Consider the following 45,924-nt stretch of genomic DNA (forward strand, 5'->3'; position numbering starts at 1 on the left):
GCTTTCTTTGCTTACTTTCTTTGCAGCAGCAAAGAAAGTGAGTCCCGCCCCGGACAGGGGCAGAGCTAATAAACCGATAAAAAATCAAGTTCCACAGAAGCCCAGGCGCATCAAACGGTGTAAACAGCCCCAACCCCAAGCGCCAGCAATCATCCATCCCGCCCCGGACAGGGGCAGAGCTAATAAACCACTAAATAATCAAGTTCCACAGAAGCGCATCAAGATCAAACGGCGTACACCCCCAACCCAAGCGCCAGCGATTGTTCGTATCCACGAACATATGTCTTCGCGTACGGTATCTTTATCCCCCGGCTCCCGCTCCGTAGAATTTGAATCATGGAATGGGAGCCTGCAATGAGAGCCTTGATCGAAAGACAACTGTATCAACCGGCCGTCGTCCTGCCGCTCTTGGTCTTGATGCGACTGATGGTCACGCTCGATTTCAATCTCGCGCAAGTCACGCTGGTCGTTGTCGCGAAGGGCTCGCAGTATGTGTTCAACATGGTATTTCGCCACCGCGACGCCCGCCCGGCGCTTAGCGGCGCGCGCTCGGAACCCCGTGGCGTCTGTCACCGCTGCCACTGCTGAAGAACCGCCCGCTCAATAAATCTCCGGCACGATCATGCTCGCAGGCACGGGCTGCCGCAAATAGTCATCGTTGAATACGCGCGCCGGCAAATCGATCGTCGGATGCTCGATCTCGTGGTACGGCACCTGACCCAGCAAGTGGTGGATGCAATTGAGCCGCGCGCGCTTCTTGTCCACCGCCTGCACCACCCACCAAGGCGCCTCGGGAATGTGCGAGCGCTGCAGCATGACCTCCTTCGCCACCGTGTACGCTTCCCAGCGTCGCCGGCTCTCCAGATCCATCGGGCTCAGCTTCCACTGCTTCAGCGGATCTTCGATACGCGCCTGGAAGCGCACTTCCTGCTCGTCATCGGTGATCGAGAACCAGTACTTGATGATCTGGACGCCGCTTCGCACCAGCATCTTTTCAAACTCGGGCACCGAGCGGAAGAACTCCTCGTATTCGTCGTCGGTGCAGAAATTCATCACGCGCTCGACGCCCGCCCGGTTGTACCAGCTTCGATCGAACAGCACGATCTCGCCGCCCGCCGGCAATTGCGACACGTAACGCTGGAAATACCATTGCGTGCGCTCGCGATTGTTCGGCGCGGGCAGGGCGGCGACCCGGCACACGCGCGGATTGAGCCGCTGCGTGATGCGCTTGATCGCGCCGCCCTTGCCCGCGGCGTCGCGTCCTTCGAAGATCACGACGAGCCGGTGGCCCGTATTGACCACCCAGTCCTGCAGCTTGACAAGCTCGCCCTGCAGGCGAAACAGCTCGCGAAAATAGAGCTTGCGCAACTCGCGCGCTTCTTCGGTGAACGCGGACTCGCCGTCGAGTATGCGATCGTCGAGTTCCATTTCCAGTTCTTCGTCGTAGCTGTCGATCAGGTCTGCTTCGAAGCGGCGCTGCCTGTCTTGCGAAATCATGGTGAGCTCCGTTGACGTTCTGGCGCACGCGGCGCGGGTCCGGCGGGGACGGCCGATTATCCGGGTCAAGCGTTTCAAATTCATGACGAACGCGGTCTGCGAGCGCGATTATTGTAATTTTCCGCGCGTCCGGACGACAAAGCAGTATCCCATTCCAAAAGCAGGAGCACACATGCGAGCTTCCCTCATCCGCCATCTGGCCTGCGCGCTCATGGCCGTCAGCGCCTGGCCCGCACTCGCGGGCGTCTGCGCGGCGACGAGCCCCGCGCATCGCGTGGCGCTCGTCGAGCTGTACACGAGCGAAGGCTGCAGCAGTTGCCCGCCCGCCGACCGCTGGCTGAGCCAGTTCGATCGCGCGCGTCAGAGCGATGCCGCCGTGCCGCTCGCGCTCCATGTCGACTACTGGGACAGCCTCGGCTGGAAGGACCGTTTCGCGCAGCCGGCCTTCACCGGCCGGCAGCAGCGCCTGTCGAACGTGGGCGGCCAGCGCGTCGTCTACACGCCGGAGGTGTTCGTCGCGGGCCGCGAGTTGCGCGACTGGTCGGACGCTTCGAGCGTCGATGCACGCGTGAAGCGCATGAACGCCGAGGCGCCGCTCGCCGATATCCGCATCGAAACGAGCACGGCCGCGACGGGCAGGCTCGCGTTCGATGCCGAGTTCGCCGCGCGTCCGAAGCTTCCCGCCGAGGCTGTCGCGTATGCCGCCGTCGTCGAAAGCGGGCTGCAAAGCCAGGTGCAGGCCGGCGAAAACCAGGGCGCGCTGCTGCACCATGACCGCGTGGTGCGTCGCTGGATCGGGCCCGTGCGCATCGTGGACGGTCATGCGAAAGTTTCGGGGGAATACGCGAAGGAGGCGTCGGCGAACGTGCGCTATAGCGTCGTCGCGTTCGTCGAGAATTCCGCGACGGGCGAGGTGTTGCAGGTGGCGGAAGCGGGATGCGGGGGGTGAAGCGAATCCATCGGTAGAATGGGCCGTCCATCTTCTAACGATACGACCGACACGATGACCGACCCGAAGCACACCGCCATCCCGAGTTTCGACGAACACGACACGGCGCGCCTCCTGCCCTACGAGCGTCTCGTGGCGACGCTCGAAGCCACGATGCTCGATTACGCCGACGGCCGGATCGTGAGCCCCGAGCGCATGGTCGTACCGCTTGCTCACGGCGCCGTCATGCTCTCGATGCCCGCGAGCGCGAGCGATCTCGCGATGCACAAGCTCGTGAACGTATGTCCGCGCAATCGCGCGCTCGGCCTGCCGACGATCCACGGGCAGGTGACCGCGTTCGACGCCTCGACCGGCGTGCCGCAATTCATGCTCGACGGCCCGACGGTGACGGGCCGCCGCACGGCCGCCGTGACAATGCTGGGCATTCGGTGCTTGTCGGGTAACGCGCCGTCCGAGGTGCTCGTCATCGGCACGGGCAAGCAGGCGCACCATCACGTCGAGGCGTTGGCGAGCCTCTATCCGGCGGCGCGCATCAGCGTGCTCGGCTCGCAGCCTGCCCGCGCCGATGCGTTTTGCGCGGCGCACCGGGCGCTGTCGGCGAACCTCGTGCCGCTCGCATCGGCCGACATCCCTGATTCGGCCGACGTCGTCATCACGACGACCACCAGCAAGACGCCCGTCTACACGCTCGCGCCGAAGCCGGGGCGACTCGTGATCGGCGTCGGCGCGTTCACGCCGGATGCGGCGGAAATCGCGGCATCGACGATTCTCGCGAGCGATGTCTTCGTCGACGATGCGGCCGGCGCGCGGCACGAAGCCGGCGACCTGATCCTGGCGGGCATCGACTGGAACGACGTGCAACCGCTGTCGAGCGTGCTGCGCAAGACGGCGCGCATTACGCGGCCGGTCGTGCTAAAGACCGTCGGATGCGCGGCGTGGGACCTTGCCGCTTGCCGGGTCGCGCGGGACGTTTTATCGGAGGAATAGCGGCGGTCTCAAATCGATTCGTCGTCTGGAATGCTCCTTGCTATCTTCCGGACCATGTTGCTTTAATCCGGACTAAACGATGAACAGTCGACAAGACAGCAAGTGGGCATCTTCACCAGCCGCATCCTGGGCCGCAGCGCCCGCGGAGCGGGCGGCACCGCCGGCCGCGTACTTCATCTCCGTGCTTGAACTCGCGACCGGCGAAAAGCTCGGCAACGACGAGCGCCTGCGCGCCGTTGCGATGCTCGAAGCGCATTTCGGCGCGGGACGGCCAAGGACGTTGTCGGAGGCGGTGCGCATCTGCGCGGGCGCCATCGATTCGTCGACATTGCAGCGCATGGCACGCGGCGCCAAGGCGTAGGTTTTTCAAGCGCCGGTACATAACGGGTTCAACTGTTCGTTATCAGCCTGCATTTACACGCAGGCGCCAGATCGTCTCGCCGCGCGTGAGCACGAGCGACGACAGCGGTTCGAAATCCATCGCATAGACCGACGCGAGCGGCGCGTTCAGCACGCGTGCAAGCGCGACCTTGACGAGAATCGCGTGCGTGACGATGACGTACGGGCCGCCGTGCGTGTACCGGTCGAGGGCGGCCATCACGCGTGCAGCCAGCGCTTCCAGGCTTTCACCGCCATGCGGCGCGCTCGCCGGCTCCGATAGCCACGCCGCAAGCCCCTGCGGATCTTCGTCGTGCACATCGCGAATCGCGCGGCCGCGCCAGTGTCCGTAGTTGAGGTCGTCGAATGACCGGTCGATGGCGGGACTCGCGTCGAAGCACGCCGCCGTTTCGCGCGCGGCACGCGCCGGACTTGTCACCACATGCCGCTGCGTTCCGCCGAAGCGAGCCGCGAGATGAGCGCACGCGGCGGCATCGATCGGATCGTCGCCCGACGGGAACCTGCCCGCTTTCATCGCGTGCGTGGCGGCGTGGCATAACAAAGTGAGTTCGGTGGTCATCGTGTGAATGGTCGTTCGATGCTTTACTTTGCCGTCGATCATCTTAGAATGGCAAGCTTGCAGTGCGAGGAAGTCGGTGAAAACCCGGCACGGTCGCGCCACTGTGAGCGGTTGTGCCGGAAGAGGCATGCCCGCGAGTCAGACCCCCGCTGCATCCTTCCCTCGTCTATCGGGACGCGTCTTCCCTGGAGAATCACATGATCGCATCGGCCCATTCCGCTGCCCCGGTTTCGCCCGCAAACGATGCACCCGTACCCATTCCGGTGCGTGAAGTGCTGCCTTGGGCCATTTTCATCGGCCTGATCCTGCTGATCGCAATCTATTTCGTCGGCGCGGAGCAGGGCGCGACATCGATCTTCTCGGGCATGTACATTCATGAGTTCGTCCACGACGGTCGCCATCTGCTCGGCTTTCCCTGTCACTGAGGACGCACCATGATTCGCAATCTCCTGATACGCGGCATGATCGCGGGACTGGTCGCGGGCCTCATCGGCTTTGGCTTTGCGCGGACATTCGGCGAACCGTCGGTCGCGCGCGCGATCGCTTTCGAGGCGGCGCATGAACATGCGCACGAGCATGCGCAAAGTGGTGTCGATTCGACGCAAGCGGCCCACAGTGACGACGAGGAACTCGTGAGCCGCGATACGCAGGCGGGCCTCGGTTTGCTGACGGGCGTAGCGGCGTTCGGCACTGCGCTGGGCGGCCTGTTCTCGCTCGTGTTCGCGTTCGCTTACGGACGGCTCGGGGCGCTGCGCGCGCGGGGGACGTCCGCACTGCTTGCGCTCTTCGGCTTCGTGAGTGTCGCGGTCGTGCCGTTCCTCAAGTACCCGCCGAATCCGCCGGCCATCGGCAATCCCGATACGATCGGCCCTCGCACCGCGCTTTTCTTCGGCATGGTCGCGATTTCGATCGCGGCGGCGCTGCTCGCCGTCTGGCTGCAACGGCGCTTGCAGAAGCAGCATGGCGCATGGAACGCGACGCTCGTGGCGGGCGCTGCGTATATCGTGTTGGTCGCGTTCACGGACTTTGCGATGCCTTCCGTCGACGAAGTGCCGGCGGATTTCTCGGCTACGCTGTTGTGGAATTTCCGCGTGACGGCGGTTGGGATTCAGGCGCTGTTGTGGACGACGCTCGGTCTCTTGTTTGGCGCGCTCGCCGCGCGGGAATTGGAGCGGGTTCCGGCCAGGCGCATGGCGCAGGCTTAGGCTTAGGCGTTAAACAACTCCCCACAAGGCGGTCAGCCGAACCGCCTTTTTTCATGGCGCTCGATGAGCGTAGGAAAGAGCGCAACCTTCCTTTCATCGTCCATCGTTTTCCATGCCTTGATCTCTTCGCGGTTTCTGAAGCAGCCTTCGCAAAATCCCGTTGATTGATCGAGCCGGCACACGTTCGTGCAGGGAGAGCCGACTGGCTGCTGCGATTTCGCGCGCTCGATCGTGAAGGCGAGTTCGAGCGGTGGCTCGATGTTCAATGTCGTTGTTGTCGTTGTCATAGCGGTTCGCCGCGAAAGAGCGCGGCGGTTGCAGCCGGATTCGACGGCCAATATGTATGCATGTACGTCGCGGCGACTCGTCCGTGACGATATAGCGCTTCGCCCGGCGCGCCGGTCGTCGCGTGCGTGGCGGCAAGGTGCGGCTGCATGGGCGTCGTCATCGTCGAGTAGTGGAACGTGTGGCCCGTGGCGATGCCGTGCGACGTGTCGATGCGCTGCATCGCGAGGCGCGCGAGGCGGGGCTGCATCGCCGCGTCGCCGGGGAGGACGCCGAGCATCGCGTGCCGCGTGCCGTCGACGGTCGTCAGCGAATCGAGCAGGTACAGCATGCCGCCGCATTCGGCGACGACCGCCCGGCCGCTCTCGACGTGCACGCCGATCGAAGCGGCCGTGCGTGCGTTGTTCGCGAGCGTCGCCGCATGCAGTTCGGGGTAGCCGCCGGGAAGATAGAGCGCATCGCTATGGTCGGGCACGGGTTCGTCGGCGAGCGGCGAGAACGTGCTGATGCGCGCGCCCATCGCTTGCAGCAGATCGACGTTCGCCGGATAGATGAACGAAAACGCGGCATCGCGCGCGACCGCGATGTGCACGCCTTCGAGCAGACGCGGCGGCCTGGCCGGCGCCTCTTCCTCGAACTGCACGGCGGGCGGCAGGTCGCGCAACGCAGTCTCGCCGATGGCGTCGGCGGCGCGCTCCAGACGCGCGTCGAGGTCGGCGATTTCCGCGGCCTGCGTCAGGCCGAGATGACGATCGGGCAGCGCGATAGCATCGGCGTTCGACAAGTGGCCGCAATAGCGCAAGCCTTCGGGAATGGCTTCGCTCAACATTTGCGCATGCCGTGCCGATGCCACGCGATTCGCGAGCACGCCATGAAACGGCACGTCGGGACGATAACGCGCAAGCCCGAACGCGAGCGCGCCGAAGGTCTGCGCCATGCCGTGCGCGCCGATCACGGCCAGCACCGGGACGCCGAACGTGGCCGCGAGATCGGCGCTGCTCGGCGTGCCGTCGAAGAGGCCCATCACGCCTTCGATCAGGATCAGGTCGGCATCGCGGGCGGCCTCGGCGAGCAGCGCCCGGCATGCCTCCACGCCCACCATCCACAGATGCAGCGAATACACCGGCGACCCCGACGCGCGTTCGAGAATCATCGGATCGAGGAAGTCGGGCCCGGTCTTGAAGACGCACACGCGCCGTCCGAGCCGCGCGTGATGGCGCGCGAGCGCGGCGGTGACAGTCGTCTTGCCCTGATGCGAGGCGGGCGCGCTGATGAAGAGAGCGGGGCAGGCGCGCATCGGCTCAGAACTCGACACCGCGTTGCGCCTTCACGCCCTGTTCACGATAAGGATGCTTCACGAGCCGCATCTCGGTGACGAGATCGGCGGCTTCGATCAGGGCATCGGGCGCATGGCGCCCGGTGACGACCACATGCATCGCGGCGGGCCGCGCCTTCAGCACGGCGAGCACTTCATCGAGCGGCAAATATTCGTACTTCAGCACGGCATTCAGTTCGTCGAGCACGACCATCTGGTACTCGCCGCTTTCGATCATCTTGCGCGCCGCGTCCCAGCCCTTGCGGGCGGTGGCGATATCAGCCTCGCGATTCTGCGTGTTCCAGGTGTAGCCGTCGCCCATCGTGATGAAGTCGCAATTGGCGATGGCGGCGAGGAAATCGCGCTCGGAAGTATGCAACGCGCCCTTGATGAACTGCACGACGCCAAGCTTCATGCCGTGGCCGAGCACGCGCACGGCCATGCCGAACGCGGCCGTCGTCTTGCCCTTGCCGTTGCCGGTGTTGACGATCAGGAGGCCCTTCTCGTGATCGGCGGCGGCCTGCTTCTTCTCGTGGCCTTCCTTGCGGCGTTGCGCCATGCGCAGATGGGATTCGGGATCGGTTTTCATGCGTGGCCCTTCGATGATGATGGAAGAGGATGGCGGTCGGCGGCGATCGCGACGGTCACGTCATCGACGGCCGTCTTCGGCACGACGATGCGCCCCTCGTGCGATGCCAGCAGCGCGCAAGGTTCGCAGACGCCACCGACGCCCAGATGCTTTTGAACGTAGGGGGACGCGCCGGTTTCGACGTCCGCGATCTGCGCGGCGGTATAGAACCGGAGCGGCAGTTTGTGGCGTTCGCAGAACGCGAGCAGCGCGGCTTCATCGGACTTGCCTTCGATGCTGGCGATCACCCGGACTTCGGCAAGCGAGCGCTTGCCGAACTTGCCGAGTGCGGCGCGCACGGCGGCTTCGATTTCCTCGACGCTCACGCCGCGCCGGCAGCCGATGCCGATCACGATCGAACCCGACGTCACGGCTTGCCCGCCAGATGGTCGAGCGCACTCGCCACGCCGAGTCCCGCGACCGAGCCGATCACGACGATAGCCGGCGCGCCGAGCGACGCGGCCTTCACGGCATCGGGCAGGTGTTCGAGCGGCGCGAGCAGATGGCGCTGTTCAGGGCGCGTCGCGGCTTCGATGGCGGCGGCGGGCGTCCGTGGATCGAGCCCGGCGGCAAGCAGCGCCGCGACGATGTCGCGCAGGCGCCGCATGCCCATATAAATGACGAGCGTCATCTTTGTCGCGACGAGCGCGCTCCAGTCGGGTTCGCGGTCGCCGGTGTCGCCGCTTGCGCCATGACCGGTGACGAACACGACGCCCATCGCGTGATCGCGATGCGTGACCGGAATGCCGACCGACGCAGGCGCCGCAATTCCCGCCGTGATGCCGTTGATCACTTCCACTTGCACGCCCTCGTCGGCGAGGGCCTGGACTTCCTCGCCGCCGCGCCCGAACACGAACGGATCGCCGCCCTTCAACCGCGCGACGCGGCGACCCGCATGCACGTGCGCGAGCATGAGTTCGAGGATGACGGCCTGCGGCGTCGACGGCTGCCCGCCGCGCTTGCCGACGTACGTGACGAGCGCGTCGCTGCGCGCGAACTTGAGCACGTCGGGATTGACGAGATCGTCGACGAGCACGACATCCGCTTCCGACAGCGCGCGCACGGCTTTGAGCGTCATCAGTTCGACGTCGCCGGGGCCGGCGCCGATCAGGTGGACGCGGCCTTGCGTGGTCATGCCGCCGCTCCGCAAGCAGGAATGCGATGAAGCAACGCGCGACAGCGCTCGATGGCTGGATTCATGTGATGCGTGAGAGGTGCAGGAATGCGCGGCGCTCGTGAGCGCCGCCGGTTGCGTACCGTTGCGGGACAGCACAGGTTGGCACTATTGTGCGCCCTGTTTCCCGTTTGACTGCGCACACGTTGAAGCGCATGCGCGAGCACCGGACGCGGGCCAGAAGATATCACAGGAACGGCGCCTGAAGTGGCCCCTGTATTGACGCTCGTGCGCTTGCAGCCTAGACTTGCTCGCAATTCTGGTGCTCGCGCGCGTTGGTCTTTCGCGCGCGGTTAAACGGGAAGCAGGAAGCGGCCGATCCGCCACGGACGAACCGCCAACCTGCGCTGCCCCCGCAACGGTAAGCGAAAGCCGCGCGTCATGCTTCATGCGTAGATCGCATGATTCACGCGCGGCAGAGCCGGCTTCGGTGCATGTGCGATGGTCGTGCACACGCATTGCTCCACTGCGCAACGCATCACGCGCGGGAAGGTGAAGCGGCGTTTTCGTCAGCCCGGATACCGGCCAGAAAATCGAACGGATCGTCGTCGCGGGGATGCGGCGCGCGATTCCTTATCTCATCCCGCTTTCCGGCTTGCAGGCAGCGCGTATCCGCGAAAAAGCCACGCAGCAGAGCGCACACGGAGCAACCGATGCAAACGCGCAAAATCCCGGTGACGGTCGTGACCGGCTTTCTCGGCAGCGGCAAGACCACGCTGATGCGGCACATCCTTTCGCACGCGAATGGTCTGCGCATTGCGGTAATCGTCAACGAGTTCGGCGAACTCGGCATCGACGGCGAAATCCTCAAGGGCTGCGGCATCGGCTGCGACGACGAAGCATCGTCCGGCGAGCGCAATCTCTATGAACTCGCGAACGGATGCCTGTGCTGCACCGTGCAGGAGGAGTTCTATCCGGTGATGGAGCAACTCGTCGAGCGGCGCGGGCAGATCGATCACGTGCTGATCGAAACGTCCGGACTCGCGTTGCCCAAGCCGCTCGTGCAGGCGTTCAACTGGCCGTCGATCAAGAACGCGTTCACGGTCGATGCAGTGGTGACGGTGGTCGATGGTCCGGCTGCCGCGAGCGGCCAGTTCGCGTCGAACCCGCAGGCCGTCGATGCGCAGCGCCGCGCCGATCCGAATCTCGATCACGAATCGCCGTTGCACGAGTTGTTCGAGGACCAGTTGGCCTCCGCCGATCTCGTGATCCTCAACAAGACCGATCTCATCGATGAAGCGCAGCAGGCTCGCGTCGAAGCATTGATTCGCGGCGAGATTCCAGCCGAGGTGAAAATCGTGCCCGCGCGGATGGCGCAACTCGACCTGCATGCGCTGCTCGGCTTGCAATCGGCATCGGAAGACACGATCCATCTGCGGCACGATCACCACGGTTCCGCCGACGACGAAGGCCATATCGACCATCATCACGACGACTTCGATTCGGTCGTCGTCCAAGCGGACGTGCAGTCGCGCGAACAGATCATCGCGGCGTTGCAGGCGCTCGTCGAAGGCAACACGATCTATCGCGTGAAGGGTTTCGCCGCGCTGCCGGGTGCGCCGATGCGGCTCGTCGTGCAGGGCGTGGGCCGCCGCTTCGACAGTTACTTCGACCGGCGCTGGGAGTCGAGCGAAGCGGCGAGCCGGTTTGTCCTGATCGGCGAAGACCTCGATCAGCCGGCGCTGCAAACGGCGTTCACGGCCGCGCTCGGACAGGCCTAGCACCATGCATCTGCTGCGTACGACGCCGGGCGGTTTCGTCGACGATGCGGCGGGCGTCGTGCGCATCGAGCAGACGCCCGCGCCGATCGTCGTACTGAGTTCCGCCGACACCACGCTCTCGCTGCTCGCGAGCGTTTTTCCGCGCCTGGAGGCGGGTTTTCCTGCGGTGCGGCTGGCGAACCAGTCGTTCTTGCGGCAACCGGCATCGGTGGATTTCTACGTCGACGACGTGCTGCGCCATGCGCGCGTGGTGATCGTCGATCATCTCGGCGGCGAGGCTTACTGGCCTTACGGCATCGAGCGGATCGTCGCGCTCGCGAAGCGCGAGCAGCAGACGCTCGTGATGTTCTCCGGCGACTTGCAGGAAGACCCGAACCTGATCGCGAAGAGCACGGCCGATCCGGCGCTTTGCCACGCGCTATGGCGTTATCTGCGCGAAGGCGGCGCGCAGAACGCGGAGGAGTTCTTGCGCTGCATAGGTCATCGTGCGCTGGGCTGGGGGCGTGAAGCGCAAGCGCCCCACGCGCTGCCGGCCGTCGCGCTCTATCATCCGGCGCAAGACACGGCGACCATCGACGACTGGCACGCCCGCTGGACCGAAGGCGCGCCCGTCGTCGCGATCCTGTTCTATCGCGCGCACCTGCAGTCCGGCAACACGGCGGTGTTCGATGCGCTCATCGACGCGCTCGAAACCGAGGGCATGAATCCGTTGCCGATCGCGATGTCGTCGCTGAAGGACGCGGTCAGCCGCGAAGTCGTGCAGCAGTTGTGCGCGGATCATGGCGCGTCGCTCGTGTTGAACACGACGGCGTTCGCGGCGGGCGTCATCGACGATCCGGCGCCGTTCGAACTCGCGGGCGATGCACCGGTGCTGCAAGTGATCCTGAGCGGCGGCAATCGCGACGACTGGGTGAAGGACAACCACGGCCTCAATTCGCGCGACGTCGCGATGCATGTGGCCCTGCCCGAAGTTGACGGCCGCATCATCACGCGTGCGATCAGCTTCAAGGGGCTCGCGTATCGCTGCAAGCACACGCAGGTCGATGTCGTGCGTTATCAGCCCGATCATGAGCGCGTGCGGTTCGTGGCCGAGTTGAGCCGGCGCTGGTGTCGTCTGCGCAGCATCGCCAATGCGCAGAAGCGCGTCGCGCTGATCCTCGCGAACTATCCGCTGAGCGAAGGGCGCATCGGCAACGGCGTCGGACTCGATACGCCGGCATCGGTCGTCAATATCCTTTCGATGCTGCGCGACGCGGGCTATCGCGTCGGCACCGTTCCCGCCGATGGCGACGCGCTGATGCGCTCGCTGACCGAAGGCGTGACGAACGATCCGGTCGTGCGCGACATGCGTCCCGCGCTGCAAAGCCTTGCGCTCGACGATTATCTCGATGCCTTCCACAAGCTGCCGTCCGCTGTGCAGCAGGAACTGAACGCGCGCTGGGGCCCACCCGAACAAGACCCGACCCTTCGCCGCGGGCGCTTCATGATCGCGGGCTGGCGCAGCGGCGAAGTGTTCATCGGCATTCAGCCGGCGCGCTCGCGCGAACGCGGCGATTACGCGAGCTATCACGACGCGGACCTCGTGCCGCCGCATGCGTATCTCGCGTTCTACTTCTGGCTGCGCTTGCGCTTTGCGGCCGATGCGATCGTGCATGTCGGCAAGCATGGCAATCTCGAATGGCTGCCGGGCAAGAGCATGGCGCTCTCGGGTTCCTGCTGGCCCGACCTGACGCTCGGGCCCATGCCGCATCTGTATCCGTTCATCGTCAACGATCCGGGCGAGGGCAGCCAGGCCAAGCGCCGCGCGCAGGCGGTGATCATCGATCATCTGATGCCGCCGCTCACGCGCGCCGAAAACTATGGGCCGTTGCAGGACCTGGAGCGGCAAGTCGACGAATACTACGAGGCGCTGATGGTCGATCCGCGCCGCGCGAAGCTGTTGCGCAAGACGATCCTCGAAGGCATCGTCGCCGCGCGCCTCGATGCGGAACTCGGGCTCGAAGCCGCCGACGACGACGCGCTCCTCACGCGCGCCGACGCCTACCTCTGCGAACTGAAGGAAGCGCAGATTCGCGATGGCCTGCATACGTTCGGCGCCTCGCCGCAGGGCGTTCAGCGACGCGATACGCTGCTCGCGCTCGGCCGCTTTCCGATCGGCGATGGACAGGGCGCGAACGCAAGCCTCCTGAGCGCGCTCGCACGCGACCTGCAACTCGGGGAGACCTTCGATCCGCTCGATTCGGACTGGGCCGCGCCGTGGACGGGACCGCGTCCAGCGGCGCTGGGCAACGTGACCGACGCGGCATGGCGCCATCACGGCGACACGCGCGAACGTCTGGAACTGCTGGCGACGAAGCTGCTGGAATCGCAGGCGGAAGAAGCGCACGCATGGCCGGTGACGTCGCTCGTGTTGAAGCGGCTAAAGGGTGACTTGCTCGGACGGCTCGATGCTTGCGGGCCGCAAGAGCTTGAACAGCTCAAACGCGGGCTCGAAGGCCGCTTCGTGCCGCCGGGCCCGAGCGGTTCGCCGTCGCGCGGGCGTCCCGACGTGCTGCCCACCGGCCGCAACTTCTATTCCGTCGATACCCGCGCGCTGCCGACGCAGGCGGCCTGGTCGATCGGGCTCAAGTCAGCCAACCTGATGATCGAGCGGCATCTGCAGGATCACGGCGACTATCCGCGTGCGGTCGGTCTGTCGGTGTGGGGCACGGCGACCATGCGCACCGGCGGCGATGACATCGCGCAGGCGCTCGCGCTGATGGGCGTGCGTCCGAAGTGGGCGGCGGGCAGCCATCGCGTGACGGACTTCGAGATCCTGCCGATCACCATCTTCAACCGTCCGCGCATCGACGTGACGTTGCGCGTGTCGGGCTTCTTTCGCGACGCGTTCGCGAACCTCATGCATCTCTTCGATGCAGCCGTTCAGGCAATCGCCGAACTCGACGACGAGCCGGAAGCGTTGAATCCGATCCGCGCGCGCATCCTGCGCGAACGCGACGAATGGGTGGCACGCGGCATCGATGCGAAGGAGGCGCGCGTGCGCGCCGGATGGCGCGTCTTCAGCACGAAGCCGGGCGCGTATGGCGCGGGCTTGCAGGAACTGATCGACGCAAAAGCGTGGCAGGACGACGGCGATCTGTCGAGCGCGTACCAGAGCACGGGCGGCTACGCTTACTCGCAAGGCGGCGACGGCATCGAGGCGCGCGACACCTTCGGCGCGCGCCTCGCGAGTATCGATGTCGTATTGCAGAACCAGGACAACCGCGAGCACGATCTGCTCGATTCCAACGACTATCACCAGTTCCAGGGCGGCATGGTCGCGGCGGTGCGGCATCTGTCGGGCGCGCAACCCGAGGCGTACAACGCAGACCACAGCAACCCGGCCGCGCCGCGTATCCGCACGCTCAACGAAGAGATCTCGCGCGTGATCCGTTCGCGCGTAGTCAACCCGAAGTGGATCGACGGCGTGAAGCGTCACGGCTACAAGGGCGCGTCCGAACTCGCGGCGACCGTCGATTACCTGTTCGGCTACGATGCGACCGCGCGCGTGGTGTCGGATCATCAATATGCGCTCGTCACCGATGCTTACGTGAACGACGCCGATACCCGCGAATTCATGCAGCGGCACAACCCGCACGCGCTGCATTCGATCTGCGAGCGTTTGACCGAAGCGATGCAGCGCGGCTTGTGGCAGAACCCGGGCGACTATCGCGCTCAAGTCGAGCGGCATCTGTTGAATGCGGAACAGCAACTCGAAGGCCAATGAACTTGAACGACACTGCCATTTCCCCGGTATTTCCCTTCGCCGCGCTGGTCGGTCAGCCGCCGTTGCAGCAGGCGCTTTTGCTCGCCGCAATCGATCCCGGATTGGGCGGCGTGCTCGTGACCGGCCCGCGCGGCACGGCGAAATCGACGGCGGCGCGCGCAATTGCCGAGTTGCTGCCGGAGGGCCGGCTGGTCACGTTGCCGCTCGGCGCGAGCGAAGAGCAGTTGATCGGCACGCTCGATATCGAAAGCGCACTGCGCGATGGCGGCGTGAAGTTTTCGCCGGGGCTGATCGCGAAGGCGCATCAGGGTGTGCTCTATGTCGATGAAGTGAATCTGCTGCCGAATCCGCTCGTCGATCAGTTGCTCGACGTTGCCGCGAGCGGCGTGAACACCGTCGAGCGCGACGGCATTTCGCATCGGCATGAAGCGCGCCTCGTGCTGATCGGCACGATGAATCCCGAAGAAGGCGAGTTGCGTCCGCAATTGCTCGACCGCTTCGGCCTTGCGGTCGAACTCGGCAATTGCTTCGATGCTTCGGTGCGGCAGCAAATCGTCAAGGCGCGGCTTGCCTTCGACGCCGATCCGCATGCGTTTCGAGCGCGCCATGCAAACGAGCAGGCGGCGCTTGGCCGGCGCATCCACGAAGCGCGCGCCGCGCTGGCAAGCCTCGATTTCGATGACGCCGTGCACGCGCGCGTGAGCGAGTTGTGCATCGCCGCGCAGGTCGACGGCTTGCGCGCCGATCTCGTGATGTTGCGGGCGGCGCGCGCGCTCGCCGCGTTCGATGGGGCGGGCGTGGTCGGCGTGGAGCACGTCGAGCGGGTCGCGGATTCGGTTCTGAAGCATCGGCGGCGCGCGCACGACACGCCACATGCGGCGCACGAACCCGAGCCGTCGTCCCGTCAGCAAGCCAACGATTCCGACTGGGGCTATCTGCCGCCCGAGCCCGTCGAGACCGCGACGGTCAAGAACGTGAGGCCGCTTCAGCCAAAAAAAGTCTGAGCCATCGAAGGCCGGACGCCAGCGCCGAGGCAGGCCGCCTTCGATGGCTCGAATCACTGGCGAGCGGACTTTCGAATGCGCGCGAAGGCCGCGTGAGCCGTTCGATCGACTGGATGGCGACCTTGCGTGCCAAACGGCACACGCAGTTCGAAGCGCGGCACTTGCGCTTTCATCGCAAGCGCGGCGAGGGCGCGGCGCTGCACTGCTTCGTGCTCGATTGCTCCGGCTCGATGCTGGCGGGCAAGCGGCTCGCGCTCGCGAAGGGTCTGCTGGTCGCGCTGTTCGATCGTGCGTATCGCGAGCGCGCGGAAGTTGCGCTCGTGTGTTTCGGCGGCGGGCAGGCGCAAGTGCGGCGGCAGCCGGGCGCCGCGCATTGGTGGAACGAGCACTGGGTCGCGCCGATCGGCGGCGGCGGCGGCACGCCGCTGGCGCTCGGCGTGCGTTCGGCTGCGAACGTGCTGGCGCGTGCGGCGCGCGGCAAGCCCGCGCAGGAACGCTGGCTCTGGCTGCTGACCGATGGCCGCACGCCGGACGCGCCGTCGCGCCCGTTCGACGCGGACCGCGTCGTGATCGTCGATTTCGAGAACGACGCGGTGAAGCTCGGGCGGTGCGCAGCGCTTGCGCAGGCGTGGGAGGCGCAATACAGCACCGCCGGGCAGCTTGCCTACTCGTACCAGCGCGGCGTATAGACCCACTCGCTGTGAGCGTCGCGAGGAAAGCCGCGCGTGGTCGATGAGCCGACGATCACCATCGTGCGCATGTCGACCTGATCCGATCGAAGCTGTTCGAGTGTCGTCGTTATCAGCGACTCGCCGGGCCTGCCGATGTCGCGTCCGAGCACGACTTTGGTCGATCCCAAACGATACTCGCGCACGATATCGAGCGCGCGGTCGAGTTGCCACGGCCGCGCACGCGAGACCGGGTTGTAGAACGCCATCACGAGATCGGCCTGTGCTGCGTGGCGCAGGCGCGTTTCGATGATCGTCCACGGCTTCAGGTTGTCGGAGAGCGACAGCATGCAGAAGTCGTGGCCGAGTGGCGCACCCGCGCGCGCCGCCGTCGCGAGCGCGGCCGAGACGCCCGGCACGATCGCGAGTTCCACTATCTTCCATGCGGGTTGCCGGTCGCGCGCCTCGTCGAGCGCTTCGAGCACGGCGGCGGCCATCGCGAATACGCCGGGGTCACCCGACGAAACGACGACGACATTGCGCCCCTCGCTCGCGAGTTCGAATGCATGGCGCGCGCGTTGCATCTCCTCGCGATTGTCGGTGCCGTGCACGCGCTGTCCGGGGCGAAACGGGCCCGCCATGCGCACGTAGGTTTCGTAGCCGAGGATGTCGTCGGCCTGGGCGAGGGCCGCCTTGGCCGCCGGCACCATCAGCTCCGCGCTGCCCGGGCCGAGGCCGATTACCGTCAGCCTGCCGCGGGCGCGGCCAATCGTCGATGGATCGATCGGCTGGTCCGCAACCGCAAGCACGATGCCATTCGATTCGCGATGTTCGCCACCTTTCACATGCAGTGCATCGCTGAAACGCAGCGGCACGTCGAGTGCATGCGCGGCGTCGGCAAGTGCCTTCGATGCCGCATCGCGCATAGGTGCGACGAGCGCCGCAAGCGCAAGCGGCGCGAGGTCGTGCTCGCGCAACGCAAGACGTACGCGCTCGGTGATGTCGCCATGCGAAGCGTCGCCCACCCACGCGACCACGCAACGCGGATGGATCAGCAAGTCGTCGCCGGAGCGACCGGCGCGCGGGCTCACGCGAATCGCGAGCCGTGCGTCCGCCGCGCGCGGCAAGCCGGCGTTGTCGAGCCACGGCGCTGCGCCTTCGATGCGCGTGGCTTCGCCCGCCAGCAAGTCGGAGACGAAGCGCTTGCCGTGTTCGAGGTCGGCGAGCGCGTAGCCCGCCGGCGGATTCAGCAGGCACATGCCGAAGCGCAACTCGCCGCTCGTCGTGATCGCGGGCGCGATGCCCAATGCGGCCGCGATCTCACGCGCCATCCGGTTCACGCCGCCCAGTCCGCCGACGAGCGGCACGACCGCGCTGCCGTCCTCGGCGACCGCGAGCACGGGCGGCTCCGCGCGCTTGTCGGCGAGACACGTCGCGATCGCGCGGATCACGATGCCCGCCGAGCAGAGCGCGACGATCGGCGTGCCGCGTGCGTACAGGTCGCGCAGATGCGTGCCGAGTTCGTCATAAGCGACATCCGCCCGAACGCGGCTCGCGAGACCATGCACCTGCGAGCCGGGATAAATCGACTGGATGCGCCGCGCGGTATCGAGCGCGCCCTGACCCAATACAACAATCGCGACCATCGCGACATCCCGGTTCACGCCCGCCATTTTTCCCCCGGCACGACGAGCAGCGAGAAATACGGCGACGCCATCGGATCGACTTCATCGAGCGGCACGATGCGCTGGTTCGCCATCGTCGCGCGCTCGACGTACAGCGCGCGCTCAGCGAGCCCCAAGTGCACGAGCACGCGCCGCACCTTCTCGAAGTTCCGTCCGAGCTTCATGATGACGGCCGCATCCGATGCTTCGAGCCGCCGCCTCAGTTCATCCTCCGGCAACACGCCCGACAGCACCGACAGGCTCTGGTTGCGATACACGAGCGGCGCGCCGAGCACGGCGACGCCGCCGAGCATCGAACAGACGCCCGGCACGACTTCGGCCTCGAAGCGCGCCGCCAGCCGATCGTGCAGGTACATGTACGAGCCGTAGAAGAAGGGATCGCCTTCGCAAATCACGGCGACGTCGCGGCCCGCCTCGAGATGATCCGCGATCGCGATGGCGGATTCGTCGTAGAACGCGCTGATGATCGTCTCGTAGCAAAGCGGCGGTTCGAGCGCTTCGGTCGTCACCGGATAGACGAGCGGCAGGCGCGTTTGCGCGTCGCCGAGATGCGTTTCGATGATGCCGAACGCGTTGCCCTTCTTGCCCTTCGCGACGAAGTACGCGACCACGGACGCCGCCTTGAGCAGCCGCAGCGCCTTCACGGTGATCAGTTCCGGATCGCCGGGACCGACGCCGAGACCATACAGACGTCCGCTCATTTATTCGGCCTCCGTGGCGAGCGCGTTGACGGCGGCGGCGGCCATCGCGCTGCCGCCGCGCCGCCCTTGCAGCGCGACGAACGGCACGCCGCGGCTGTCGGCGGCGAGCAGCGCCTTCGACTCCGCCGCGCCGATGAACCCGACCGGAAAGCCGAGGATCAGCGCGGGTTTCGGTGCGCCGGCGTCGAGCAGGTCGAGCAGGTGGAAGAGGGCGGTCGGCGCATTGCCGATCGCGACGACGCTGCCCGCCAGGTCCGGCAGCCACAACTCGACGGCGGCCGCCGAGCGCGTGTTGCCGAGCACGCGGGCGCGCTCGGGCACCGACGCATCGGCGAGTGTGCAGATCACGCGATTGTTCGCGGGCAGGCGCGCGCGGGTGATGCCTTCGGCCACCATGCGCGCATCGCAGAGAATCGGTGCGCCGGCCGCGAGCGCCGCGCGGCCCGCTGCGCCCGCGCCCGGCGAAAAGCGCAGGTCGTCGATTGCATCGACCATGCCGCACGCGTGAATCACCCGCACCGCGAGCTTTTCGAGGTCGGCGGGAATGGCCGCGAGATTCGCTTCGGCGCGGATCGTCGCGAACGACTGGCGATAGATCTCCTGTCCATCGCGGATGTAATCAAGCATCTGTGGTGCTCCGGGCGAGCCAGTCGGCCGCCTCTTCTATCGTGATGTTGCGGGCGACGCAGCGGCCGAAGCCTTCGGTCTTCGGAAGCGCTGCGTGCTGGTAGAGGTCGTATCGGCCGGGGGCGACCGCCACGAGCGCGGACGGTACGCGATGCGCCGCGGCGCATGAACGCACGCAACCGCTCAGATGCACGGCTTCGGCGTTCGCGGGCAGGCGTTGCGCGAGTTTCAGGGCGTCGGCTTTCGTATCGGCGAGACCGCGTGCGCAACCTTGCGAACCCGCGCAGGCGATGAGGCGCGCGAGCGGTTCGGCCGGCTCTGTCGCGAGGCCGAGGGCGCGCATCGCGTGGAGTACGTTCCCTGCCTGGCTTTGCGCGATGTCGGGCAGCAGCACGCTTTGCCACGGTGTCATGCGCAAGCGGGCAGTGCCGTGTGTCGCGGCGAGGTCCGCCAAAGCATGCAGCGAAGACGCCGAAAGACGGCCAAGCGGCGGCTGGGCACCTGCGTGCATCAACCCATTGCGATGCTGGAAATGCGCGCCGAGACGCAGCGAAGCATCGGCGGCAGGGCGGCGCCATGCGTGAACGTCGCGCATCGGCGGGACGCCGGAAGCTTTCAGCAAGTGCTCGATTGGAACCTCGCTCAACAGGTCGCGCATGCGCGTGTGTTCCGGCGCGGCGAGATCGAGGAACGCATGCAGCAACGCATCGACCAGCGCGACGACATGCATGCGCTCCACGGCGCCGATGGCCGGCGCATCGTCCGCATCGACCGGCGGGCATCCCGCCAGCCCGAACGCGAAGCGCGCGCCATCGTCGATCGAGGCGAGCCAGATATCGTGCGGATGATCGAGCATGGCGAGCCGCTCGCCGCCGTCGAGCAGCAGCGCGAATTTCGGCGACAACGCGTGAAGCCGCGCATCGCGCTGCATGCGATCGACGATTTGCGCGGCCAGCGCCCGCGTATCGTCCAGTGCGAGCGGGCTCAGCATGACGTTGCGCAGATCGTCGGCGCCGGGCGTCGCGGGGCCGAGGCCGGCGTCGAGCAGCGACTGGACCAGTGCCTCGGGCGCATCGTCGCGAACGCCGCGCAATTGCAGGTTCGCGCGATTCGTCACTTCGATCACGCCCGACGCATGATGCCGCGCGGCGTCGGCCACCGCATGCGCGGCGGACGAACTCAGTTCGCCGCCCGTCAGGCGAATGCGGCAAAGGCCGCCGTCGCGCGCGGACACGATGCGCGCGAGCCCCGGGCAAGCGGATGCCCGCGGTGCCGATGGCGCATCTGAAACGGATGAATGTGTGCTCAAAGCGTGACCCGGGTGGGCTCGCGCGGAAACTGCGGTATCGGTACACCCCGCCCGACCGGCGTGCGCGAGCACTGTGTCGGCAGGTCTCTTGGCTGGCAGGTCGCCATCCGCGCCGGCCTTCCCGGTATAAACCAGTGGCAGTGGAGCGCGGACTCGCTGCGTACAATTGCGGGGGCAGCCACAGTTTTGCTGTGTTCCCTGTTAGGCCCGAATCGGGCACCGACGAACGGGTTATTATGCCCGCTTTTGGCGCGCACCAGACCGCTTCGGCGGCTTGCGGCGCGCGCCCCGTGCGGCTTTCAAACGTGGACGAATCGAAATCGAGGATCGGCGGATGTCACCCTGGCTGACCGTGGTCGGGATCGGAGAAGATGGCTGGGCCGGCATCGGGCGAAGCGCGCGCCGCGCGTTGCTCGCCGCCGACGCGGTCTATGGCGGCGAGCGTCATCTCGCGCTCCTGCCCGCGCGCATCCGTGCGCGGCGCGTCGCGTGGCCGAAGCCGTTCTCGATCGAACCCGTTCTGCGCGAGCGAGGCCGGCCGGTCTGCGTGCTCGCGAGCGGCGACCCGATGCTGTTCGGCGTCGGCGCGACGCTCGCGCGGCATCTGGACGTCGGCGAGTTGAGCATCGTGCCGGCGCCGTCGTCGCTGTCGCTCGCGGCTGCGCGGTTGCAGTGGGCGTTGCAGGATGTGGTGAGCGTGTCGGTCGTCGGACGGCCGCTTGCGTTGCTCAACGCGCATCTGCGGCGCGGAGCGCGACTGCTCGTGCTCACCAGCGACGGCGCAACCCCGGCCGCCATCGCCGCGTTGCTGACCGAGCGCGGTTTTGGCGCTAGCCGTCTCAGCGTGTTCGAGCGTCTCGGCGGCGCGCAGGAGCGCCGGATCGACGCCCGCGCCGACGACTGGACCCATGCGTCGGTCGCCGCGCTGAATCTCGTCGCGATCCAGTGCGGCTCGACGCGCGCCGGCCTGCCGCTGACCCACGGTCTCCCCGACGACGCCTATCGCCACGACGGCCAGCTCACCAAGCGCGACATCCGCGCGATCACGCTCGCGCGCCTCGCGCCCCAGCCCGGCGAACTGCTGTGGGATGTCGGCGCGGGCTGCGGCTCGATCGGCATCGAATGGATGCGCGCGCATCCGTCCTGCCGCGCGATCGCGATCGAAGCCGATCACGGCCGGCAGCGCCTGATCGAACACAATCGCGACGCGCTCGGCGTGCCCGGGCTGCAACTCGTCGAGGGCGAGGCGCCCGCCGCGCTCGACGGCCTGCCGGCGCCCGACGCGATCTTCATCGGCGGTGGCGTGACGGTGCCCGGCGTGCTGGATGCATGCTGGTCGCGTCTGCGTGAAGGCGGGCGGCTGATCGCCAACGCGGTCACGATCCAGAGCGAAGCCACGCTGTTCGCATGGCGCGAGCAGCACGGCGGCGAACTGACGCGCATCGGCATCGCGCAGGCCGAACCGCTCGGCGGATTCGATACGTGGCGCCAGGCTCGGCCGATCACCCTGCTGCATGCGCAGAAGCCCTGATGCGCGATTCACCGCACTCCCGTTATGCGTGACGAGACGCCCGAACAGCCCGCGCCGCTCAGAAGCGGCTACACGACCGGCAGTTGCGCGACCGCGACGAGCCTCGCGGCCGCGCGTCTCCTGCTGTGCGGCGAAGTGAGCGAGCGCGCCGAGATCACGCTGCCGAAGGGTCAGCCTGTGGTCATGCGGCTTGTGTATTGCCGGCTTGCGGCGGGCGACAGCGAACTCGCGGAAGCGGCCACCGTCAAGGACGCCGGCGACGACCCCGACGTCACGCATGGCGCAATCGTGTTCGCCCGCGTGCGGTTGTCGTCGAAACCCGGCGTGCGGTTTTTCGCGGACCGGGGCGTCGGCACGGTCACGCGCGCGGGCCTTTCGCTCGCCGTCGGCGAGCCCGCGATCAACCCCGTGCCGCGCCGGATGATGACCGAGCATCTCGAAGCGCTCGCGCACGAATACGGCTTTACGGGCGGCTTCGAAGTGAGCATCGGCGTCGAGGACGGCGAAGCGCTCGCACAGAAGACGATGAACCCCCGGCTCGGGATCGTCGGCGGCCTGTCGATCCTCGGCACGACGGGCATCGTCCGGCCGTTTTCATGCTCGGCGTATATCGCGTCGATTCATCAGGGCATCGATGTCGCGCGCGCCAACGGCTACACCCATATCGCGGCGTGCACGGGCAACCAGAGCGAGGACGCGATGCGTGCGCGCTATGCGATGCCCGATATCGCGCTCGTCGAAATGGGCGACTTCGTGGGCGCGGTGCTCAAGCACTTGCGGCGCGCGCCCGTCGAGAAACTGAGCATCTGCGGCGGCTTTGGAAAAATGAGCAAGCTCGCGTCGGGCCACATGGACCTGCACAGCCGCAATTCGAGCATCGACTTGCCGCAGCTCGCCGTCTGGGCCGCCGATGGCGGCGCGAGTGGCGCGCTGCAGGCGTCGATTCGCGCGGCGAATACGAGCCAGGAGGCGCTTCTGCTGGCGCGCGAGCAGGGCGTCGCGCTCGGCGATATCGTCTGCGCGCGGGCACGCGATGTGGCGCTGGGCGTGGTGCCCGAAGGCGTCGATGTGGAGACGTTCGCGATCGACCGGCAAGGGCGCATCATCGGAGCCGCGCCTTGAAGCGCGTGCTGCTGCTCGGCGGCACGGGCGACGCGCTCGTCATTGCGCGGCGTCTGGGCCCCGCGCACGTCTACAGTCTCGCGGGACTCGGCCGCGTGCCCGCCGATCTTCAATGCGAAGTGCGCGTGGGCGGTTATGGCGGAGCGCAAGGGCTGGCCGACTTCGTGAGGGCGCAGGGCATCGGACTCATGCTCGACGCAACGCATCCCTACGCCGCGCAGATGAGCCGCAACGTCTCTGAGGCGAGCGCGCGGGCGAATGTGCCATGCTGGGCGATCCGGCGCGCCGCATGGCAGCCGCAACCCGGCGACGACTGGCGCGATGCCGCCGGCTGGAGCGACATCGTCGCGCAAATCGCGCCGTATCGACGCCCGCTCTGGACGCTCGGCCGCGAGCCGCTCGCGCATCTCGACGACATCCCGCCATCGCAGCACTGGACGATCCGTTGCCTCGATCCGCATCCGGGCAACGCGAGCGCAACGATCATCGGTGCGCGCGGGCCGTTTTCGGTCGACGGCGAGCGGGCGTTGTTCACCGAACGACGGATCGACGTCGTCATCAGCAAGAACAGCGGGGGCGGCGCGACGGAAGCGAAGCTCGCCGTGGCGCGTGAATTGCATGTGCCCGTGGTGCTGCTGAAGCGGCCCGCGTTGCCCCCCGCAACACGCGAATTCGACGATACGGCCAGCGCGTTGCAAGCGCTCGCGCAATGGCTGCATCCCGATCAACTTCTGACGAAAGCTCCTGTATGACGGTCTATTTCATCGGCGCGGGTCCTGGAGACCCCGAACTCATCACCGTGAAGGGACAGCGGCTGATCCGCTCGTGTCCCGTGATTCTGTTCGCCGGTTCGCTCGTGCCCGAGGCGGTTTTGTCGGGGCATCGGGCCATGCGCGTCGTGAATACGGCAGAACTGGATCTCGATGCGATCGTCGCGCTGCTTCAGGACGCGCACGCGAACGGGCAGGATGTCGCGCGCGTGCATTCGGGCGATCCGTCGCTGTATGGCGCGATCGGCGAGCAGATTCGCCGGCTGAACGCGCTCGCGATTCCGTATGAGATCGTGCCGGGCGTGACGGCTGCGGCGGCATCGGCGGCGACGCTCGGCTGCGAACTCACGCTGCCCGGTATCTCGCAGACCGTGATCCTCACGCGCTATGCCACCAGAACGTCGATGCCCGACGGTGAGCAACTCGCGGACCTCGCGCGGCATCGTGCGACGATGGCGATCCACCTCGGCGTGCGGCATATCGAGCGCATCGTCGGCGATCTGCTGCCGCACTACGGCGCGGATTGCCCGGTCGCGGTCGTGTTTCGGGCGAGCTGGCCCGATGAAGAGAAGGTGCTCGGCACGCTCGCCGATATCGCGGCAAAGGTGCAGTCGAAGGGGATCGAACGTACGGCGCTGATCGTCGTCGGGCGCGTGCTCGATGCGGAAGGATTCGCCGATTCGTCGCTGTATCGGAAGGCATAGAACGCGATGCGCGATCTGGATGCGGTGTTCGGTGCGCTGTCGAAGTCGGCGTTTCGCCGGCGCTTCAAGCTCGGCGCGCGGGAGCTGGCCTATATGCACGAGAAGGGTTTGGCCGAAGTAACCCGGCACGCGCGCGAACTGATCGACAAGCGGCTCGCGCCGCAAGCCCCGCCGAACGACGGCAAGCAGACGCCGTTTCGCGGTCACCCGGTTTTCATCGCGCAACATGCGACGGCGACGTGCTGCCGAAGCTGTCTGGCGAAATGGCACGGCATCGAGGCGGGGAAAATGCTGGATGAAGCGGAGCGGCAACACGTCGTCGACGCGATCGGGCGATGGTTGCGTGAGGAGGGGAAGAGGGAAGTCAAGCCGCGCAGGGGTTCGCGGCAGGGAGAGCTGCCGTTTTGATGGAACGCCGCGCGGCACTTGCCGCGCGGCGTGTCGAGCTTAACCGCCCTGCGGCGCGCGCCGCTTCGCCTTCCGCCGCGCCAGCATGTTCAACCCCTCCACCAGCGCCGAGAACGCCATCGCCGCATAGATGTACCCCTTCGGCACGTGCGTCCCGAATCCCTCGGCAACGAGCGTCATCCCGATCACAAGCAGGAACCCGAGCGCGAGCATGACGATCGTCGGATTGCGTTCGATAAAGCGCGACAACGGTCCCGCCGCGAACAGCATCACCGCAACCGCCGCGATCACCGCGACGAACATGATCGGGATGTGCTCCGTCATCCCGACCGCCGTCACGATGCTGTCGATCGAAAACACGAGGTCGAGCACCAGGATCTGGCCGATTGCCGACATCGGCGTGATGCCCGCGCTCTTGACTTCGCCACCGTTCGTGTCGTCGTCGTGCGCGACGTGATGATGAATCTCCGTCGTCGCCTTCCACACGAGGAATACGCCGCCCGCGATCAGGATCAGGTCGCGCCACGAAAAGCCGTGTCCGAATGCCTCGAAGTTCGGCGTGGTCAGCCGCACGATCAGCGCGACCGTGCCGAGCAACCCGAGCCGCATGATCAGCGCGAGCCCGATGCCGATCTTCTGCGTGCGGTCGCGATGCTCGGGCGGCAGCTTGTTCGTGAGGATCGAGATGAAGATCAGGTTGTCGATACCGAGCACGACTTCCATGACGACGAGTGTCGCGAGTGCGGCCCAGGCGGCGGGATCGCTTGCTAGTGCCAGGAAATAGTCCATGTCGTGGGTTCGGTGTAGTGAGGTTGACGTTGCGATGTATGTTCGGCGAAGCCGGGGCGGCTGTCGAGAGCGCAGATGATACTTAAGATTGCGTGTCGATTGAAAGCTAAATGAAATAATAAGAGCGGCGGTCGTTGAAAAAAGTTCTCGACGCACAACTCACGCTGGCTCTTTTGTTCAAGGCAGGCCCTGCGGAAGCATGTAACCGTTTGATACGCCTTCCCTTCGCCCTACTTCGGTTGCATTGCAGCAATTAGGGTAAACTCCAAGTCCGTCTGAGCCGCACGCGCGGCTTCGCCTTGTCATTGCCTGCCGCGCGCAGGCGCTACCCGAACGCCGCATGCAGGGAAAATCTCAACGCTTCGCCGAACTCGACTTCTTTCGTGGTCTTGTCCTGCTCGTCATCGTCGTCGATCACATCGGCGGCAGCATGCTGTCGCGCTTCACGCTCCACGCGTTCGCGCTGAACGACGCCGCCGAAGTCTTCGTTTTCCTCGGCGGCTTCGCGACGGCGACCGCGTATGCATCGCTGGCGGCGCGTCAGTCGGAGAGCGTGGCGCGCGGCCGCTTCCTCAAGCGCTCGCTCGAAATCTACCGCGCGTTTCTCGTCACCGCCGCGCTGATGCTGCTCGCGAGCTTCGTGCTGAGACCGTTCTACGGCAGCGCGCCGAATCTCGCGACCGGCGATCTCGACAGCCTCCTCAGCGCGCCGGTCGCTTCCATCGCCGATATTCTGCTGCTCAAGCGCCAGCCGTACCTCGCCGCGGTGCTGCCGATGTACGCGTTCTTCGCGCTCGCCGTGCCGGTGATGCTGCCGCTCGCGCGCACGAAGCCGTGGCTCTTGCTTGGCGCGAGCGTCGTGCTGTGGGCTCTCGCGCCGCAGATCGTCGATTACCTGCCTTCCGTCGACGACAATCTCTGGGATTTCAACCCCGCCGCCTGGCAACTGATGTTCGTGCTCGGCATTCTGGCGCGCTGCCAGCCGATTTACCAGCGGGTCACGTCGCACCGGTTCGGCTGGGTGGTGAGTGCGGCGGCGCTCGCGGTCGTCGCCGGCCTGGCGTACTACAAGCTCTTTGTGCTCCCCGCCGTCATCGACAGCGACTTCAAGCGCAATCTGGCCGGCGCCCGCATCGCGAACTTCCTGGCGATTGCGTGGCTCGTGGCGCATCTGGTGCGTCATGGCGTGGTGAAGAAACTCGCGGCGCGCTTGCCGTGGATAGGCGCCGTGGGGCGCGACGGGATGGTTTGCTTCGTCGCGGGCGCGGTGATCTCGCTCGTTGTCGATTCAGTGCTGTTCACGCTGACGGGCGGTTTGATCGACGTGCCGCTCGGCCTCGCCGCCGATGCCGTCGCGATTTCGATGCTGCTCGCGGTGCCGCAACTGCGGCGTCCGCTGATGCACGCGATCACGCCAAAACCCGCGCTCGACGCCCGCAGCGCCCGCTGAACCGCAAGCCGTTTCCCTGCGAGCGGCGTCCGTGGAAACCGCCGCTCTTCCTCGACGACACCCCGAATGTCCTTTGCCAACCGCATCGCCGCGCGCGTCGAAAAGCTACTAACGGTCTGTTTTATCGCGACCACGGCGACGGCTGCCGCTCACGCGGCGCCGCATCTTTCGTCGCCAATGGTGAGTGAGTCGGTCGCGCCGAATCAGGCCCATGCGACGACCGCCGTCGTGCCGAAACCTTTGCCTGCGGTAATTACCTCGGCGGCGGGCAGCAAGGTGCTGACGCGCACGATGCACTCCGAAGCACTCGACCGCGACTGGCCTTATGTTCTCTATCTGCCGCCCGGCTATGCGCCGCGCGAGGACCGCTATCCCGTGCTGTACCTTCTGCACGGAAGCGGCGGCGACGCCTCCGACTGGATCACGCAAGGGCATTTGCAGCGCATCGTCGATGGCCTGATCGCGCGGCACGAGATTGCGCCTTTGCTGATCGTGATGCCGCAGGGCGGCACCGACTGGTACGTCGATCGCAAGGAGCCGATCGAAACCGCGTTCTTCGAGGAACTGCTGCCGGAGATCGAAACGCATTACGCCGTCCAGACGGGCCGCGACGGACGCGCGATCGGCGGGGTGTCGATGGGCGGCTTCGGCGCGCTGCGTTACGCGATGACGCGTCCGCAACGCTTCTGCGGCGCGATGCTGCTCGGTCCGGCGATCTATTCGGGCGATCCGCCGATCGGCTCGGCGGCGCGCTATGTGCGCGTCTTCGGCGAACGGCAGTTCGATCCGCGCGTGTGGCGCTCGCTGAACTATCCCGCGCAATGGCAGGCGTACCTGAGCCGGGGTTACCGCGTGCCGATGTTCATCGCAGCCGGAGACGACGATCTGCGCATCCAGGCCGAAGCCTCGCAGCTCTATACGCATCTGCGCGAGGCGAACCAGCCGGCCGAGTTGCGGATCATCGATGGCGGGCATACGTGGTCCGTGTGGAGCGCGTTGCTCGCCGAAGGACTCAAATACTCGCTCGCCTGCATGCATTGAACGGGTACGAGGCTTGCTTGACCGGTCCCACGTCGATCAAAATAATGGATTCGTCATGCTCAAGCTTGCCATCCTCTTCGCGATCATTTCGGTGGTCGCCGGATTTTTCGGCTTCGGACGCGTATCGTCCGGTGCCGCCGGCATCGCGAAGATCTGCTTCTTCATCTTCCTGATCCTGTTCGTGATCTTCCTGGTGGTCGCGATTTCGGCGGGGTCGCTGGTGTTGTAGCGCCTTCAGCCCGATTCGATCGCGCCGCCGGTTTGCGCCGGCGACGCAATGAGCGCATCGCTGTGATCCTTCAGACCGACGCCCGTCAGCTTCAATCGACGCGCCTCGTTCAGCAGATAGTGCAGCTTGAACGCGGCCGCTTCATAGCCGAGCCCTTCGGGACGCACGTTCGAGATGCAATTGCGCTCGGCGTCGCTTCGTCCGATGCGCGGCTCGTAGGTCAGATAGATGCCGAGACTGTCGGGAGAACTGAGGCCCGGCCGCTCGCCGATCAGCACGACGACGATCCGCGCCCGTAAAAGCTCCCCGATGCCATCGCCGAGAGCGACGCGCGCCTGCGTCGCCACGACGACCGGGCCGATGCTCCAGCCGCCGAGCTTCGCACGGAGTGCCGTGAGGAACGGCACCGCGTGACGCGTCGCGGCGTAGGCGGAAAGCCCGTCGGCGACTACGAACACCAGTTCCGGCGGCTCGCTCGTGTCAGCCGCGAGCGCTGCGATCGACGCGGCGCTTGCGTCGCAGAGCGTCCTGCCGAGATCGGGCCGGCGCAGGTAATGATCGCGATCCGGCGCCGCGCTCTGGGCATCGAGCGTGTCGAATCCTGCCGCGCGCAAGGCGTCGTGCAGGGCGGCGGTATCGAGCGGCTGATGCACCGCGTCGCGCGCCTGCGCATGCGAAAGATTGAACGCGAGCAGCGGCGCGGTCGGCAGGCTGCTGCCCGCGCGCCCCAATGCGATGCGCGCGTTCGTGAAGCGGCGCAAGGCGTCCCACGGATTCTCGTCGACGGGCGATACCGGCTGGTCGTCCATTACGCGCCCATCCATTCGATGAGCGGCTGTGTCGCCTGCGTGAGCAGCGTGCCGCGTTGATCGGTGATGCGCATCGCTTCGAGCCACGCTTCGAACTCCGGCGCGCGCTTCAGGCCCAGCACCTCGCGCACGTACAGCGCGTCATGAAACGATGTGCTTTGGTAATTGAGCATGACGTCGTCGGCGCCGGGGACGCCCATGATGAAATTGACGTTGGCGACGCCGAGCAAGGTGAGCAGGGTGTCCATGTCGTCCTGATCGGCTTCGGCGTGATTCGTGTAGCAGATGTCGCAGCCCATCGGCACGCCGAGCAGCTTGCCGCAGAAGTGATCCTCGAGGCCCGCGCGAATGATTTGCCGGCCGTCGTACAGATATTCCGGGCCGATGAAGCCGACCACGGTATTCGTCAGCAACGGCTCGAACTTGCGCGCCACGGCATACGCGCGCACTTCGCACGTCTGCTGGTCGACGCCGTGATGCGCATTCGCCGAGAGCGCGCTGCCCTGGCCGGTTTCGAAGTACATCAGGTTGTCGCCGACGGTCCCGCGCCCGAGCGACAACCCCGCCTCGCGCGCTTCCTGGAGCAGCTTCAGCGTCACCCCGAAGCTCGCGTTCGCCTTCTGCGTGCCCGCGATCGACTGGAACACGAGATCGACTGGCGCGCCTTTTTCGATCGCCGCGATGGTGTTGGTCACGTGGGTTAGCACGCACGATTGGGTCGGCACGTCGTAGCGCTGGCGGAATTCGTCGATCATGTCGAGCAGCGACGTAATCACCGTCAGCGAGTCCGACGCGGGATTGATGCCGATCACCGCGTCGCCGCAGCCGTACATCAGGCCATCGAACATCGATGCCGCGATGCCCTTGGCGTCGTCGGTCGGATGGTTCGGCTGCAGGCGCACCGACATGCGCCCCGGCAGCCCGATCGTGTTGCGAAAGCGCGTGACGACCGGGCGCTTCTTTGCCGCCAGGATCAGGTCCTGGTTGCGCATCAGCTTCGACACCGCCGCGACCATCTCCGGCGTGAGGCCCGCTGTGACTTGAACGAGCGCGTTGGTATCGGTGGTGCTGGCGAGCAGCCAGTTGCGGAAGTCGCCGACGGTCAGGTGCGAAATCGGGGCGAACGCCTGTGGCGAGTGGTCGTCGATGATTAGGCGCGTGACTTCGTCGTCTTCGTAGGGAATCACCGCTTCGCTCAGGAACGCGCGCAGCGGCACGTTCGCGAGCGCCATCTTCGCGGCGACGCGTTCTTCCTCGGTCGCTGCGCTGAGGCCCGCGAGCTGGTCGCCGGAGCGTAGTGGGCCCGCTTTCGCGAGCAGTGTTTTCAACGTGTCGAAGCGGTAGGTTCGCGCACCGATGGTCTCGCTGAAGCTCATGGGGTCTCCTGTCGGCCAGAGTTGGCGCTGTCGACGAGAGTTAGCGCTTTAGCGCTTACTCTCGTCCCATGCGCCTTACTCTGGCCCCATGCACGGCGGTCGGCCAGAGTTGGCGCTTACTCTCGTCCCATGCGCCTTACTCAGGCCCCGTTGCTGCTCATGCATCGATTTTGCGCCCAGCGCATCGGCCTGCGCAATGTTGCGCCGGCGTTGCCGGAATTCAGCGGATATCGCTCGATTCTCCCATGGACTCTGAAAATCTCGACGCCGACCGCCAAACCGCCCCCATGCGATAATTCGCGTCCGCATCCAACGTCGAAAAAGCGCCTTGTCACCTTGAAAAATCTGCTCGTGAACCTGAGCCGGCTCAACGATTTCGACGAGATCGTCGACGTCCGCACGCCGCTCGAATTTGCCGAGGATCACATTCCCGGCGCGATCAACGCACCCGTGCTGAGCAACGAGGAGCGCGTGATCGTCGGCACGATGTACAAGCAGGTGTCACCGTTCGAGGCGACCCGGGTCGGCGCGGCGATGGTGGCGCGCAACATCGCGCAGCATCTCGACACGACCTTCGCCGACCGCCCGAAGAACTGGCGGCCGCTCATCTATTGCTGGCGCGGCGGCAAACGCTCCGGCTCGATGACGACGTGGTTCAACCTGATCGGCTGGCAGGCCCGCCAGCTCGAAGGCGGCTACAAGTCGTACCGGCGCGCCACGCTCGACCGGCTCGACACGCTGCCCGTGCGCTTCCGCTATGTCGCGCTCGTCGGGCACACGGGCAGCGGCAAGACGCGGCTCCTGCAGGCGCTGCGCGAAGCCGGCGCGCAGGTCCTCGATCTCGAAGCGCTCGCCGCGCATCGCGGATCGCTGCTCGGCGCATTGCCCGGCGAGGCGCAGCCGTCGCAGAAGGGCTTCGATTCGGCGCTCGTCGGCGTGCTGCGCGGCTTCGACGCCTCGCGGCCCGTGTTCGTCGAGGCGGAGAGCCGGCGCATCGGCTCGATCACGCTGCCCGAGTCGCTGTTGACGACGTTTCATCAGGGAGCGTGCGTCGAGGTGGAAGCGAGCCACGACGACCGCATCGCGTTCCTGTTGCAGGACTACGGCCATCTCTTCGACGAGCCCGCGTTCTTCAAGCAGCAGTTGTCGAAGCTGATCGGGCTGCACAGCCGCGAGCGCGTGACGCGCTGGCATCGGTTGATCGACGAAGACGCGCGCGCGGAATTATTTGGCGAACTGATCGACCTGCACTACGATCCGGCCTATGCGCGCAGCAGCGGCGCGCATTTCAGCGAACTGGCGAAGGCGACGCATGTCCTGTTTCGCCCGAACGACGAAGACAGCGTCGAGCAGGCGAGGGCGCTTCTCGCGCAACTGAATGAACCCGCCGTGGCGATTGGCTGAACCACCGATCCCGAATCCCGAAACCAACAATCCAACCGCTTGCACACCATGAGCACAATTCGACAACCGCGCGTCGCGCTGGGACTTGTGACGTTTCTGCTGATCGCCGTGATCGGCCTGTTCTACGTGAAGTGGTTCCCGTACTACAACCGCGCGTTTGTCGCGGCGAGCCAGCATTCGATCGGCAAGTCGATCCTGATGGGCACTGCCGCGAGCGCGCCCGAGCCGTCGCTCAAGGCCGCGCTCGACTATGCGCTCGCGTATGGCAAGGCGATCTGGCAGGCGATGGTGCTGGGTCTCTTGCTCGGCTCCGCCGTTCAGGCGCTGATTCCGCCGCAGTGGGTGGTGCGCGCGCTGGGCCGGAGCGATTTTGGCAGCGTCGTGAACGGTGGTTTGATGTCGCTGCCGGGCATGATGTGCACGTGTTGCGCGGCGCCGGTGGTGGCGGGCCTGCGCGCGCGGCAAGCGGCGCCGGGCGCCGCGATCGCGTTCTGGCTGGGCAACACCGTGTTGAATCCTGCGGCGCTGGTGTTCATGGGGTTCGTGCTCGGCTGGCAGTGGACGGGCTTGCGGCTCGGGCTGGGTGTGCTGATGGTGTTCGGGCTTGGCTATCTCGTGAACCGGATGGTGACGCCGAAGGAAGCGGAGGCTTCGCGCGAGGCGCTCAAGCAGATGATCGACGAGGAGGACCCGGGTACCGCGTTCACGCGCTGGCTCAGGATTCTTGGCCGCATGACGGTTCGGCTCGTGCCGGAATACATTGTGCTCGTGTTGCTGCTTGGCGCGGCGCGCGCGTGGCTCTTTCCGCACATCGGGCCGGACATCGACAACAGTGTGCTGTGGATCGTCGCGTTCGCGGTGGCGGGGATGCTGTTCGTGATCCCGACTGCCGGCGAAGTGCCGATCATTCAGGCGATGCTGTCGCTGGGGATGGCCACGGGGCCGGCCGGCGCGCTTTTGATGACGTTGCCGCCGATCAGCGTGCCGTCGCTGGTGATGTTGGGGCGGTCGTTTCCGAGGCGGGTTTTGGTGCTGGTATCGGTGGCGGTCGTTGGGTTCGGCATCGTGGCGGGGGCGATTGCGATGCGATTTTGAGCGCAGCAAACGGCGTAAATACCACCGCACCCCTCAAGCGCCAGCGACCCTGGCCCCCGCTTGAATGAGCAACCTGAACGGCATTGCGAGCAGCATCGCCCCTCCAACCCCGGCGAGCCACAGCGCCAGAAACCACGCCACTCGCGAGAGCTGCTCGCGCCTAGTGATAGTGATGTTCGCCATGGCGCACCTTCCCTCTGAAGACCCAATATCCCAGCGTGGTATACGCCACGATGACCGGCAAAATAACCGCCGCCCCCACAATCGTGAACAACTGGCTCGAGTGCGGCGCGGCGGCATCCCACAGCGAAACGCCCGGCAGAACCTCGTCCGGTGAAATGCTCACGACGAGCCCTGCAAACCCAAGCAGCACGAACCCGAGCGCCATCAAGAACGGCCGCGTCTCGTGCCGCGAGCGAATCGAGCGCCGCATGATCCACGCGCACGCAGCCACCAGCACCGGCACCGGCAGCAGCCGATAAAACATCGGCGAATCGAACCACCTCATCGCGATGCCCTGATCCTGAAACGGCGTCCAGACGCTGACGACGGCGATCGTCGCGAGTTGCAGCACGGTGAGCGGCCACACGATCCGATAAAAACGCCGTTGCAGATCGCCTTCGGTCTTCGCGATGAGCCAGCAGCACCCAAGCAGCCCATAAGTCACGACCAGCGCGACGCCGGTGAACATGCTGAACGGCGTGAACCAGCCGAACGCATCGCCGGAGAAACGGCCGTCGGCGACCGGGATGCCATCGAGGAACGCACCGAGCGCCACGCCCTGAAAGAACGTCGCGCCCGCCGATCCGCCAATGAACGCCAGGTCCCACAGATGCTTCGTGCGCGACGCCTTCGCGCGAATCTCGAATGACACGCCGCGAAAGATCAGACACGCGAGCATCAGCACGAGCGGCAGGTAGAGCGCGGAGAGCACGGTCGAATACAGCATCGGGAACGCGGCGAACAGTCCCGCGCCGCCGAGCACGAGCCAGGTCTCGTTGCCGTCCCAGACGGGCGCGACGGTGTTCATCATCACGTCGCGGTCGTGTTCGCCGGGGAAGAGCGGGAAGAGAATGCCGATCCCGAGATCGAAGCCATCCAGCACGACATACATCAGCACGCCCAGCGCGATGATCGCGGCCCATGCAACGGTGAGATCCATGATTTACGCTCCTTCGATCGATTGGTTGACGGCGCTCAAAGTGGGTCGCCCGGGGTGGATGGCGTGGTCCATGCCGGGCAGCGCCGGGCCGTGTTTCAGCAGCTTCAGCAGGTAGTAAATGCCGGTGCCGAACACGAGCGTGTAGACGATCACGAACACGAGAAGCGATACGCCGACCTGCTGCGCGGTCACGGGCGAGACGGCGTCGGCGGTGCGCATCACGCCGTACACGACCCACGGCTGACGGCCGGCTTCGGTCGTCACCCAACCGGCGAGCAGCGTGATGAACCCGGTCGGTCCCATCGCGAGGACGCAGCGCAGGAACCCGCGCAATTCGTAGAGCCTGCCGCGACGGCGCAGCAGCCACGCGACCGCCGACATCGCGATCATCAGCACGCCGAGGCCCGCCATGATCCGGAAACTCCAGAAGACGACGGTCGAATTCGGGCGCTCGTCCTTCGGAAACGACTTGAGCCCGCGAATCTCGCCGTCCCAGCTATGCGTGAGGATCAGGCTGCCCAGATGCGGAATCGAGACGGCGTACTTCGTCGTTTCCGCTTGCATGTCGGGGATGCCGAACAGGTTGAGCGCCGTGCCGCCTTTCTCGGTTTCCCACAGGCCTTCGATCGCCGCGATCTTCGCCGGCTGATGCTCGCGTGTGTTGATGCCGTGCGCATCGCCGACGATCGCCTGCAACGGCGTGAGGACGAGCAGCAGCCAGAGCGCCATCGAGAACATCTTCCTGATGGCCGGGTCGCGGCGGCCCTTCAGAAGATGCCACGCGCCCGTCGCCGCCACGACGAGCCCCGCGACGATGAACGCCGCGATCGCCATGTGCGCGAGACGATACGGAAACGACGGATTGAAGATGATCGCGAACCAGTCGACCGGCACGACGTGATCGCCTTCGATGCGAAAGCCCTGCGGGGTCTGCATCCAGCTATTGGACGCGAGAATCCAGAACGTGGAGATCAGTGTGCCGATCGCGACCATCAGCGTGGCGCCGAAGTGCGCCTTCTTGCCGACCTTGTTCCAGCCGAACAGCATGATGCCGAGGAAGCCGGCTTCGAGGAAGAATGCGGTCATCACTTCATACGTGAGCAACGGGCCGGTGATCGGCCCGGCGAAGCTGGAAAAGCCGCCCCAGTTGGTGCCGAATTCGTAGCTCATCACGACACCCGACACGACGCCCATGCCGAACGCGACCGCAAACACCTTCGACCAGAACAGGCACAGTTCCTTGTAGACGGGCTTGCCGGTTTTCAGCCACGCGCCTTCGAGAACGGCGATGAAACTCGCGAGCCCGATGCTCAACGCCGGGAAAACGATGTGGAATGAAACGGTAAAGGCGAACTGAATCCGCGCAAGGTCCAGTGCTTCGGGAGTCGAATGCATGATGTCTTGGGCGCGTCGCGCAGGGTCTGCGACGGCGCGCGCTGTCGTTGAGTGGTCGGGCTTGAGACGGTCGAAGCTTAGCGAGCTTTCGAGATGTGTGTTGCGTCGCGTCAAGCTTCGTTCATTGCGCGCAAATGCCGCAGATACAAGGCTCCGGCATCCATAAGGGACTGAAATCGCTTGATTTTCAAGACGTGGCGCAGTTTGCGGGGAAGCGCGGTGAGCACCATTTCCGCGACAATCGACCGCACTGCATCAAGCATTGCGTGCGCGATTGACGCAGTTGTTTTACCGCCCGCTCGATTCCGATCAGGGACTTGTCAGCCGTCGATTTTTTTGATCCAAGGTCGCCATGGTGCGGATAATGCTGGTGAGCAAGACAGTCCGCGAAATGTGCCAGGTGGTCACGTCGGCAAACGTGCCAAAAGACCCGGCGAGTAACATAGCGGCTTTTTTGCCGCGCCCTTGCGCCCTGGAACGGAGAAACAACATGCGCCTCGATGACGAAGCGGAAAGCCAGAATGTCGAAGACCGCCGGGGCGGCGGAGGAGGGTTTCGTATCGGTGGCGGGAGCATCGGTATCGGGACGATCGTCGTGGCGCTGGCCGCTTCGTACTTTCTCGGCATCAATCCGATGGTGATCATCAACGGCGCGTCGCAGTTGCAAGGCAATGCGCCGCAGCAGCAGGCGGCGCCCGCCAACCAGCCGCCCGCCAACGACGCGGGCGCGGTGTTCGTGCGGCGCGTGCTCGGCAATACCGAGCGCACCTGGCAGGAAATCTTCCGCACGCAATTCAACCAGGACTATCCGCCGCCGAAACTCGTGCTCTTCACCGGCGGCACGCAGACCGCGTGTGGCACCGGCCAGGCGGCGATGGGACCGTTCTACTGTCCCGCCGACAGGAAGGTCTACATCGACCTGTCGTTTTATCGCGAACTGCGCGAACGCTTCGGCGCGAGCGGCGACTTCGCGCAAGCCTATGTCATCGCGCATGAGGTCGGACATCACGTGCAGAACGTGCTCGGGATATCGTCGAAGGTCGACAGCGCGCGTTCACGGATGTCGCGCCAGCAGGCGAACGAGCTTTCCGTGCGCGTCGAATTGCAGGCCGACTGCTTTGCCGGCGTGTGGGCCGCGACCGCGCAGCGCGACAACGCCAGGCTGATCGAGCCGGGCGACTTCGCGGAAGGGCTGAACGCGGCAGGCGCGATCGGCGATGACCGGCTGCAGCAGGAGACGCAAGGCCGCGTCGTGCCGGAGGCGTTCACGCATGGCACGAGCGAGCAGCGTCAGCGCTGGCTCAAGCGCGGCTTGACGAGCGGCGATGTCCGCCAGTGCGATACGTTTTCGGCGGCGTCGCTTTGAGGCTGTGCGGGCGCAGGTCAAGTAGCCCGCTCATAAGCAAAGCAGAAATGCTCGGTTCCGCGCCGGTTGATGCGTCGCTACGCTAGCGATTCGTCCGCTTGCCCATCCCTCGCCATGCCCAAACAAATCCTGCTGAACGCATTCAACATGAATTGCGTCGGCCATATCAACCACGGCCTCTGGACGCATCCACGCGATCAATCCACGCGCTACAAGGACGTCGCGTACTGGACCGAACTCGCGCAACTCCTCGAACGCGGACTGTTCGATGGTCTTTTTCTCGCCGATATCGTCGGGGTGTACGACGTTTATCAGCAATCGGTCGACTTGCCGCTCCGGGAATCGATCCAGCTTCCGGTCAACGATCCGCTCCTGACCGTCTCCGCGATGGCCGCCGCGACGCAAAACCTCGGCTTCGGTGTCACGGTCAACCTGACGTATGAAGCGCCCTATCTGCTCGCGCGACGCTTCTCCACGCTCGATCACCTGAGCAACGGCCGCATCGGCTGGAACATCGTGACGGGTTATCTGGAAAGCGCGGCAAGAGCGATGGGCCTCGGCCAGCAGATCGAACACGACGAACGCTACGACCGCGCCGAGGAATTCCTCGACGTCGCGTATTCGCTCTGGGAGCGAAGCTGGGAAGAGGGCGCGGTGCGCGCCGACCGCACCGGGCGCGTGTACGCCGATCCGGCGCGCGTGCATCGGATCGTGCATCACGGCAAGTACTACGACGTCGACGGCTATCACCTCTCGGAGCCGTCGCCGCAACGCACGCCGGTGCTGTTCCAGGCGGGATCGTCGGGGCGCGGGCAGGCGTTCGCCGCGCGTCATGCCGAGTGCGTGTTCGTTTCGCAGCAGGAACGCGGCACGCTGCGCAAGCTGGTGAGCGGCGTGCGCGACGAAGTGGAGCGCGAGGGCCGTCAGCGCGACGACATCAAGTTCTTCATGGGCATGTCGATCGTCACGGCGCCGACCGAGCGCGAAGCCCGCGAAAAATACGACGACTACGTCCGCTACGCGAATCCCGAGGCCGGTCTCGCGCACTACGCGAGTTCGAGCGGCATCGACTTTTCGCGCTACGCGCCGAACGAGCCGATCCGCTATGTGAAGAACAACGCGATCCAGTCGGTCGTGAAAAATCTCACGGCGGCGGGCCGCGAACGCACCGTCGCCGACATCCTGAGCCAGGAACTGCAACTCGGCGGGCGTTATCCGACGCTCGTCGGCAGCGCGTCGCAGGTCGCGGACGAACTCGTCGCGTGGATCGAGGACACCGGCATCGACGGTTTCAACCTCGCGCGCACCGTGACGCCGGAGTGCTACCGCGATTTCATCGATCTCGTCGTGCCGGAATTGCAGGCGCGCGGCGCCTATAAAACCGGGTACGCGCCGGGCACCTTGCGCGAGAAGATCTTCGGCGCGGGCCGCGCGTATCTGCCGGTTGCGCACGCGGCGGCGGCCAAGCGCCACGAGCGCCACGCCTGCGACGACAAATCGGTCAAGAAAACCGCATGACCGTAAGGGAAGGGCGTTAATTCCGGTGAGGACTTGACGGAAACCAGCGCACATCGGACGATTGCGGGAATCGTCTTAAACGCCCGAATAATGTCAATAGAACCGGTTGCCGCGCCGTTATTGTCCGCGCTTGTCCGCCTCGCGCCTGAAGATGTGCCGTTGCAGACGCCTTTGGAATGGCCCGTCGTCGCCGAGGATGGGGCGTTGTTGTTCGACGCCGGCACGACCGTGCCGAATGAAGCCGCGCGCGACTTCCTGTTCCGGCATTTCGAGCCGCATCGGCGCAGGGAGACCGAAGCGGAGGCGGTCGCGCCGGGGGAACCGAGCCGAAGCGACAACGCGCAGATGACGCTCGACGACATCGGCCTCGCGATCGGCGCGCGCGTGGGCTTGCGCGGGACGGTCGGGACCGGCTCCTCGATGTACGCGAGCCGGGTGATCGGAGTTTCGTCCGGGCGGCGCAGCGGCGAGCGCGCGCTCTTCGTCACGCAGCCCGTGATGTCCGGCATGCCGCCGCTCGAACTCGTGCGCGGCGAGCAGGTGGAGATGGTGGCGTTGTCCGGGCGCGGCGTGTTCCGCTTCGTCTGCACCGTCGATACGACTTGCCGCGAGCCGTTCAATTACGTCGTGCTTTCGGAGCCGGGCGGCGTGAAGCGCTTGCGGGCGCGCAAGTTCGCGCGGATGCCGACGCGCCTGGCCGCGCGCTATTCGGTCGATGGCGCGACCGAGTTGACGCAAGTCGGCCGGGTGAGCGACATCAGCCCGTACGGCATGTCGCTGACGGTGGTCGAGCCGACCGCGCAGATCGGGCAGCGGCTGCGCGTGTCGTTCCACTTCAATACCGACGACATCGACGTTCACGTCGACACGCATGCCATCGTGCGCCACGTTGGGGAGCCCGATGCGACCCATCACAGCGCGGCGTACGGCCTCGAATTCGAAATGCTGGAGCCGTCGCAGCGCATCGCGCTGAAGTCGTTCATGGCCGAGCACAGCTAGGCCGCGACGAACGCCGGACGGGACGTATCAGGCGTTCAGCCCGCAGGAAATCCGTCAGGGAACAGCCGCTCGACGGCCGCTTCGAAGTGCTGGACGGGCGCCGCGCCGCGCAACGCGATCGGCGCGGGCGGCTCTTCGCCCGGTGCGCCGTCGCGCGAAAGCACGGCGAACGGCACGCCGGTCACGCCGATCGACTTCGCGAAGTCTTCGTCCTCGATCACGAGATCGGTGAACTCGCCTTCCGCGATCGATTCCTCCAGCAATTCCGGATCGATGCCGCAGGTCGCGGCGATGTCGAGCAGCGCGTCGGTGTCGCCGATGTCGATGCCGTCCTCGAAGTACGCCTTGAAGATCGCCCGGTGCACGAGGTCGTAGCGATTCGACTCGCGCGCGAAGATCGCTGTCTCGAAGGCCTTGCGGCTGCGCGGATTGACAAGCGGCAGGCGCACCGTCACGCCGCGCTCGGCGGCGAGCGGGTAGACCGACTTTTCCCACGTATCGATGATGGCGTCGCTGTTCGCGTCGGGCAGCGGCGTCGGCTCGGGACGCAGTTCGAAAGCGTGCCAGCGGATCTCGACGGCGTCGCCGTAGGCGTTGCGCAACTGGTCGAGGACGGGCGTCTGCAGATAGCAGAACGGGCAGACGAAATCCGACCAGACGTCGATGTAGAGCGATGGGCTTGTCATATGAGGCGCGTCCAAAATTCGTCCGAAATATCGTGCGAAATTCTAACCTGCCTTGAGCTTTGCTTCAGTCCGCTCACTGCCCCGACTGTCCCGGTAGAGGGACGTCATTAGAATTACGATCGACCGATTTTCTTCGGTGTCGGCGTGATCTTGCCGTTTCGTATCCAGTTCAGGAGTGTATTGCGGTGTGGGCAATGACTGCCGAACGTTTCGGCCGCCCACGAAGAGACGGGAATCAGCTTAACCACGGTGCCTCCAGACGTTCGCGCATCACGCGCGGGGGTTCGGTTTTCTGGTGCGTCATCTTGGTTGTCCCCGTTTGATAGAAGACGGTCATGGAATTCGATTGCACGTCGTCGCGCGGGGTGCCGGCGTCACGGACGTGACCCCTTCGACCCGATCAGCGATGGCGAGCACGTCGATCTGCCGTGAGTCACCCTCCTTGCTGGCCTATGGTTGTCACCAACTCGCGCATGCCAACACCAGATGGAAAGCAAATGGCTGAGGCGGCGTGCTGGCCGCGACATATACGGGGTGCCTCGGACTGCCGTCCTGGTTGAGCCCAAGATGGAAGAGCTTGCCTGTCATACCGGTGATGCGAAGCAGGTGCATCACTTCTGCGGCGCGCGTCGGCGCGGCGCGATGCGAGCCCCATGCGCAGATGACCATCGATGCGTAATCGACCAGGTCGAGGATCGCGCCGTTGGCCGCAGCGCGTGGTCCAAGGGGTCGGCGTGGGTGAGCAGCGCGTCCGGATCGGTCGCACGGAGTGGGAAAAGGTTGGCGACGTCGAGCCGTCCAAAGTTGCTCGCAACCGCTCGGGAAAGGCGCCGAACGCGATAGTCGGATCGTCATTGAGATGATCTGCAGTCGAGGGGTTCAGCATCAGGAACGCCAGCGTTGGACGCGAGGTGTCCCATTCGCGCCATAGCCGGTATCGGTACGAGCCGCAGTCGCTTAACTGTGCACCTCGCTCTCCGGCGAGGTTTTTCTCGGTCAGGTGTCTCATCAATCCGCCTCCCTTTCCTGTCGATCAACGTTTTACTCCATTCGCTTCTGCCCATATACACGTCCGTCGCTGCTGCGAATGCCTGTCACACCCTCTTGCGCGTCGAATCTCCGTACGCCGGAGTATCGACGAGGACGCCTCTGTGCTGAAAGGCACCCCTTGCGGGGCGCCCTGGGTCAAGGTAGGCGAATCGGCGGCGACAGCACGAAGGGTCAGTCAATGGCGGCCAATATCGATGCCGCCTCCGCGTGCTGTGCAGCGAAGTCGCGCAACTGGTAAAACAGCTCACCGAAGTGCATCTCGCGGGTTTGCCAGGCAAGGGCATTGAACGCCATCAGACAGGCCACGATTCCGGCGGCGTCACATGACATCTCACCATCGAAGCTGTTGCCCTCGCACTGGATGCGCAATGGCCCCTCCAGCCGCGAAATCATGTAGAAGCCTCCGCTGGACAGTTCGAAGATGTCCCAGAAGCCGCCTGAATAGGCATCACAGACGGATTGCAGCGACTGGTAAATCAGTGCCTCACCCATCATCAGTTGCCGTCCCAAATAGCGCGGCAGTGTGTTCATGCGCTTTGATTCAGGGACGCGCACGGCCTTGACGGTGGTGTTCGATGTCACGACTTCAGAGTCAGGTTGCATGATGATCTCCAGCAAAAAAGTCGCGGAGCATGGCCCCTGGCGGGGATGCATCCCCGCGACGGGTCAACAAAGCGGCACCAGGCAAGTGCAGGGCAAGTGGGGCAAATAACCTGGCCGCCGTTGCGGCAGAGGTGGTTAGTCCTGATCGGGCAGCAGGATCGTTGCGACCGGCCGATCATTGGTTCCCGCATCAATGACCAGTTTCAAATGAACCTCGGAGGCCGGTTCGGCACTGGTGGCATCAGGATCGAGGCGAGCACTAAAAAAAATGGTGTTGTCTTCGTGTCGATGCATGACTTCAGCGGCAGCCTCCCACAAAACGGACCACAGGCGCTTCGCCGCGACGAACGATGAACACGGGCCGTGACTAGCGTCGGGAGCGAGGTCGGATAGACCGGCGAGGCACACGCTCAACGCCTCTTTTGACATCGCGACCGGCGCCCTAAAGCCTGCCTCGCAGGCGATGCGTGACAGGTCGACCAGGTCGCCGTCGCGCAGACGTTGCTCGCGTGAGGCCGGGCGAAGCGCCGGTGACGGCGCAGCTGAAACAGGCACATCGTAGTAGTAGACAGACATGACATGCTCCTTGGACGGATAAAGGGGCATGCGCCCCCAGAGGGACGCAATGCCCCATGGGGTGAAACTTCAGGAAGGCCGGCCGTCGTGCTGTTGCTGCGGATATCGGGTCAACAGCGGGCGGTATACGGCTTAGCAAATGCGGAATCCACCGCACAGTCGAAGGAATTCGGACGTCAATTGTCGATTACCTGATCGTGATCCCACTAGACGAAGAATTTCTCTACGTTAACGATGTGATCAGGAAAACAATATCAAAGCACAAGTTTCAAGTGAAGACGATAGGGCCGGAAGTTTACGCTACGGGACTCGTTTCGACGGATGCGGGTGACGTTTCCGTAGTTATCCAAAGTGTTGGAAGGATGACTGAAGCGCCCGTGCAATCTGCTGTAGAAGCAGCGGTCAGGACGTGGCGTCCTTCCACGGTCATTCTTATCGGGATCGCGGGATCTCTAGAACCGGACAAAGTGCACCTCGGGGACGTAATTGTCCCGCGTAGGGTATTTGGCTACACAGAGGCAAAGGTTAAAATGGTCGGTGGAATAGAGAAAACAGAGTATCGGCACACTGGTCATGTATTAGATTGTTACCTTAGTGCAGACGCTCGTGCCGTAAAGCTCAAGCACGGCGCTGTATGGCGGGCCGCGTCGCGAAAAGCCGGCTTGGCCGACGTTTCACTCAATCCAAGATTGCTCGAACCTCCAGGAATAACTGGTCCGAAGTTGCATATCGACAATAACGATTGCATCGCGTCGGGGAACATTGTCGGCATGTTTGGCACGGCTGATCTCGAGGAGAACATATGTCTTGCCTGACCAAGCTCTATGAAACAACCGCAGCAGCGCCATCGGTGCATGTCGGGTTGCCTGCTTCGACCATTGAATTGGTCGCCGTCGATGAGGCTACATTGGCAAACTGTTGCAATGTAGTCACGAACGCGTCATTGGGGGTTGGTACCTACGGCGCGAATCTTAATTTCTTAACGGCTTCGATGGTCTATCAGGTCGTCATTGTTGATACTGCTAAGATTTACGCAGGAGCGACCTTGCCGCATCTCAGCGGGGCCGTGAACGGAAGTCTGGATGTTGTGCTTCACAAGCTACCACCGCTGGCAAAAGGAGGAATCGGTCCGGCCGGCACGACGGCGCAAGTGCGTGCCGCGGTCACGAACTTTCCACGGTGGAACGCCGAGGAAAGGCAAGCTGTGCTGAGTGTTGTCAGCGCGCTAATTGCAGTTCGCAGTTCGACTGCCCCACAACTTCAGAAATTTATACAGATTTATGAGACGACGCTAAATGATCGAGGCGTCGACCCCGGGGTGTTTTAAGGGCTAACTAAGTAACCACGGGGCGCAGTCCACCGTCCTGGTAACGGACAGTCGCACGGGGTGACAAGAAACGGTTCATCGCTTTAATTCGTCTCAAGCGCGATTTCATTGGAAATAGGCAGCCTCCTGACGTTCGCGCCACAACGGGGGCGCGACGACCAACATCATCCGCTCACCACCCGTGTTTCTGGTGTTCGATTCACGACGCTCGACAGGTGATCGCATAAAATGAACCAATCCGTTGCAATACGCCCAAGCGCAACCCCCCAACATACAAATCCAGATGACTCGGGCCTTCGCAATCTGAGATGCCATCTGATTTTCTCTCCAGTCGGGGCACCACGTCCTTATGTCGAGAATGACCACAAGTGCGATGAGCCGCCGGCACCTGCTGACACTGATCGGCAAGAACCTCGGCGCGGCCGCCATGATGCAAGGCATGGGCACGCTGGGGTTCGCCGCTGCCTCGACCTACGCCGGACCGATCAGACTCGATGGCGCGCCCAAAGGAACGCGAATTCTCGTGCTCGGTGCGGGCATGGCTGGCCTCGTTGCGGCCTTTGAGTTGAGGAACGCGGGCTATCATGTGCAGGTGCTCGAGTACAACGACCGCGCGGGTGGTCGGGCCTGGACTGTCAGGGGCGGTGATCGTTATACAGAACTCGGCGGTGCCACCCAGTACTGCGATTTCGCTGACGGGCTTTATCTGAACCCGGGGCCGTGGCGCATTCCGTATCACCACCAGGGCGTACTCGACTATGCAAAGCGCCTGAAGGTGCCGCTCGAGCCGTTCATCCAGGTCAATTACAACGCATACCTGCATTCGACGGAGGCTTTTGGTGGCAAGCCGCAACGATTCCGGGCGGTGCAGACCGACTATCAAGGCTATATCGCCGAGCTGCTTTCCAAAGCAATCCGCAAGGACGCACTCGATGACGCGTTGTCAGTCGAAGATGCGCATCTGCTACTCGAATCCCTGCGCCAATGGGGTGCGCTCGATCGGGATGGTCGCTACCAGGCGGGCCGGCGAAGCAGTGAACGCCGCGGATTCGCGACCGCGCATGGCGGTGGGTTGATGCCCAAGGCGGTGCCGTCGACTCTGCTCCCGCGCGACCCTTTGCTTGCATCGAGTTTGTGGCAATGGCTCTCGTCTGGAAACGAGCAGGACTTCCAGAGCACCATTTTCCAACCCGTCGGCGGCATGGACAGGATTGCCCATGCGCTTCATTCGCAGGTCGCGAACGCCGTGGTGTTCAACGCCAGAGTCACGGCCATCTTGCAGGACGAGCGAGGCGTCACCGTGCGCTACACCGATACGACCACCCGAACCGAACGGAATGCGCACGCGGATTGGCTGGTGTGCACCATCCCGCTCTCGATTCTGAGTCAGATCGACATGGCGGTCGGCCCGGCCATGCGCGCCGCGATCGATGCGGTGCCCTACGAGACATCGGTGAAAGTCGGGTTGCAATTTGGCCGGCGATTCTGGGAAGAAGACGAGCAGATCTACGGCGGCATCACGCATACCGACTTGCCGATCTCGGCGATCGGCTATCCGGCAACAGGTTACGGATCGACCGGTCCTGCGGTGCTGCTCGGCGCCTACATGTGGGGGCCCGCCAGCTATGAGATGGGCGCACTGCCCCCTGCTGAACGGATCGCGGTGGCATTGAGCCAGGGCAGCCAGATTCATCCGCAGTACGCGCGCGAGTACCAGAACGGCTTCGCGATGAGCTGGAGCCGATCGCCGTTCACGAATGGCTGCTTTGCCGCGTGGACGGAGGCGTTGAGAAAAGCGCATTACGCGAATCTCTGTCAGATCGACGGACGGATCATCCTTGCCGGAGAGCACGCTTCCCATATCCCAGCATGGCAGGAAGGCGCCGTGCTGTCGTCGCTGGATGCGATCACCCGGTTGCATCGGAGAATCGTCAATGGATAGGCCGCCGCTGATCCTAAGTGCGTATTCCGGGCGAGCGTGACCAGTAATTCCGGATTATCGTGACCGGTGATTCCGGCATCGTGACCAGCATTT

The 45,924-nt window shown here is 65.0% G+C and carries 47 protein-coding genes, 2 pseudogenes and 3 riboswitches; of the genes and pseudogenes, 26 read left to right on the top strand and 23 right to left on the bottom strand.

What is annotated here, in order from left to right:
* The first annotated feature begins 354 nt into the window (after positions 1 to 354).
* Positions 355 to 588: a hypothetical protein gene (locus AWB68_RS24240; protein ID WP_087646889.1), complete on the top strand. Its 234-nt coding sequence runs from the start codon at positions 355 to 357 to the stop codon at positions 586 to 588.
* A gap of 12 nt (positions 589 to 600) precedes the next feature.
* Here the strand turns inward: AWB68_RS24240 and ppk2 are convergent, their stop codons facing one another.
* Positions 601 to 1,497 carry a polyphosphate kinase 2 gene (ppk2, locus tag AWB68_RS24245; RefSeq protein WP_087646890.1) on the bottom strand — a complete coding sequence of 299 codons (897 nt, stop codon included), beginning with the start codon at positions 1,495 to 1,497 and terminating at the stop codon, positions 601 to 603.
* Positions 1,498 to 1,669: 172 nt separating this feature from the next.
* Between ppk2 and AWB68_RS24250 the strand changes: the two genes are divergently transcribed.
* The 3 genes from AWB68_RS24250 (at position 1,670) to AWB68_RS24260 (ending at position 3,794) form a co-directional block, all read left to right on the top strand.
* A complete protein-coding gene (locus tag AWB68_RS24250; protein WP_235028478.1) occupies positions 1,670 to 2,446 on the top strand; it encodes a DUF1223 domain-containing protein in 777 nt (258 codons plus the stop codon).
* 54 nt (positions 2,447 to 2,500) lie between these two features.
* Positions 2,501 to 3,433, top strand: a complete 933-nt coding sequence (gene lhpI / locus AWB68_RS24255; RefSeq protein ID WP_087646891.1) for a bifunctional Delta(1)-pyrroline-2-carboxylate/Delta(1)-piperideine-2-carboxylate reductase — start codon at positions 2,501 to 2,503, stop codon at positions 3,431 to 3,433.
* 79 nt (positions 3,434 to 3,512) lie between these two features.
* Complete coding sequence (locus tag AWB68_RS24260) at positions 3,513 to 3,794, top strand: hypothetical protein (protein WP_235028479.1); 282 nt, start codon at positions 3,513 to 3,515, stop codon at positions 3,792 to 3,794.
* 42 nt (positions 3,795 to 3,836) lie between these two features.
* Here the strand turns inward: AWB68_RS24260 and AWB68_RS24265 are convergent, their stop codons facing one another.
* Positions 3,837 to 4,391 (bottom strand): histidine phosphatase family protein, encoded by a 555-nt coding sequence (locus AWB68_RS24265; protein WP_087646927.1) that lies wholly within the window; start codon positions 4,389 to 4,391, stop codon positions 3,837 to 3,839.
* Positions 4,392 to 4,434: 43 nt separating this feature from the next.
* Positions 4,435 to 4,559, top strand: a riboswitch (cobalamin riboswitch).
* A gap of 29 nt (positions 4,560 to 4,588) precedes the next feature.
* Here AWB68_RS24265 and AWB68_RS24270 point away from each other — a divergent pair.
* Complete coding sequence (locus AWB68_RS24270) at positions 4,589 to 4,816, top strand: CbtB domain-containing protein (protein WP_087646892.1); 228 nt, start codon at positions 4,589 to 4,591, stop codon at positions 4,814 to 4,816.
* 9 nt (positions 4,817 to 4,825) lie between these two features.
* Positions 4,826 to 5,596 carry a CbtA family protein gene (locus AWB68_RS24275; protein ID WP_087646893.1) on the top strand — a complete coding sequence of 257 codons (771 nt, stop codon included), beginning with the start codon at positions 4,826 to 4,828 and terminating at the stop codon, positions 5,594 to 5,596.
* A 32-nt stretch (positions 5,597 to 5,628) separates the two neighbouring features.
* On the opposite strand, the gene AWB68_RS24280 is transcribed toward AWB68_RS24275, so the two are convergent.
* From AWB68_RS24280 to cobA, 5 genes are read right to left on the bottom strand one after another with little or no spacing between them, the layout of a single operon-like run.
* The gene (locus AWB68_RS24280) at positions 5,629 to 5,883 is read right to left on the bottom strand and encodes a DUF1289 domain-containing protein (RefSeq protein ID WP_087646894.1); all 255 of its coding nucleotides are present in this window, start codon (positions 5,881 to 5,883) and stop codon (positions 5,629 to 5,631) included.
* A complete protein-coding gene (locus tag AWB68_RS24285; RefSeq protein WP_087646895.1) occupies positions 5,880 to 7,178 on the bottom strand; it encodes a cobyrinic acid a,c-diamide synthase CobB in 1,299 nt (432 codons plus the stop codon). Before AWB68_RS24285 ends, AWB68_RS24280 begins: the two co-directional genes overlap by 4 nt.
* A gap of 4 nt (positions 7,179 to 7,182) precedes the next feature.
* Positions 7,183 to 7,785, bottom strand: coding sequence for a cob(I)yrinic acid a,c-diamide adenosyltransferase (gene cobO, locus AWB68_RS24290; protein ID WP_087646896.1), 603 nt, complete (start codon positions 7,783 to 7,785; stop codon positions 7,183 to 7,185).
* The gene (locus AWB68_RS24295) at positions 7,782 to 8,195 is read right to left on the bottom strand and encodes a cobalamin biosynthesis protein (protein ID WP_087646897.1); all 414 of its coding nucleotides are present in this window, start codon (positions 8,193 to 8,195) and stop codon (positions 7,782 to 7,784) included. The genes cobO and AWB68_RS24295 overlap by 4 nt, the downstream gene beginning before the upstream one ends.
* A complete protein-coding gene (gene cobA, locus AWB68_RS24300) occupies positions 8,192 to 8,959 on the bottom strand; it encodes a uroporphyrinogen-III C-methyltransferase (protein ID WP_087646898.1) in 768 nt (255 codons plus the stop codon). The genes AWB68_RS24295 and cobA overlap by 4 nt, the downstream gene beginning before the upstream one ends.
* Positions 8,960 to 9,241: 282 nt before the next feature.
* Positions 9,242 to 9,542, top strand: a riboswitch (cobalamin riboswitch).
* A 109-nt stretch (positions 9,543 to 9,651) separates the two neighbouring features.
* Here cobA and cobW point away from each other — a divergent pair.
* From cobW to AWB68_RS24320, 4 genes are all read left to right on the top strand, one after another.
* On the top strand, positions 9,652 to 10,719 hold the full coding sequence (gene cobW / locus AWB68_RS24305; RefSeq protein WP_087646899.1) for a cobalamin biosynthesis protein CobW: 1,068 nt from the start codon (positions 9,652 to 9,654) through the stop codon (positions 10,717 to 10,719).
* 4 nt (positions 10,720 to 10,723) lie between these two features.
* Positions 10,724 to 14,485 carry a cobaltochelatase subunit CobN gene (gene cobN / locus AWB68_RS24310; RefSeq protein ID WP_087646900.1) on the top strand — a complete coding sequence of 1,254 codons (3,762 nt, stop codon included), beginning with the start codon at positions 10,724 to 10,726 and terminating at the stop codon, positions 14,483 to 14,485.
* Positions 14,482 to 15,489 (top strand): magnesium chelatase ATPase subunit I, encoded by a 1,008-nt coding sequence (locus AWB68_RS24315; protein ID WP_087646901.1) that lies wholly within the window; start codon positions 14,482 to 14,484, stop codon positions 15,487 to 15,489. Before cobN ends, AWB68_RS24315 begins: the two co-directional genes overlap by 4 nt.
* Before the next feature lie 113 nt (positions 15,490 to 15,602).
* A complete protein-coding gene (locus AWB68_RS24320; RefSeq protein WP_087646929.1) occupies positions 15,603 to 16,178 on the top strand; it encodes a vWA domain-containing protein in 576 nt (191 codons plus the stop codon).
* Here AWB68_RS24320 and cobJ read toward each other — a convergent pair.
* From cobJ to cobG, 4 genes are read right to left on the bottom strand one after another with little or no spacing between them, the layout of a single operon-like run.
* Positions 16,154 to 17,830 (bottom strand): precorrin-3B C(17)-methyltransferase, encoded by a 1,677-nt coding sequence (gene cobJ / locus AWB68_RS24325; protein WP_200828782.1) that lies wholly within the window; start codon positions 17,828 to 17,830, stop codon positions 16,154 to 16,156. The genes AWB68_RS24320 and cobJ overlap by 25 nt on opposite strands.
* A complete protein-coding gene (locus AWB68_RS24330; RefSeq protein ID WP_087646902.1) occupies positions 17,818 to 18,543 on the bottom strand; it encodes a precorrin-2 C(20)-methyltransferase in 726 nt (241 codons plus the stop codon). The genes cobJ and AWB68_RS24330 overlap by 13 nt, the downstream gene beginning before the upstream one ends.
* On the bottom strand, positions 18,544 to 19,170 hold the full coding sequence (locus tag AWB68_RS24335) for a precorrin-8X methylmutase (protein ID WP_087646903.1): 627 nt from the start codon (positions 19,168 to 19,170) through the stop codon (positions 18,544 to 18,546). It abuts the gene before it with no gap.
* Positions 19,163 to 20,479 carry a precorrin-3B synthase gene (gene cobG, locus AWB68_RS24340; protein WP_200828783.1) on the bottom strand — a complete coding sequence of 439 codons (1,317 nt, stop codon included), beginning with the start codon at positions 20,477 to 20,479 and terminating at the stop codon, positions 19,163 to 19,165. Before cobG ends, AWB68_RS24335 begins: the two co-directional genes overlap by 8 nt.
* 62 nt (positions 20,480 to 20,541) lie before the next feature.
* A riboswitch (cobalamin riboswitch) is annotated at positions 20,542 to 20,718 on the bottom strand.
* Positions 20,719 to 20,813: 95 nt separating this feature from the next.
* On the opposite strand from cobG, the gene cbiE reads away from it, so the two are divergent.
* Genes cbiE through AWB68_RS24365 form a run of 5 tightly spaced genes read left to right on the top strand, consistent with a single transcriptional unit; the run spans position 20,814 to position 25,014 of the window.
* A complete protein-coding gene (gene cbiE, locus AWB68_RS24345; protein WP_087646904.1) occupies positions 20,814 to 22,010 on the top strand; it encodes a precorrin-6y C5,15-methyltransferase (decarboxylating) subunit CbiE in 1,197 nt (398 codons plus the stop codon).
* 24 nt (positions 22,011 to 22,034) lie between these two features.
* Positions 22,035 to 23,132: a cobalt-precorrin-5B (C(1))-methyltransferase gene (locus tag AWB68_RS24350; RefSeq protein WP_087646905.1), complete on the top strand. Its 1,098-nt coding sequence runs from the start codon at positions 22,035 to 22,037 to the stop codon at positions 23,130 to 23,132.
* On the top strand, positions 23,129 to 23,884 hold the full coding sequence (locus AWB68_RS24355; RefSeq protein WP_087646906.1) for a cobalt-precorrin-6A reductase: 756 nt from the start codon (positions 23,129 to 23,131) through the stop codon (positions 23,882 to 23,884). The genes AWB68_RS24350 and AWB68_RS24355 overlap by 4 nt, the downstream gene beginning before the upstream one ends.
* Positions 23,881 to 24,606, top strand: coding sequence for a precorrin-4 C(11)-methyltransferase (gene cobM / locus AWB68_RS24360; RefSeq protein ID WP_087646907.1), 726 nt, complete (start codon positions 23,881 to 23,883; stop codon positions 24,604 to 24,606). The genes AWB68_RS24355 and cobM overlap by 4 nt, the downstream gene beginning before the upstream one ends.
* Positions 24,607 to 24,612: 6 nt before the next feature.
* Positions 24,613 to 25,014 (top strand): DUF4186 domain-containing protein, encoded by a 402-nt coding sequence (locus tag AWB68_RS24365; RefSeq protein WP_087646908.1) that lies wholly within the window; start codon positions 24,613 to 24,615, stop codon positions 25,012 to 25,014.
* Positions 25,015 to 25,053: 39 nt separating this feature from the next.
* On the opposite strand, the gene AWB68_RS24370 is transcribed toward AWB68_RS24365, so the two are convergent.
* Positions 25,054 to 25,803: a TerC family protein gene (locus tag AWB68_RS24370; protein ID WP_087646909.1), complete on the bottom strand. Its 750-nt coding sequence runs from the start codon at positions 25,801 to 25,803 to the stop codon at positions 25,054 to 25,056.
* 340 nt (positions 25,804 to 26,143) lie between these two features.
* Between AWB68_RS24370 and AWB68_RS24375 the strand changes: the two genes are divergently transcribed.
* From AWB68_RS24375 to AWB68_RS24385, 3 genes are all read left to right on the top strand, one after another.
* Entirely contained in the window at positions 26,144 to 27,253 is a 1,110-nt protein-coding gene (locus AWB68_RS24375) for an OpgC domain-containing protein (RefSeq protein ID WP_087646910.1), read from the top strand.
* A gap of 177 nt (positions 27,254 to 27,430) precedes the next feature.
* A complete protein-coding gene (locus tag AWB68_RS24380) occupies positions 27,431 to 28,294 on the top strand; it encodes an alpha/beta hydrolase (RefSeq protein ID WP_087646931.1) in 864 nt (287 codons plus the stop codon).
* Between the two features lie 55 nt (positions 28,295 to 28,349).
* Positions 28,350 to 28,523, top strand: coding sequence for a DUF1328 domain-containing protein (locus tag AWB68_RS24385; RefSeq protein WP_087646911.1), 174 nt, complete (start codon positions 28,350 to 28,352; stop codon positions 28,521 to 28,523).
* A 5-nt stretch (positions 28,524 to 28,528) separates the two neighbouring features.
* Here the strand turns inward: AWB68_RS24385 and eutC are convergent, their stop codons facing one another.
* Together eutC and AWB68_RS24395 are read right to left on the bottom strand one after the other, a co-directional pair.
* The gene (eutC, locus tag AWB68_RS24390; RefSeq protein WP_087646912.1) at positions 28,529 to 29,332 is read right to left on the bottom strand and encodes an ethanolamine ammonia-lyase subunit EutC; all 804 of its coding nucleotides are present in this window, start codon (positions 29,330 to 29,332) and stop codon (positions 28,529 to 28,531) included.
* The gene (locus tag AWB68_RS24395; protein ID WP_087646913.1) at positions 29,332 to 30,708 is read right to left on the bottom strand and encodes an ethanolamine ammonia-lyase subunit EutB; all 1,377 of its coding nucleotides are present in this window, start codon (positions 30,706 to 30,708) and stop codon (positions 29,332 to 29,334) included. Before AWB68_RS24395 ends, eutC begins: the two co-directional genes overlap by 1 nt.
* Positions 30,709 to 31,044: 336 nt before the next feature.
* On the opposite strand from AWB68_RS24395, the gene mnmH reads away from it, so the two are divergent.
* Together mnmH and AWB68_RS24405 are read left to right on the top strand one after the other, a co-directional pair.
* Positions 31,045 to 32,112 carry a tRNA 2-selenouridine(34) synthase MnmH gene (gene mnmH, locus AWB68_RS24400; protein WP_087646932.1) on the top strand — a complete coding sequence of 356 codons (1,068 nt, stop codon included), beginning with the start codon at positions 31,045 to 31,047 and terminating at the stop codon, positions 32,110 to 32,112.
* A 48-nt stretch (positions 32,113 to 32,160) separates the two neighbouring features.
* On the top strand, positions 32,161 to 33,207 hold the full coding sequence (locus tag AWB68_RS24405; RefSeq protein ID WP_087646914.1) for a permease: 1,047 nt from the start codon (positions 32,161 to 32,163) through the stop codon (positions 33,205 to 33,207).
* Positions 33,208 to 33,367: 160 nt separating this feature from the next.
* Here AWB68_RS24405 and cydB read toward each other — a convergent pair whose 3' ends face one another.
* The 3 genes from cydB to AWB68_RS48320 form a co-directional block, all read right to left on the bottom strand.
* The gene (cydB, locus tag AWB68_RS24410) at positions 33,368 to 34,369 is read right to left on the bottom strand and encodes a cytochrome d ubiquinol oxidase subunit II (protein WP_087646915.1); all 1,002 of its coding nucleotides are present in this window, start codon (positions 34,367 to 34,369) and stop codon (positions 33,368 to 33,370) included.
* Between the two features lie 3 nt (positions 34,370 to 34,372).
* Positions 34,373 to 35,764, bottom strand: a complete 1,392-nt coding sequence (locus AWB68_RS24415; RefSeq protein ID WP_087646933.1) for a cytochrome ubiquinol oxidase subunit I — start codon at positions 35,762 to 35,764, stop codon at positions 34,373 to 34,375.
* A 110-nt stretch (positions 35,765 to 35,874) separates the two neighbouring features.
* The gene (locus tag AWB68_RS48320; protein WP_160110055.1) at positions 35,875 to 36,027 is read right to left on the bottom strand and encodes a hypothetical protein; all 153 of its coding nucleotides are present in this window, start codon (positions 36,025 to 36,027) and stop codon (positions 35,875 to 35,877) included.
* A gap of 227 nt (positions 36,028 to 36,254) precedes the next feature.
* On the opposite strand from AWB68_RS48320, the gene ypfJ reads away from it, so the two are divergent.
* From ypfJ to AWB68_RS24435, 3 genes are all read left to right on the top strand, one after another.
* Complete coding sequence (gene ypfJ, locus AWB68_RS24425; protein ID WP_087646917.1) at positions 36,255 to 37,130, top strand: KPN_02809 family neutral zinc metallopeptidase; 876 nt, start codon at positions 36,255 to 36,257, stop codon at positions 37,128 to 37,130.
* Positions 37,131 to 37,244: 114 nt separating this feature from the next.
* A complete protein-coding gene (locus tag AWB68_RS24430) occupies positions 37,245 to 38,648 on the top strand; it encodes an LLM class flavin-dependent oxidoreductase (RefSeq protein ID WP_087646918.1) in 1,404 nt (467 codons plus the stop codon).
* A 153-nt stretch (positions 38,649 to 38,801) separates the two neighbouring features.
* Positions 38,802 to 39,647, top strand: a complete 846-nt coding sequence (locus tag AWB68_RS24435) for a flagellar brake protein (protein ID WP_235028481.1) — start codon at positions 38,802 to 38,804, stop codon at positions 39,645 to 39,647.
* A 35-nt stretch (positions 39,648 to 39,682) separates the two neighbouring features.
* On the opposite strand, the gene AWB68_RS24440 is transcribed toward AWB68_RS24435, so the two are convergent.
* The 6 genes and pseudogenes from AWB68_RS24440 to AWB68_RS24455 all read right to left on the bottom strand — a co-directional run bounded on the left by AWB68_RS24440 (position 39,683) and on the right by AWB68_RS24455 (position 42,562).
* Positions 39,683 to 40,333: a DsbA family oxidoreductase gene (locus AWB68_RS24440; RefSeq protein ID WP_087646920.1), complete on the bottom strand. Its 651-nt coding sequence runs from the start codon at positions 40,331 to 40,333 to the stop codon at positions 39,683 to 39,685.
* A gap of 113 nt (positions 40,334 to 40,446) precedes the next feature.
* Positions 40,447 to 40,581, bottom strand: coding sequence for an excisionase (locus tag AWB68_RS51495; protein ID WP_160110056.1), 135 nt, complete (start codon positions 40,579 to 40,581; stop codon positions 40,447 to 40,449).
* 211 nt (positions 40,582 to 40,792) lie between these two features.
* A pseudogene (locus AWB68_RS50825) lies at positions 40,793 to 41,103 on the bottom strand (DUF1643 domain-containing protein); the annotation flags it as partial.
* A 113-nt stretch (positions 41,104 to 41,216) separates the two neighbouring features.
* Positions 41,217 to 41,342, bottom strand: a pseudogene (locus AWB68_RS51500) (DUF1643 domain-containing protein); the annotation flags it as partial.
* 212 nt (positions 41,343 to 41,554) lie between these two features.
* Positions 41,555 to 41,986, bottom strand: a complete 432-nt coding sequence (locus tag AWB68_RS24450; protein ID WP_087646921.1) for an antirestriction protein — start codon at positions 41,984 to 41,986, stop codon at positions 41,555 to 41,557.
* Between the two features lie 135 nt (positions 41,987 to 42,121).
* Entirely contained in the window at positions 42,122 to 42,562 is a 441-nt protein-coding gene (locus tag AWB68_RS24455) for a DUF6573 family protein (RefSeq protein ID WP_087646922.1), read from the bottom strand.
* A 197-nt stretch (positions 42,563 to 42,759) separates the two neighbouring features.
* Between AWB68_RS24455 and AWB68_RS24460 the strand changes: the two genes are divergently transcribed.
* The 3 genes from AWB68_RS24460 (at position 42,760) to AWB68_RS24470 (ending at position 45,831) form a co-directional block, all read left to right on the top strand.
* A complete protein-coding gene (locus tag AWB68_RS24460) occupies positions 42,760 to 43,377 on the top strand; it encodes a phosphorylase family protein (protein WP_160110057.1) in 618 nt (205 codons plus the stop codon).
* Positions 43,365 to 43,889 carry a hypothetical protein gene (locus tag AWB68_RS24465; protein WP_087646924.1) on the top strand — a complete coding sequence of 175 codons (525 nt, stop codon included), beginning with the start codon at positions 43,365 to 43,367 and terminating at the stop codon, positions 43,887 to 43,889. The genes AWB68_RS24460 and AWB68_RS24465 overlap by 13 nt, the downstream gene beginning before the upstream one ends.
* A 349-nt stretch (positions 43,890 to 44,238) precedes the next feature.
* Positions 44,239 to 45,831: a flavin monoamine oxidase family protein gene (locus tag AWB68_RS24470; protein ID WP_200828784.1), complete on the top strand. Its 1,593-nt coding sequence runs from the start codon at positions 44,239 to 44,241 to the stop codon at positions 45,829 to 45,831.
* Positions 45,832 to 45,924 lie beyond the last annotated feature (93 nt).

Source organism: Caballeronia choica (genome assembly GCF_001544535.1).
GTDB classification, from domain to species: domain Bacteria; phylum Pseudomonadota; class Gammaproteobacteria; order Burkholderiales; family Burkholderiaceae; genus Caballeronia; species Caballeronia choica.

What these genes read in the sequence shown, in the direction of transcription:
- AWB68_RS24240 (WP_087646889.1), top strand. Translation starts at nt 355, where the DNA reads ATGAGAGCCTTGATCGAAAGACAACTGTATCAACCGGCCGTCGTCCTG.
- ppk2 (WP_087646890.1), bottom strand. Translation starts at nt 1,497, where the DNA reads ATGATTTCGCAAGACAGGCAGCGCCGCTTCGAAGCAGACCTGATCGAC.
- AWB68_RS24250 (WP_235028478.1), top strand. Translation starts at nt 1,670, where the DNA reads ATGCGAGCTTCCCTCATCCGCCATCTGGCCTGCGCGCTCATGGCCGTC.
- lhpI (WP_087646891.1), top strand. Translation starts at nt 2,501, where the DNA reads ATGACCGACCCGAAGCACACCGCCATCCCGAGTTTCGACGAACACGAC.
- AWB68_RS24260 (WP_235028479.1), top strand. Translation starts at nt 3,513, where the DNA reads ATGAACAGTCGACAAGACAGCAAGTGGGCATCTTCACCAGCCGCATCC.
- AWB68_RS24265 (WP_087646927.1), bottom strand. Translation starts at nt 4,391, where the DNA reads ATGACCACCGAACTCACTTTGTTATGCCACGCCGCCACGCACGCGATG.
- AWB68_RS24270 (WP_087646892.1), top strand. Translation starts at nt 4,589, where the DNA reads ATGATCGCATCGGCCCATTCCGCTGCCCCGGTTTCGCCCGCAAACGAT.
- AWB68_RS24275 (WP_087646893.1), top strand. Translation starts at nt 4,826, where the DNA reads ATGATTCGCAATCTCCTGATACGCGGCATGATCGCGGGACTGGTCGCG.
- AWB68_RS24280 (WP_087646894.1), bottom strand. Translation starts at nt 5,883, where the DNA reads ATGACAACGACAACAACGACATTGAACATCGAGCCACCGCTCGAACTC.
- AWB68_RS24285 (WP_087646895.1), bottom strand. Translation starts at nt 7,178, where the DNA reads ATGCGCGCCTGCCCCGCTCTCTTCATCAGCGCGCCCGCCTCGCATCAG.
- cobO (WP_087646896.1), bottom strand. Translation starts at nt 7,785, where the DNA reads ATGAAAACCGATCCCGAATCCCATCTGCGCATGGCGCAACGCCGCAAG.
- cobA (WP_087646898.1), bottom strand. Translation starts at nt 8,959, where the DNA reads ATGACCACGCAAGGCCGCGTCCACCTGATCGGCGCCGGCCCCGGCGAC.
- cobW (WP_087646899.1), top strand. Translation starts at nt 9,652, where the DNA reads ATGCAAACGCGCAAAATCCCGGTGACGGTCGTGACCGGCTTTCTCGGC.
- cobN (WP_087646900.1), top strand. Translation starts at nt 10,724, where the DNA reads ATGCATCTGCTGCGTACGACGCCGGGCGGTTTCGTCGACGATGCGGCG.
- AWB68_RS24315 (WP_087646901.1), top strand. Translation starts at nt 14,482, where the DNA reads ATGAACTTGAACGACACTGCCATTTCCCCGGTATTTCCCTTCGCCGCG.
- AWB68_RS24320 (WP_087646929.1), top strand. Translation starts at nt 15,603, where the DNA reads ATGGCGACCTTGCGTGCCAAACGGCACACGCAGTTCGAAGCGCGGCAC.
- cobJ (WP_200828782.1), bottom strand. Translation starts at nt 17,830, where the DNA reads ATGGCGGGCGTGAACCGGGATGTCGCGATGGTCGCGATTGTTGTATTG.
- AWB68_RS24330 (WP_087646902.1), bottom strand. Translation starts at nt 18,543, where the DNA reads ATGAGCGGACGTCTGTATGGTCTCGGCGTCGGTCCCGGCGATCCGGAA.
- AWB68_RS24335 (WP_087646903.1), bottom strand. Translation starts at nt 19,170, where the DNA reads ATGCTTGATTACATCCGCGATGGACAGGAGATCTATCGCCAGTCGTTC.
- cbiE (WP_087646904.1), top strand. Translation starts at nt 20,814, where the DNA reads ATGTCACCCTGGCTGACCGTGGTCGGGATCGGAGAAGATGGCTGGGCC.
- AWB68_RS24350 (WP_087646905.1), top strand. Translation starts at nt 22,035, where the DNA reads ATGCGTGACGAGACGCCCGAACAGCCCGCGCCGCTCAGAAGCGGCTAC.
- cobM (WP_087646907.1), top strand. Translation starts at nt 23,881, where the DNA reads ATGACGGTCTATTTCATCGGCGCGGGTCCTGGAGACCCCGAACTCATC.
- AWB68_RS24365 (WP_087646908.1), top strand. Translation starts at nt 24,613, where the DNA reads ATGCGCGATCTGGATGCGGTGTTCGGTGCGCTGTCGAAGTCGGCGTTT.
- AWB68_RS24370 (WP_087646909.1), bottom strand. Translation starts at nt 25,803, where the DNA reads ATGGACTATTTCCTGGCACTAGCAAGCGATCCCGCCGCCTGGGCCGCA.
- AWB68_RS24375 (WP_087646910.1), top strand. Translation starts at nt 26,144, where the DNA reads ATGCAGGGAAAATCTCAACGCTTCGCCGAACTCGACTTCTTTCGTGGT.
- AWB68_RS24380 (WP_087646931.1), top strand. Translation starts at nt 27,431, where the DNA reads ATGGTGAGTGAGTCGGTCGCGCCGAATCAGGCCCATGCGACGACCGCC.
- AWB68_RS24385 (WP_087646911.1), top strand. Translation starts at nt 28,350, where the DNA reads ATGCTCAAGCTTGCCATCCTCTTCGCGATCATTTCGGTGGTCGCCGGA.
- eutC (WP_087646912.1), bottom strand. Translation starts at nt 29,332, where the DNA reads ATGGACGACCAGCCGGTATCGCCCGTCGACGAGAATCCGTGGGACGCC.
- AWB68_RS24395 (WP_087646913.1), bottom strand. Translation starts at nt 30,708, where the DNA reads ATGAGCTTCAGCGAGACCATCGGTGCGCGAACCTACCGCTTCGACACG.
- AWB68_RS24405 (WP_087646914.1), top strand. Translation starts at nt 32,161, where the DNA reads ATGAGCACAATTCGACAACCGCGCGTCGCGCTGGGACTTGTGACGTTT.
- cydB (WP_087646915.1), bottom strand. Translation starts at nt 34,369, where the DNA reads ATGGATCTCACCGTTGCATGGGCCGCGATCATCGCGCTGGGCGTGCTG.
- AWB68_RS24415 (WP_087646933.1), bottom strand. Translation starts at nt 35,764, where the DNA reads ATGCATTCGACTCCCGAAGCACTGGACCTTGCGCGGATTCAGTTCGCC.
- AWB68_RS48320 (WP_160110055.1), bottom strand. Translation starts at nt 36,027, where the DNA reads ATGCTTGATGCAGTGCGGTCGATTGTCGCGGAAATGGTGCTCACCGCG.
- ypfJ (WP_087646917.1), top strand. Translation starts at nt 36,255, where the DNA reads ATGCGCCTCGATGACGAAGCGGAAAGCCAGAATGTCGAAGACCGCCGG.
- AWB68_RS24430 (WP_087646918.1), top strand. Translation starts at nt 37,245, where the DNA reads ATGCCCAAACAAATCCTGCTGAACGCATTCAACATGAATTGCGTCGGC.
- AWB68_RS24440 (WP_087646920.1), bottom strand. Translation starts at nt 40,333, where the DNA reads ATGACAAGCCCATCGCTCTACATCGACGTCTGGTCGGATTTCGTCTGC.
- AWB68_RS24450 (WP_087646921.1), bottom strand. Translation starts at nt 41,986, where the DNA reads ATGCAACCTGACTCTGAAGTCGTGACATCGAACACCACCGTCAAGGCC.
- AWB68_RS24455 (WP_087646922.1), bottom strand. Translation starts at nt 42,562, where the DNA reads ATGTCTGTCTACTACTACGATGTGCCTGTTTCAGCTGCGCCGTCACCG.
- AWB68_RS24465 (WP_087646924.1), top strand. Translation starts at nt 43,365, where the DNA reads ATGTCTTGCCTGACCAAGCTCTATGAAACAACCGCAGCAGCGCCATCG.
- AWB68_RS24470 (WP_200828784.1), top strand. Translation starts at nt 44,239, where the DNA reads ATGTCGAGAATGACCACAAGTGCGATGAGCCGCCGGCACCTGCTGACA.